This is a genomic window from Streptomyces sp. NPDC048506 (assembly GCF_040651315.1).
GTDB lineage: Bacteria > Actinomycetota > Actinomycetes > Streptomycetales > Streptomycetaceae > Streptomyces.
On sequence record NZ_JBEZIX010000038.1, the window covers coordinates 57,672 to 103,192 of the forward strand.

The 45,521-nt window shown below is 68.3% G+C and carries 42 protein-coding genes and 10 pseudogenes (1 of these 52 only partly in view); 14 read left to right on the forward strand and 38 right to left on the reverse strand.

The window, feature by feature from the left end; genetic code table 11:
• Together AB0C96_RS27950 and AB0C96_RS27955 are read left to right on the forward strand one after the other, a co-directional pair.
• Positions 1 to 1,909: the final stretch of an amino acid adenylation domain-containing protein gene (locus tag AB0C96_RS27950; RefSeq protein ID WP_362920984.1), read on the forward strand. 5,258 nt of this gene lie to the left of the window's left edge; 1,909 of the gene's 7,167 nt are visible here — the last part of the coding sequence; the start codon falls outside the window, past its left edge; the stop codon is at positions 1,907 to 1,909.
• Between the two features lie 130 nt (positions 1,910 to 2,039).
• Positions 2,040 to 2,267, forward strand: coding sequence for an MbtH family protein (locus tag AB0C96_RS27955; RefSeq protein WP_362920985.1), 228 nt, complete (start codon positions 2,040 to 2,042; stop codon positions 2,265 to 2,267).
• 228 nt (positions 2,268 to 2,495) lie between these two features.
• Here AB0C96_RS27955 and AB0C96_RS27960 read toward each other — a convergent pair whose 3' ends face one another.
• The 3 genes from AB0C96_RS27960 to AB0C96_RS27970 all read right to left on the reverse strand — a co-directional run bounded on the left by AB0C96_RS27960 (position 2,496) and on the right by AB0C96_RS27970 (position 5,934).
• Positions 2,496 to 3,197: an aspartyl/asparaginyl beta-hydroxylase domain-containing protein gene (locus AB0C96_RS27960; protein WP_362920987.1), complete on the reverse strand. Its 702-nt coding sequence runs from the start codon at positions 3,195 to 3,197 to the stop codon at positions 2,496 to 2,498.
• A 974-nt stretch (positions 3,198 to 4,171) separates the two neighbouring features.
• Positions 4,172 to 4,876 (reverse strand): hypothetical protein, encoded by a 705-nt coding sequence (locus AB0C96_RS27965; protein WP_362920988.1) that lies wholly within the window; start codon positions 4,874 to 4,876, stop codon positions 4,172 to 4,174.
• A gap of 410 nt (positions 4,877 to 5,286) precedes the next feature.
• Positions 5,287 to 5,934, reverse strand: coding sequence for a DUF1707 domain-containing protein (locus AB0C96_RS27970; RefSeq protein WP_362920989.1), 648 nt, complete (start codon positions 5,932 to 5,934; stop codon positions 5,287 to 5,289).
• A 530-nt stretch (positions 5,935 to 6,464) separates the two neighbouring features.
• Between AB0C96_RS27970 and AB0C96_RS27975 the strand changes: the two are divergent.
• Together AB0C96_RS27975 and AB0C96_RS27980 are read left to right on the forward strand one after the other, a co-directional pair.
• Positions 6,465 to 6,743, forward strand: a pseudogene (locus AB0C96_RS27975) (transposase); the annotation flags it as partial.
• 708 nt (positions 6,744 to 7,451) lie between these two features.
• On the forward strand, positions 7,452 to 8,171 hold the full coding sequence (locus AB0C96_RS27980) for a hypothetical protein (RefSeq protein ID WP_362920991.1): 720 nt from the start codon (positions 7,452 to 7,454) through the stop codon (positions 8,169 to 8,171).
• Between the two features lie 178 nt (positions 8,172 to 8,349).
• On the opposite strand, the gene AB0C96_RS27985 is transcribed toward AB0C96_RS27980, so the two are convergent.
• The 11 genes and pseudogenes from AB0C96_RS27985 to AB0C96_RS28035 all read right to left on the reverse strand — a co-directional run bounded on the left by AB0C96_RS27985 (position 8,350) and on the right by AB0C96_RS28035 (position 16,471).
• On the reverse strand, positions 8,350 to 9,918 hold the full coding sequence (locus AB0C96_RS27985) for an alpha/beta hydrolase (RefSeq protein WP_362920992.1): 1,569 nt from the start codon (positions 9,916 to 9,918) through the stop codon (positions 8,350 to 8,352).
• 273 nt (positions 9,919 to 10,191) lie between these two features.
• A complete protein-coding gene (locus tag AB0C96_RS27990) occupies positions 10,192 to 11,130 on the reverse strand; it encodes a cytochrome P450 (protein WP_362921044.1) in 939 nt (312 codons plus the stop codon).
• On the reverse strand, positions 11,123 to 11,548 hold the full coding sequence (locus AB0C96_RS27995) for an acyl carrier protein (protein ID WP_362921046.1): 426 nt from the start codon (positions 11,546 to 11,548) through the stop codon (positions 11,123 to 11,125). The genes AB0C96_RS27990 and AB0C96_RS27995 overlap by 8 nt, the downstream gene beginning before the upstream one ends.
• A 268-nt stretch (positions 11,549 to 11,816) precedes the next feature.
• A pseudogene (locus AB0C96_RS28000) lies at positions 11,817 to 12,194 on the reverse strand (ketoreductase domain-containing protein); the annotation flags it as partial.
• A 600-nt stretch (positions 12,195 to 12,794) separates the two neighbouring features.
• A complete protein-coding gene (locus AB0C96_RS28005; protein ID WP_362920993.1) occupies positions 12,795 to 13,364 on the reverse strand; it encodes a DUF6529 family protein in 570 nt (189 codons plus the stop codon).
• A 4-nt stretch (positions 13,365 to 13,368) separates the two neighbouring features.
• Complete coding sequence (locus AB0C96_RS28010; RefSeq protein ID WP_362920995.1) at positions 13,369 to 13,869, reverse strand: hypothetical protein; 501 nt, start codon at positions 13,867 to 13,869, stop codon at positions 13,369 to 13,371.
• A gap of 2 nt (positions 13,870 to 13,871) precedes the next feature.
• On the reverse strand, positions 13,872 to 14,351 hold the full coding sequence (locus tag AB0C96_RS28015; protein WP_362920996.1) for a cupredoxin domain-containing protein: 480 nt from the start codon (positions 14,349 to 14,351) through the stop codon (positions 13,872 to 13,874).
• Between the two features lie 390 nt (positions 14,352 to 14,741).
• Positions 14,742 to 15,263 carry a transposase gene (locus tag AB0C96_RS28020; protein WP_362920998.1) on the reverse strand — a complete coding sequence of 174 codons (522 nt, stop codon included), beginning with the start codon at positions 15,261 to 15,263 and terminating at the stop codon, positions 14,742 to 14,744.
• Positions 15,264 to 15,382: 119 nt separating this feature from the next.
• Positions 15,383 to 15,811, reverse strand: coding sequence for a phage major capsid protein (locus tag AB0C96_RS28025; protein WP_362921000.1), 429 nt, complete (start codon positions 15,809 to 15,811; stop codon positions 15,383 to 15,385).
• An 11-nt stretch (positions 15,812 to 15,822) separates the two neighbouring features.
• Positions 15,823 to 15,999, reverse strand: a complete 177-nt coding sequence (locus AB0C96_RS28030; protein WP_362921001.1) for a hypothetical protein — start codon at positions 15,997 to 15,999, stop codon at positions 15,823 to 15,825.
• A gap of 166 nt (positions 16,000 to 16,165) precedes the next feature.
• Positions 16,166 to 16,471 carry a DUF1330 domain-containing protein gene (locus tag AB0C96_RS28035; RefSeq protein ID WP_362921003.1) on the reverse strand — a complete coding sequence of 102 codons (306 nt, stop codon included), beginning with the start codon at positions 16,469 to 16,471 and terminating at the stop codon, positions 16,166 to 16,168.
• A 158-nt stretch (positions 16,472 to 16,629) separates the two neighbouring features.
• Between AB0C96_RS28035 and AB0C96_RS28040 the strand changes: the two genes are divergently transcribed.
• A complete protein-coding gene (locus AB0C96_RS28040; RefSeq protein ID WP_205361464.1) occupies positions 16,630 to 17,532 on the forward strand; it encodes a LysR family transcriptional regulator in 903 nt (300 codons plus the stop codon).
• Between the two features lie 339 nt (positions 17,533 to 17,871).
• Here AB0C96_RS28040 and AB0C96_RS28045 read toward each other — a convergent pair whose 3' ends face one another.
• From AB0C96_RS28045 to AB0C96_RS28060, 4 genes are all read right to left on the reverse strand, one after another.
• Positions 17,872 to 18,102 (reverse strand): DUF6228 family protein, encoded by a 231-nt coding sequence (locus tag AB0C96_RS28045; protein WP_362921005.1) that lies wholly within the window; start codon positions 18,100 to 18,102, stop codon positions 17,872 to 17,874.
• A gap of 31 nt (positions 18,103 to 18,133) precedes the next feature.
• Positions 18,134 to 19,306 carry an integrase gene (locus tag AB0C96_RS28050; protein WP_362921007.1) on the reverse strand — a complete coding sequence of 391 codons (1,173 nt, stop codon included), beginning with the start codon at positions 19,304 to 19,306 and terminating at the stop codon, positions 18,134 to 18,136.
• A 471-nt stretch (positions 19,307 to 19,777) separates the two neighbouring features.
• Positions 19,778 to 20,098: a helix-turn-helix transcriptional regulator gene (locus tag AB0C96_RS28055; protein WP_362921009.1), complete on the reverse strand. Its 321-nt coding sequence runs from the start codon at positions 20,096 to 20,098 to the stop codon at positions 19,778 to 19,780.
• Positions 20,095 to 21,138, reverse strand: coding sequence for a tyrosine-type recombinase/integrase (locus tag AB0C96_RS28060; RefSeq protein ID WP_362921011.1), 1,044 nt, complete (start codon positions 21,136 to 21,138; stop codon positions 20,095 to 20,097). Before AB0C96_RS28060 ends, AB0C96_RS28055 begins: the two co-directional genes overlap by 4 nt.
• 163 nt (positions 21,139 to 21,301) lie before the next feature.
• Between AB0C96_RS28060 and AB0C96_RS28065 the strand changes: the two are divergent.
• Positions 21,302 to 21,451, forward strand: a pseudogene (locus tag AB0C96_RS28065) (ATP-binding protein); the annotation flags it as partial.
• Between the two features lie 13 nt (positions 21,452 to 21,464).
• On the opposite strand, the gene AB0C96_RS28070 reads toward AB0C96_RS28065, so the two are convergent.
• Both AB0C96_RS28070 and AB0C96_RS28075 read right to left on the reverse strand, forming a co-directional pair.
• Positions 21,465 to 21,980, reverse strand: coding sequence for a hypothetical protein (locus AB0C96_RS28070; protein ID WP_362921013.1), 516 nt, complete (start codon positions 21,978 to 21,980; stop codon positions 21,465 to 21,467).
• A gap of 396 nt (positions 21,981 to 22,376) precedes the next feature.
• A complete protein-coding gene (locus AB0C96_RS28075; protein WP_362921048.1) occupies positions 22,377 to 22,865 on the reverse strand; it encodes a hypothetical protein in 489 nt (162 codons plus the stop codon).
• 41 nt (positions 22,866 to 22,906) lie between these two features.
• On the opposite strand from AB0C96_RS28075, the pseudogene AB0C96_RS28080 reads away from it, so the two are divergent.
• A pseudogene (locus AB0C96_RS28080) lies at positions 22,907 to 23,258 on the forward strand (transposase); the annotation flags it as partial.
• Between the two features lie 9 nt (positions 23,259 to 23,267).
• Here the strand turns inward: AB0C96_RS28080 and AB0C96_RS28085 are convergent.
• The 3 genes and pseudogenes from AB0C96_RS28085 to AB0C96_RS28095 form a co-directional block, all read right to left on the reverse strand.
• Positions 23,268 to 23,744 (reverse strand): DUF6210 family protein, encoded by a 477-nt coding sequence (locus AB0C96_RS28085; RefSeq protein ID WP_362921014.1) that lies wholly within the window; start codon positions 23,742 to 23,744, stop codon positions 23,268 to 23,270.
• A 150-nt stretch (positions 23,745 to 23,894) separates the two neighbouring features.
• Positions 23,895 to 23,993, reverse strand: a pseudogene (locus AB0C96_RS28090) (VOC family protein); the annotation flags it as partial.
• 19 nt (positions 23,994 to 24,012) lie between these two features.
• Positions 24,013 to 24,411 (reverse strand): annotated as a pseudogene (locus AB0C96_RS28095) (transposase family protein); the annotation flags it as partial.
• Positions 24,412 to 24,420: 9 nt separating this feature from the next.
• On the opposite strand from AB0C96_RS28095, the pseudogene AB0C96_RS28100 reads away from it, so the two are divergent.
• Positions 24,421 to 24,933: pseudogene (locus tag AB0C96_RS28100) on the forward strand (site-specific integrase); the annotation flags it as partial.
• 36 nt (positions 24,934 to 24,969) lie between these two features.
• Here AB0C96_RS28100 and AB0C96_RS28105 read toward each other — a convergent pair.
• Positions 24,970 to 25,578 (reverse strand): TetR/AcrR family transcriptional regulator, encoded by a 609-nt coding sequence (locus AB0C96_RS28105; protein WP_362921016.1) that lies wholly within the window; start codon positions 25,576 to 25,578, stop codon positions 24,970 to 24,972.
• 72 nt (positions 25,579 to 25,650) lie between these two features.
• Between AB0C96_RS28105 and AB0C96_RS28110 the strand changes: the two genes are divergently transcribed.
• Positions 25,651 to 26,472: a class I SAM-dependent methyltransferase gene (locus tag AB0C96_RS28110; RefSeq protein ID WP_362921017.1), complete on the forward strand. Its 822-nt coding sequence runs from the start codon at positions 25,651 to 25,653 to the stop codon at positions 26,470 to 26,472.
• Positions 26,473 to 26,547: 75 nt separating this feature from the next.
• On the opposite strand, the pseudogene AB0C96_RS28115 reads toward AB0C96_RS28110, so the two are convergent.
• A pseudogene (locus AB0C96_RS28115) lies at positions 26,548 to 26,726 on the reverse strand (Tn3 family transposase); the annotation flags it as partial.
• A 467-nt stretch (positions 26,727 to 27,193) separates the two neighbouring features.
• Here AB0C96_RS28115 and AB0C96_RS28120 point away from each other — a divergent pair.
• From AB0C96_RS28120 to AB0C96_RS28130, 3 genes and pseudogenes are all read left to right on the forward strand, one after another.
• Positions 27,194 to 27,757, forward strand: a pseudogene (locus AB0C96_RS28120) (transposase); the annotation flags it as partial.
• Between the two features lie 298 nt (positions 27,758 to 28,055).
• Positions 28,056 to 28,835: an SDR family oxidoreductase gene (locus AB0C96_RS28125; RefSeq protein WP_362921018.1), complete on the forward strand. Its 780-nt coding sequence runs from the start codon at positions 28,056 to 28,058 to the stop codon at positions 28,833 to 28,835.
• 25 nt (positions 28,836 to 28,860) lie between these two features.
• Complete coding sequence (locus AB0C96_RS28130) at positions 28,861 to 31,791, forward strand: BTAD domain-containing putative transcriptional regulator (protein WP_362921020.1); 2,931 nt, start codon at positions 28,861 to 28,863, stop codon at positions 31,789 to 31,791.
• 975 nt (positions 31,792 to 32,766) lie between these two features.
• Here AB0C96_RS28130 and AB0C96_RS28135 read toward each other — a convergent pair.
• From AB0C96_RS28135 to AB0C96_RS28195, 13 genes are all read right to left on the reverse strand, one after another.
• Entirely contained in the window at positions 32,767 to 33,012 is a 246-nt protein-coding gene (locus AB0C96_RS28135; protein ID WP_362921022.1) for a hypothetical protein, read from the reverse strand.
• Positions 33,013 to 33,348: 336 nt separating this feature from the next.
• Positions 33,349 to 33,846, reverse strand: a complete 498-nt coding sequence (locus tag AB0C96_RS28140; protein WP_362921023.1) for a hypothetical protein — start codon at positions 33,844 to 33,846, stop codon at positions 33,349 to 33,351.
• Between the two features lie 116 nt (positions 33,847 to 33,962).
• Positions 33,963 to 34,754, reverse strand: coding sequence for a carbon-nitrogen hydrolase family protein (locus tag AB0C96_RS28145; RefSeq protein ID WP_362921024.1), 792 nt, complete (start codon positions 34,752 to 34,754; stop codon positions 33,963 to 33,965).
• Positions 34,751 to 37,156 (reverse strand): site-specific integrase, encoded by a 2,406-nt coding sequence (locus AB0C96_RS28150; RefSeq protein ID WP_362921026.1) that lies wholly within the window; start codon positions 37,154 to 37,156, stop codon positions 34,751 to 34,753. Before AB0C96_RS28150 ends, AB0C96_RS28145 begins: the two co-directional genes overlap by 4 nt.
• The gene (locus AB0C96_RS28155) at positions 37,153 to 37,503 is read right to left on the reverse strand and encodes a helix-turn-helix transcriptional regulator (protein ID WP_362921050.1); all 351 of its coding nucleotides are present in this window, start codon (positions 37,501 to 37,503) and stop codon (positions 37,153 to 37,155) included. Before AB0C96_RS28155 ends, AB0C96_RS28150 begins: the two co-directional genes overlap by 4 nt.
• Before the next feature lie 99 nt (positions 37,504 to 37,602).
• Entirely contained in the window at positions 37,603 to 38,373 is a 771-nt protein-coding gene (locus AB0C96_RS28160; protein ID WP_362921027.1) for a GNAT family N-acetyltransferase, read from the reverse strand.
• Positions 38,374 to 38,388: 15 nt separating this feature from the next.
• Positions 38,389 to 39,261 (reverse strand): tyrosine-type recombinase/integrase, encoded by an 873-nt coding sequence (locus tag AB0C96_RS28165; protein WP_362921029.1) that lies wholly within the window; start codon positions 39,259 to 39,261, stop codon positions 38,389 to 38,391.
• A gap of 297 nt (positions 39,262 to 39,558) precedes the next feature.
• Positions 39,559 to 40,308 carry a site-specific integrase gene (locus AB0C96_RS28170; protein WP_362921030.1) on the reverse strand — a complete coding sequence of 250 codons (750 nt, stop codon included), beginning with the start codon at positions 40,306 to 40,308 and terminating at the stop codon, positions 39,559 to 39,561.
• A gap of 301 nt (positions 40,309 to 40,609) precedes the next feature.
• Positions 40,610 to 41,203, reverse strand: a complete 594-nt coding sequence (locus AB0C96_RS28175) for a hypothetical protein (RefSeq protein WP_362921032.1) — start codon at positions 41,201 to 41,203, stop codon at positions 40,610 to 40,612.
• Positions 41,204 to 41,422: 219 nt separating this feature from the next.
• Positions 41,423 to 41,854: a hypothetical protein gene (locus tag AB0C96_RS28180; protein WP_362921034.1), complete on the reverse strand. Its 432-nt coding sequence runs from the start codon at positions 41,852 to 41,854 to the stop codon at positions 41,423 to 41,425.
• A 95-nt stretch (positions 41,855 to 41,949) separates the two neighbouring features.
• On the reverse strand, positions 41,950 to 42,927 hold the full coding sequence (locus tag AB0C96_RS28185; protein ID WP_362921035.1) for a helix-turn-helix domain-containing protein: 978 nt from the start codon (positions 42,925 to 42,927) through the stop codon (positions 41,950 to 41,952).
• 457 nt (positions 42,928 to 43,384) lie between these two features.
• The gene (locus tag AB0C96_RS28190) at positions 43,385 to 43,615 is read right to left on the reverse strand and encodes a hypothetical protein (RefSeq protein WP_362921037.1); all 231 of its coding nucleotides are present in this window, start codon (positions 43,613 to 43,615) and stop codon (positions 43,385 to 43,387) included.
• A gap of 132 nt (positions 43,616 to 43,747) precedes the next feature.
• On the reverse strand, positions 43,748 to 44,266 hold the full coding sequence (locus tag AB0C96_RS28195) for a hypothetical protein (protein ID WP_362921039.1): 519 nt from the start codon (positions 44,264 to 44,266) through the stop codon (positions 43,748 to 43,750).
• A gap of 36 nt (positions 44,267 to 44,302) precedes the next feature.
• On the opposite strand from AB0C96_RS28195, the pseudogene AB0C96_RS28200 reads away from it, so the two are divergent.
• Both AB0C96_RS28200 and AB0C96_RS28205 read left to right on the forward strand, forming a co-directional pair.
• Positions 44,303 to 44,899, forward strand: a pseudogene (locus AB0C96_RS28200) (GNAT family N-acetyltransferase); the annotation flags it as partial.
• A gap of 270 nt (positions 44,900 to 45,169) precedes the next feature.
• Positions 45,170 to 45,439 (forward strand): hypothetical protein, encoded by a 270-nt coding sequence (locus AB0C96_RS28205; RefSeq protein WP_362921040.1) that lies wholly within the window; start codon positions 45,170 to 45,172, stop codon positions 45,437 to 45,439.
• Positions 45,440 to 45,521: the final 82 nt, after the last annotated feature.

Sequence of the window (45,521 nt, forward strand, 5' to 3'; positions counted from 1 at the left end):
GCACCGGGACCCGGCCTACCTGGCGCAGGTGATCCGCGCACACGCGGTGACGACCGTGCACTTCGTGCCGTCGATGCTGCGGACCTTCCTCGACGAACCGGCCGCGGCCGGCTGCACGAGCCTGCGGCGGGTCCTGACCGGCGGGGAGTCGCTCCCGACGGACCTGCGGGATCGCGCCCTGACCGTGCTGGACGCGGACCTGCACCACCTCTACGGCCCGACGGAAGCCACCGTCCACGCGACGACCGGGACCTGCGAGCGCACCCCGGCCGCGGCACCGGACGGCTGCCCGGTGCCGATCGGACGCCCCGTCGGGAACATGCGTGCCTACGTGCTGGACGCGGGCCTGGGCCCGGTGCCGCCGGGCACCGTGGGAGAGGTCTACCTTGCCGGCGTACAGCTCGCCCGCGGCTACCTGAACCGTCGTCGCCTCACGGCCGAGCGGTTCGTGGCCTGCCCGTTCGGCGCGCCGGGGGAGCGGATGTACCGGACTGGGGACCTCGCCCGCTGGACCGAGGACGGCGTACTCCACTTCGCCGGTCGCGCGGACGATCAGGTCAAGCTGCGCGGGTTCCGCATCGAGCCCGGCGAGATCGAGGCGGCACTGACCCGGCACACCGCGGTCTCGCGGGCCGCGGTCGTCGTCCGCGAGGACCGGCCCGAACAGCGGCGGCTGGTGGCGTATGTGGTCGGGGCACCGGGTGCCGAGCCGCAACCGGCCGAGCTGCGGGCCCATGCCGCCCGGTTGCTGCCGGAGTTCATGGTCCCGGCCACGGTCGTCGTCCTGGACGCCATGCCGCTGACCAACAGCGGGAAGCTGGATCGACAGGCCCTGCCGGAGCCGGGCCCGCGCTCGATGGTGTCGAAGTGGCCGGCGCGCACGCCCGAGGAGGAGATCCTCCGCGGCCTGTTCGCCGAGTGCGTCGGCGTGGTCGCCACCGGCATCGATGACGACTTCTTCGAACTCGGCGGTGACTCGCTGGCCGCGATCCGGCTGGTGAGCCGGATCCGGGACACGCTGGGCTTCGACCTGTCGGTCCGGGACCTGTTCGCGGCACCCACGGTGAGCCGCCTGATGGAACGCCTCCGACGGGGCGTCTCGGGCGACGCCTTCGATGTCCTCCTGCCGCTACGGGCCTCCGGTGGGCTCCCGCCGCTGTTCTGCATACACCCCTCCGATGGCCTGAGCTGGTGCTACACCGGGCTGCTGCGGCAGCTGGGGCAGGACCGCCCGGTGTACGGGTTGCAGTCGCGCGGCATGGCGCGGCCGGAAGCGTATCCGGAGACGATGGAGCACTTGGTCACCGACTACGTCGTGCAGATCCGTTCGGTCCAGGCCACTGGCCCCTACCATCTGCTGGGCTGGTCGTTCGGCGGCCTGGCGGCCCACGCCGTCGCGGTCCGCCTCCAGGCCGAAGGCGAAGAGGTGGCCCTGCTCGCCCTGCTCGACTCCTACCCCCGTGACCCCCACAGGGCGGCTCCGCTGCCGGACGAGCAGGAAGTCCTCTCGGCCCTGCTCGACTTCGCGGGCCATGCCGAGGACGGCGTACCGCTGCGGCTCGCCGACGTCATGGAGATCCTGCGGAGCGGCGGCGGGCCCCTTGCGGACGTGGAGGAGCGCCGTGTGGTGGCCATGACCGAGATCGTCGCGAACAACGCACGCCTGGCTGCGGCGCATGTACCCGGTCGGTTCGACGGGAGCCTCCTGCACTTCACGGCGACCGCCGAACGCTCGCCGGGGCTGCCGACCGCGGCTGCCTGGGAGCCCGCCGTCACCGGTCGCGTGGAGCGGTACGCCGTGGACTGCACCCACCAGGAGATGTGCAAGCCCGTGCCGCTCGCCCAGGTCGGGCGCGTGCTGGCCGAAAGGCTGGGCGACGTCGCGGCATCGGGCTACCGCAGTCGGTAGCCGGGTAGCCGGGTAGCCGGGTAGCCGGGTAGCCGCGTAGCCCGGTAGCCGGAAACCCGGAAAGCCGGCAGGCCGGAAACCCGGAGAAACCAGAAGAAGGACGAAGGAAGAAGGAAGAAGGAAGCCCACCATGACCAACCCCTTCGAGAACCCCGAGAGCACGTACCTGGTGCTGGTCAACGACGAGGGCCAACACTCCCTGTGGCCGATCTTCGTGGAGGTCCCGGCCGGATGGGAGGTCGCCCACGGGGAGGACTCCCGGGAGGCCTGCCTCGCCTATGTCGAGGAGCACTGGACCGACATGCGCCCGAAGAGCCTCGCCGAGGCCATGGAAGGGGCTGGCGGGACTGGTTCCTGACCCGTCGGGGACTGGCTCCGGCGTTGTTCAACGATGGCCGATCTGCCCTCGGAGCCGGGACTGCGCAGCGCGCCGACTCCGCGGGCGGTGCCGTCCCCGGTCGAGTACAGCGTGAAGGTTGCGTCGTTGTACGAGGGCTGTCCGTGTCGTGTCTGTCTGTCCGGTCCCGCAAGCCACGGCGGGACACCGGGCAGCGCCTCTCTTGAGCGGGGCAGGGCCGCCACTCCGCTACTCGCGTTGGAGAGCCTGCGCGAAGCGCTGCTCCCAGGCGTCCTGATTTCCCTTGGCTTCCTGAACGAACCGGCTCCGAGCGATCCCTTTGATCACCATGTCGTTGAGCAGGGAGTACGGAAAGGCCATCGGCCGTACGACATCCAGGAACAGCACGGCACGGTCCTCATCGGTCCCGTTCCACGCCTCGTGTATGTAGGTGTCGTCGAAGAACATCCCGGCCCCCTCACGCCAGTGCGCCTCTTGTCCACCGACGCGAATTCCGCAGGATTCCTCGGGAGACGGGATCTTGAGTCCGAGGTGATAGCGGATCACGCCCTTGTAGGGGCCGCGGTGCGGTGGCACGTGTTTGTGGGGGCCGAGGATCGAGAAGAAGGCCGTTTTCAGTCCGGGGATGTGGGCCAGCAGTTCAGCCGTCCGCGGGCACCGCTGGCAGTTGGGCTCGAACCGCAACCCGTATCCGTAGAAGAAATAGGTCTTCCAGTGGTCGTCGTTGGTGATGTGGCGTTGGCCGGTCGAGATGTCCTGAAAATTGGGCAGCGCGTCGCGGTGCTCCAGCAGGGTGTCGAGTTCGGCTCTGATGTCACGCCAGTTGTCTTCGAGCCCTCGACTCCATGGGAACTCCGATTCCGAGATGAACGGGCTGTCATCGAAACGGGAGTGGTGGACCATCTGCTTTTCGATCCACTTCACCAGCATGGGAAGAACTCTCGGCACAACTACACCCCTTCGTCGTCGGTTCGGTTGTCGGTCTCAGGTGCGCGGCATCGCGAGCCCGGCCCGGCCGCGGTACCTGCTGCGGTGCCGGTCCGGAAGAAGCCCCGTACCGAGTCGAGCGGCCCCTTGAAGGCCTCACGGTTGTGCCATGGGCGCCGATTCCCCTTCGCCGCAAGCGTGTTGACGACCCGGTGCCGCCCACATGACGTCGTTCCTTCGGCGATCCCGAGAATCGCGACGGGGTTCTTCTGACCCCCTGACCGAGATGTCGCACCCTCATGTGTTGGAACTTCACAAGCGGGTGAATGGTGCAGCCCTGGCGCCCTCCGGGAAACTTCCCGCTTTCAGGCGCCTGGTGTTCCGCCCGATGAAAAGGGGTTGAATGGCGGATTCCACATGCGTTCCCTCAAGCTTTATTGGTCATTGCAGCAGGTGGCGGGTGGGCTGCCAGCTTCGGATGATCCGAAGTTCGTGTCAAGGTCATGATCCGGACGATCTTGGCCAGGATATGCGGTCGGCGGTGCTGCCCCTGCGCCCAAGGGCGGTGCGCTTCACCGGTGGTGAACCACTGCTCTTCGCCGAGCTTCCGGAACGCGTAAGACAGGCGACTGGGGACAGTGTGCGTGTCTCCGTCCTCGCCGACGGGCACATTCTCGGCCCGGCCACAATCCACGCCCTGCTCGACGGCGGATGCCAGGAGATCGCGCTGAGCACCGACGGCCTGACTGGGCCGCACTACGCACTGGCCCCCCGCCCGGCGACGCCCCGCGCCCCAGCCCTGGACCCCAGCCGGCCAAGGCCAACTACGGAGTGCATCGGGGGACTTCTTGCCCCACCACGCCCCTCACCCACAGCCTGGAAGGTTCTCCACTTCCGTGGAAGGCGTTCTGTCAGGAGGAGTTCAGGCGGGGCGCGATCGCGTTGGCCCGCCCCTCCGACAAAAAAGATCGCCGTACTCAAAGAGGAGATCGGCACCCGGATCTGGTCCGACCGGGCAACTGCGCCGCCGGGGCGGTGACCGGCTTCCAGTCCCCGTCGACCTTGTCCACGTCCGCGAAGCGGTGATGCGTGGCGGCCCCGCCGTTCAGCAGGTAGAGGTTCGGGGTGTCGGGAGTCTCGGGGAAGACGGGCTCCGGATGGCCCTGAGTCGGTTTCAGCTCCGGTGCAGTGACCACTTCGTGGCCGCCCGAGCTCTTCAGCGCCGCGGGGTTGGTGAGCAGGTTCTTGATGAAGGTCTTGTGCCGCTCCTTGTAGTCGCCGGGCCCCAGTGCGTACCAGACGTTGGTCAGGGTGTACCGCAGCTTCTTGGTCCCCGGGTCGCACAGGACGTCTTCCAGCAGATTGAAGTGGACCTCGTCCGGGTGACTGATCATCAGGTAGACGAGGACGCCGGGGTTCACCAGGTCCTGAAGGTGGTCGTCGATCCGCTCCCGCAGATGGGCGACGAGGCGGTCCTTGGTCGTACCGGTCGCCGACCCGGACGGCGCCCGAGGAGCCACCTCTCCGCCGGGCTTGGACCCGCAGTCCAGTAGCACCGCTGCCTCCGCCTTGGGCGCCCCCGGTTTGTAGAACGTGATCAGGGTGCAGTCGTCCTGCCCCACGTTGAAGAACACGACCTTGAGCGGCATGTCGTCGTCCCCTCGATGGCATCGGCCCGTCATGAACCGCACACCTGGACGCGCCATCAACTGCAGGCCGGCGTCGGCCGTTTGCGAACCACACCCCCGCGGCCCCCGGTCTTCCAGCGGGAACCGGCCTCGCGCCCTGCCGCCCGGATCGGCTTCCGCAGCGTCCCGTGGACCCCCTCGTGGTCGATGACGGCCGCGAGCACCTAGCACTGAAGAACCGTCAGCAGGGGGAGGCTGCACGGCGATCGTGAACGCGCTGCCTTCAACGTCACCTTGATCGAGGCTGGCGCCGAGTCCTACAAGCTCGCCCGCGGCAAAGCCGACCGGACCGAGCAGTCGAGCTGACCAGGCGCACTTCGGCGGCGGCCGCACCCGCAGTGCCAGAACGTCACCGAGGTGGAGAGCCCCAGCGATCGCCCCGCCGGCAGTTCACCGCGATGAAGTCAATTACCTGTAGAAAGGGGCCTGGGCCTGCGCAGCAGCCACTGCCCGAACGTCCGGCGCCCGGGCCGCACCACCACGCGGCCGTGAGCCTTCTGGCCGACCAGTTCCACCCGCAAAGTGACCGCCGTATCAGGGTTCGTCGGAGCCTGACGGTGCTTGATTTTGCTGTGTGCCAGCTGCAAGCCATCAGTATCGACCACGACGCCTGGCCTTGTGATAAGCGTCAGGGTCTTCCCTGTCATGCCCATCTCGATCCGCAAGGTGTCGTGCGTGATTACGGCGTCAGTGAAGTCGAGCGTCACCTTGCAGTACGTCACCGCGAGTTCCAGCGTGCGCGGCACCACCCAGTGCCCCACGCGCTCGACCGCGCCGCTGTGGACCTGTTCGATCCGGACTACGTCCTTGACCTCTGCCCCAGTTGGGCCGATGGCAGGCAGGTCGGCGGTGAGCGGGGTCAGTTCGCTCAGAGTCCGCGCCGACAGGGCAGCTTCCAGGCGCTCGTCCAACTCGTCCGTGCTCAGCAGGCCGTCCCCCGCCGCGATACGCAGCACATCCGCCACCCGGTCCCGGTCTGCGTGAGAGGCTCGCAGCTCGGGCGACGAGCTGGGGCTGGATCGCTTCTCGGTGGGCGACATCTCTCCCGACATGCTTCCGTCCTGGTCCCCTCGAACGTCTCCGCGCAACGCAGGTAGCGGCGCGAGTGCAAGACTAGCGCTATATCGCGATACGGATCCCGGTTGCCCCATCGCCGAGAGCCGATGGCCGACGTCGATTCTCAGCTGCCGGTCAGGTCCACATACCGCATCTGCGACCCGGGACCGATCGTCTCGGTAGACGTCTCGGCGGCGACGCCCGGCTCGACTTCGGGGGCAACGGCGTCTGGCCGGTCCGTTGGTTCGGCTGGTGGCGTCGCGGATGGGGGCGCCAGGGGGCTGGTGCGCGGTCCCGGAGCACGGTCGGCTGATGCATCGGTGGGCTCGCTCACGCTGCCCACCCCGTTTGCGGCCGTGCTGAGCGTCGGGCGATGACGTCAACCTTCTGCGCGGCCAACGGGAGAGGGTCCGTATCGTGCCGCCGCTTTTCGAATCCAAAGGGTCGATGCGCGAGTGCGAGTGCAGGATTCACGGCTTCCTCCTTCGGGGGAGCGAACTGGTACTGATGCTCCAAAAACGTGGGCGCGGACGGCATGCGGATCACCTGCTTCGCGACCAACACCCCTGACCGGCCGATCGCCGAGCTCGAGCTCCGTCACCGGCTGCGCGCCCGAGCGGAAGACCGGATCCGGGCCGCCAGGACCACCAGACTGCGCAACCTGCCCCTGCACCACACCGCGCAGGACAGGGTCTGGCCGGAGATCGTTCAGATCGCACTCGACCTGCCGGCGTGGATGACCATGCTCGCCCTGACCGGCGCAGCCCGGCTCTGGGAACCCCGCCGACTGCGGTTCCGTCTCTTTGTCCACCAGGATGAAGGAGTAGCTCTCGGCGATGACCAACCCGGATGCCACATCCACGACGTCGTCGGTCCCCGGTTCCTCAGCTGAGGACATGCGTCCGCCTCTCTCCGGCTCTCCGCGAAGGTCACGGGGAGCCGGAGACCACCGGAGACCTGCGTCCCACGAGACGACCGTCGCGGGACGGGGCACCAGGGCGACCAGATCATCTGGGACGACGTGCGGCATCCGCGCACACCGGACCGGACCAGTTGAGATCCCGGGCCGCTGCCAGTCTCAGCCGTTCTGGTCGCCGCAGGTCACGAGCACGGCTTGGGGCCAGATCAGGCGAGAAGGGACAACCATGCTCCGTCAGTGCGGGCTGCCCCATCCTCAGCGTCACGAGAAGCCACCGTCTTCCACTCCCATGCCGTCGGTGTCACAGGCATCATGCCAAACGATCACTGACGCGGCGGCCGGGCCTGGCGCGGGTGCTGGGTGCCTGGCGGCGTGATGGTTGCCATAGGAAATTCTCGAAGACCAGGGGCAACTGCCCGGTTTCGCTGAGATTCTCCCCAGCGATTCCCCGGCCGCCACCCGTCGGCCTGCTGCGGATCGTTGGGCGACACGGCCGCACACCCTTACGATCAGCGCCTGCCGCACCGCGCACCCCCATACCGCGACGGCCCTCTTCCTTTCCTGACTTCGCTATTCGATCCAGAAGAAGGCTTCATGAAGCTTCGTCGTGCCTTGACGACGGTCGCCGCGACCGCTGCGCTGCCGCTCGCCCTCACCGCCTGCTCCGGCGGCTCCGGCAGTTCCTCGAAGGACACGTCCGCCCCGTCGGCCAGCGCCGCCGCCCCCGAGACCCGCCTGCTCAACGGCACCCGGCTGAAGTCCCTGCTGCTGCCGGTCGAGGCGCTGCCCAAGGGCTACAAGGCCGACCCGCAGGCCACCCGCGACTCCGGGGGTACCTTGGCCGCCTCGTCGGCGAAGAAGCCCGTCGACTTGGCGAGCGCCTGCCCGAAACTGGAGGCCAGCGCCTGGATCCAGACCAGTGGCATCGAGGGCGCCGGCTTCGCGCAGGGCGACTTCGCCAACGCCTCCCAGGAGGAGTTCAACCAGGAGCTCGACAGCTTCCGGGGCACGGACGCGCAGACGGTTATGAAGCGCCTGGGACAGGTCCTCAAGCACTGCGCGCACTTCACGGACACCTCGGGCGACACCAAGGCTTCGGTGACGATCAAGACCGTGAGCGTGCCGAAGGTGGGCGACCAGACCCTCAAGGCCGAGCTCGTTGCACCCGAGTGGGAGGGCGGCACCACGCTGGTGGCGAGCCGGGTCGGGAACGTCGTCGTCACGACCTTCTACAGCGTCCAGTCCAGCGACAAGGGCGCCGCCGGCCTCGATCTGACCAAGAAGATCGTGGCAGGGGTGCAGCAGGCGAAGTAGCCGGCTGGCCGTGCGGCAGTGCCGCGGAGGGGTTCGGCGGGGCAGCCGCCGCACCCCGGTCTGGCCGGGATGGGCCCATCTGATGGAGGCGCTGGTGCCGGCCCACGACGCCCGTCGCCCTGCCGCCCTGCCGTCCGCGAACTCGTCGCCGTGTCGCGCATGCGCCGCCCTCCACGGGTCAGCTCGAGCAGTTGGCGACCTTGTCCGGCAGCTTTCCCCCGACCAGATACCTGTCGACGGCACGGTCGGTGCACGTGGACGGATGCTCCGAGGCGTACGCCCCGTGTCCCCGGCCCTTGCGTACGAGCAGCGAGCTGTTGTCCAACTGCCGTTGCACCGCCTGCGCGTTGGTGAGCGGAGTTCGCGGATCGTCGGTGTACGAGACCAGCAGCACCGGTGCGGCCCCGGATCCCTTGATCGGCCCGACCACGCCGGTGGGGGCGAGCGGCCACGTCGCGCAGTCGATCATCTGCCAGGCGAAGGAGCGGCCGAAGAGCGGTGATTGTTCGGCGAACGCGTTGGCGGTGTGGAGCATCCCCTTCGGGGACTTCGGCGCTGACGGGGAGTCCAGGCACAGCACCGCCGGCATGCTCATGGACATGTTCTTCTCGGCCTGCTCCTCCTGCGGTGTCGGCCTCTCGCTGTCAGTACCGGGTTCAAAATGCTGGAAGGCGCTCACGTCGCCGTCCAGGGCGGCCGCCAGGGCGTCGGTCAGTTGCTTCCAGCTCTCTTCGTCATTCAGGGCCGTTCTCAGGTACCTGGACAAGGTGGCGTCGGTGAATTCCGCGCCGTCGGCCGCTTGTAGCGGCTTCCGCTCCAGCTCCTTGGCGAACTGGGTGAGCCTCCGCACGACCTCCCCGGCTGTGTCCCCCAGCCGGTCATCGCCGCGCGCGACGAGGTCTCGGGCGTATCGACGCAACGCGCTTTCGGAGATCTTGACGTCGATCATGGTGACCTGCTGCATATCGGCGGCGGGGTTGACCACACCGTCCAGCACCAAACGGCCCACCTTGTCGGGAAACAGCTTCATGTACTGCTGACCGAGGAAGGTGCCGTAGGAAACGCCGGTGTAGTTCAACTTGGCGTCGCCGAGGACCGTACGCAGCACATCCAGGTCGCGCGCCACGCTCACGCTGTCCATGTGCGCGAAAACGGCGCCGCTCGCCCGTTGGCAAGCCCGGGCCTGCTGGGTCGCGTCGGCGAACGCCTTCTCGGCCTCCGCTTCGGTACGCGGCGGGTTCTCGGGCTCCTCCGGCGCACCGTCGGGGCACTTGATCTGCCCGGAACCGGCTATGCCTCGCGGGTCGAAGCCGACCAGGTCGTAGCGGGCCCGAGCCTGTGAGCCGGCGTGCCAGTCTCCGTCGGCCACGAAGCCCGCACCGCCCTCGCCGGGCCCGCCGGGGTTGAAGATCAGAGAGCCCAGCCGACGGCTGGGGTCTTTGGCCCGCACCCGTGACACCCGCAGTTCGATGGTCTTCCCGTCCGGGTCGGCGTAGTCGACCGGCACCTTCACCCAGCCGCACTCCGCACCGGGTACGGCCTTGGGTGTGACGTTCACGCCACAGGCCGTCCACTGGACTCTCTGCTGCGTGAAGTGCGCGGGCAGTGCCGGGACGGAAGTGTTCCCGGCCTTGGCATCGTCGGGCTGGGACGCTGCGGCGCCTCCGACACCGCACACCGTCACCACACAGGTGGTGACGGCCAGCACACCGGCCGTCAAGGATTTGGACTGGCGGGGATTGGGCATCGCCGTTCTCGCTCTCTCGCTACCCCCGCGGGGAAGCATGCTCAGAGTCACGGCAATTGCGCTGTTTCCTCCGTCACAGTCGGATACGGGGCCCACGCAGCGTGGACGGGTGAATGCGTAACGTCATCACCTGGGGGTGGGCGTCACGGCCGGCGAAGATCCAGACCGCTGCGGACCGCATTCCGCATCCCTGGGCGGGCTTGGCAGCCGGACTGGCATACGGACTGTTGCCAGCGGTGCAGTTCTCTCTCCAAGCGGGCCGCCCCTACGCGCTCATCGCGGCCGGTGCTGCGATTTCGACGCCGCTTCTGGTGGCCATCCTTGAGGGACATGACCACCCGCTGCGCTGGGTCGCCTACAGCGCGTCGTCCTGGTGTGCGCGCCGAGCAGGCTGTGGGTCCTCTGCGTCCTGGCTTGCCCGACTTCCATGGTCGCTGTGGCGTGCGCATCGCCGTTGATATGGCTGAGTCGCGGCCAGCCCGGGCAGGTCTCCTGGATACCTCCGCTGACCGGGCACGTGATGATCGGCCCTGCGGTCCTGCTGGCGATCGCAGGCCTGGTGCCGTGGCAGACCGAGCGCAGGCAGGCCGCCTGTTGACGACGGCCACCGGAGTGCCCCTGTTGGCGATGCCCCAGATCAGCCTCGCCGGGATTTCGCCTGCGCCCGGGCCAGCACTTATCTGCAGCGCCAGGCCGACACGCCGTCGCCACCGCGGCTACCTGGGGGTCAGCGCGAAGCGGAGGGCGGTGTGGTCGATGGTGTGGGGCAGTGGGGCAGTGGGGCCGGCGGGGCGAGGGGGAGTCGGGCTCGAACTCGTCGGCGTGCGGCAGATGTTGGGGGGCGCGGTGGAAGAAGGAGCTGTAGAAGACGACGCCGGTGTCGGGCGGGGTGGTGGTGCCGTCGTGCCAGGTGGTCTCCGCGGTGGTGTCGCGGAGGATGGCCAGCGAGGTGGGCCACAGCCGTAGCGACTCCAGGGTGCAGGCTCGTAGCAGGGGTGGTGCGTCGGCGGTGGCCGGCCGGTTGGGTTCGATGCTGTCGATCTCGGTGTGCACCCGGTCGGCGTGTTCGGGGTGGCTGGCCAGGAGGGCGAGGGCGCTGTACGTGGCGATGGCGGCGGCGTCGTAGCCGAAGAGCCAGTGTGGGATCTGCCCCGCGGGTTGGGCCGCTTTGGGGCATGGGGTGGCGGCGACCAGGGCGGCCAGGCTACCGATGCTCGTGCGGGTGGCCGTGGTGGCATATCGCTGTCACTCTCAGGCTCGTGGTTGGGGCAGTGCGGGAGGTTGGGGAGTTTCGGCGGTGGGGGGCGCTGGCCGGGCAGGTCGGTGGGCGGGGTGGTGGGCTCGGCGGCTGTGGCCTGGTCGTTGTCCAGGCCGAGGTGCAGGTGGAGCAGGGTGGTGAGGCCGTCGATGGTGCGGCCGCTGCGCAGGAGTTCCATCGGGGGATGTCGATGTTGAATTGATGGCGTAGCGCCATCAGGAGTTCGGTGGCCATGAGGGAGTCGAGCCCGTATTCGTCCAGCCTGTGGTGCGGATCGAGGGCGTCCGGGTCCATCTGCATGACGCCGGCCAGCAGTTGGGTGATGGCGGCCTGTAGCGCGACGCGCGTCTCTTCCGGCGGAAGGCAGGCCAGTTGGGCGAGGAGCTCCTCGTGGGATCGGCCGCCGGTTCTCGCCGTGCGACGGCATCAGCAGGCTGTGGCGCGGGAGGCCGAGGGCGGAGACGAATGCGAGGGCCCGGCCCCGGTTCAAGCGAGAGACTCCGGCCACCGGGGTGTCGCGGGTGAGCAGGTCGTTCATGGCGGCGAAGGCGTCGCGGAGGTTGAGGGGTTCCAGGCCGATGGTGGAGAGTTGGGCGGTCAGGTCGTTGCGGATGACGTATCCGGTTTCGCCGAGTGCGCCCCAGACGATGGCTTGGGCGGGGAGTCCGGCTGCGCGCCGTTGCCGTACTAGGGCTTCGAGGAAGAGGTTGCCTGCGACGTAGGGGGCTTGGTGCAGGTTGCCAACGTAGGCGCTGTCGGAGGAGATCAGGAGGAACAGGTCGAGGTTACGGTCGCGGGTGAGTTGGTCCAGCACGAGTGCGCCGCCTGCTTCGGGGGCCAGTACGGCGGTGTCGATCCCCTCGGGTTGTGGAGATCTTTCAGGCGGCCGACTCCACGGCGGGGTCGGCCTGGTGGTTTCGTTCGTAGTCGATCGGGCTCCGGTATCCGCATACGCTGTGTAGCCGTCGGGTGTTGTAGAAGCCGGTGATCCAGGTGTGCCAGCCGGTCGCGGCTCCAGGCCGCGAAGCGGCCTCCGGGAAACCGTGGCGGCTCATTCACTCGGCCCATGGGATCGCCCCTGCCTTCTCGCACCAGTCAGGCCGATATCGTCGGCAGCGCGGCCAGGAGCCGGTGGGAGCCCGGGGGGCGCCCGCCGACCGTGTGGTCACACCCTGTCGTCGCCGGCGTGCGTGCCCCAGTCGTGGGCCCCGTACGCACCGTAGTTGCGGGTGAAGGGCAACTTGGCAAGCAGCTTGGCGATCACGAGGCACTACTCTCGCTTGCCTTCAGCGCCATGTGCCATACGTTCATTTTTTTCATACATGGCACATATGTCGTATTTTGGGGCATCGATCGCGCGCGTGGATACAAGGCGCGCGCTTGCAGTGCCGGGCCCGCAAGCACGCCAACGTCGCCCTGGTGCCGGCCGTCGGTGCCGCCCCCCGGCCACGAGGTGTGGCGGCGCCGGGCACCTCAAGACCGGCGGCACCAACGCCCCGAAGGAACGGAACGGGTTTCGCGCGAACCGGTCACCTCGCACCTCGGGAAGGCGGCGGGTTGGCGAGCTGTGACCACTGCCGATAGTGGCCGACGACGGCACCGATCGGGCGCTGTCCGCCTACAGGCCGGGCAGCTGGAAGCCGTTCAGGTACCAGAACGCCGCCGAGTACCAGGCCAGGGCGACCACCGTGACGAGCGCGCCACCGGCGAGCGGGAGCGCCCAGCCCGGCCAGCGGCGGTGGCGCACCACGATGACCTTGGCGACGAAGGCCCCGTAGAGAAAACAGCCCGCGAGCGAGTGCAGGGCCTGGCGGGGCCCGGTCAGGCTGACGCCGTAGGCGATGATGCACTGCCGGGCGATCGGGACGGAGAGCAGGAAAGCGACCACACCGATCAGGCGGTGCACGGTGCCCACCCGGTGCGGCGCGGCGCGCAGGCCGGGCAGCCGGCCGTACATCCACAGCGCGAGGAGCAGCTGGATCAGGGCCAGTCCCATCAGTGCGCTGCCCAACTGGGTCTTGAGCAGGACGACGGCGTGGGGACCGTGCGCCGCGAAGAGGCTGTGTCCGCGCTCCGGGGTGTGTACCAGGCCGTACCAGACCAGGGCGGCGGTCACCGCCAGGGGCAGCAGCAGCCACAGCAGCCCCAGGAACTGCCGGGGTTCGGTGCGGAGGGTCAGGCGTTGCACGTGATCACCCGCCGCCGTCGGCGTTGTCGCCCCGAGGAGCGCCGGCCCGAGTGGACGCAGAGCGCCGCGGGCCGGTGATCAGAAAGCCGCCGAGCGCGGTCACGGCACCGACGGCCTCGGCGATCGCGCTGGCGGTCTTATCCGGCCACCAGACCGGCTCGTACATGTTCGGCAGCGGACCGAGCGGGCCCACGTTCACGTACCGATAGAGCAGCACGGCGCCCAGGGCGGAGACGGACACCAGGAAGGCGAACGCCCACACCGGCCGCCGGCGACCGAGGAGCAGGACCAGCAGCGCGGCCAGGGACGCCACGGCGGCTTCGAGGCGGAACAGCGTTCCCTGGCTGATCTGCTGCCCGACCGGGTCAAAGGCAGCGGCGAGGCCGGCGTGCACGTAGGCGTTCACGGCCAGTGCGGCCGCGGTCACCACTTGGAGCAGCACGCGCGCGACCGTGCGCCGGCCGATGGCGGTGCGGTGCGGGCGGGCGCCGGGTTCGGGAGCCATCGCTACTGCCCGGTCGCGGTCGCGGTCGCGGTGGCGCTGCCGGGGGCCGGCGACGCCGGGCCCTTCCCGCCGACCTGGAGGTGGGTGTCCATGCCGAGTTCCCGGTGTTTGCCGATGGGACACCACAGCTCGTAGCTGCCGGCCTTGAGGGGGACGGTGAGCCGCGCCCGGCCGCCGGGCGGGACGGTCGAGGTGTGCGCATCTGACACGCCGGGCCCCGCGACGGCCAGTGCGTGTGCCACGGCGCCGGCGTTGTCCACGACGAACGTGACGGTCCCCGCGGCTGCCTGGGCCGGCGAGAGGGCCAGTGAATACTCCTTCATCGTGACGGTGATCGTCGTGGCCGGCTTCGCGCTCGGACTCTGGGTCGGGGCCGGGGTCGAACCGCTGGAGCACGCAGTGGCGGCGGTCAGCGCGATGAGCGCCAGGAACTTCGCTCCGTCGCGGGCGGGGCGCGGAGATCCGAAGCAGTGCACGGCCATGTTTGGGGGCCTCCCTTCCGCGACGAGACTGGCTCACGTTCTCGGCCGCGCCAACGTCGACACTCTCCGAGGGCGGGCCATCACCCGATCGGTCCACCGAGGCCACCATCAGCAGTGAAGGGGCCGCAGCCCGAACCGCGACCGGTGACCGACTGCCCCATGTAGGCGAAAGTCGAATCCGAAGCGGCACGGTGATGAGGCTGGGGCGCCCAGCCCCCAGGGGCCACTCACCGGCTGGTACTGGTGCGCTTGTTCCGCTTTGACGGACACCATTGGTGTGGTGGTCAGGCTGCGAGTGCGGTCTCGTGGTCGGCGGGACTCCGGTAGCCGAGGCTGCTATGCAGACGGTGCAGGTTGTACCAGCTCTCGATGACCCCGTTGCCCAATTGCCTATGCGGCGAGGTCGAGGGCGGCGAGGTGTGATGTCCGAGTGGGGGCGAGCGGTTGCCCGGTCCACCAGGCATCGAGGCGGAGCAGGTTGACGGCAGTGGCTGTGAGAACGTGTGCGAGGGCGGTCTTCCGTAGTCCTGTATAGCGGGTTCTGCGAGCGCCGGCTGCTGTGACCGGCTGGTGGATTGTGCCTTCCACGCCGGAGCGGATCGCGTAAACCGTCTTCCATTCCTCGGTGGCCTGCTCGGCGCGGACGCGTTCGAGGACAGCGTCTTGATCTTGTGGACGGACGGTGAGCTGCTGACCGTAGCGTGTCGAGTTGGTGCACTGAGCACGGGAGGGGCAGGGTGCGCAGGTCTCGGTGGCGAAACGGATCCGGATCGCAGGTCGCTTGTTGTTGTCGAGGCCCTCGGTCCAGTAGCGGCTGTGGGCGCCGTCGGGGCAGATTGCCCGGCGAGCGTCCCAGTCGATGCTGAAGGACGCCTTGTCGTAGCCGGTTGCTTGGACTGTGCGGCGGGTCATGGGCCGGACCGGGCCGATGACGCGGACACCTCGCTGGCTGGGCGCCAGCCGAGACCAGGCAGCGGCAACAGCACGCCCTCGCGGCGTAACGATCAAGTGTCCGAGATCACGGGGAAACTTCACCTTGCGTGCTGGGTCAGCTTGAGGACGCGGTGGTGATGCGGGTAGACGAACGCGAACCCGACTTCGGTGACGGCGCGGAGCGCGATCATGTCGTTGTTGAACATGACGTCGGTGGAGATGTCGAGGCGTTCGAGGCGCCCGAGAACGGCGTAGATCATCTCTTGCGGGATGGCCCATACGGTGCCGGGTTCGACCGCGCGGCAGGTGCGCAGCGGTACCCCGAAGACGGTGCGGCGGCCGGGCTGGCTGGCGTCTATGCCGAGTAGCGGCCGGTTGCTGGTCTTCTCGTCCTTGAGCTGCGCCAGCAACAGGGCGTCGTCGGGGTGGGTGACGAACGCGGTAACCGTGATGCCGTGGTTCTCGGCGTTGTACTGGGCCGACGCGAACGCATAGAGGTTGCCGTACCCCGGCTGTGCGTTGATCACGGTCACGTCCCTCAGGGACATGAGCCCGGCGGAGCCGGGGCGGGGAGGTTGCCGAAGAACGCCTGATCCACGCGCACAGCCAGCGAGCGGGCAAGACCTTGGCGGACGACTTCGGTTACATCGGGGTTGGAGCCCAGCCCCATCTCGTTCGTGATCGTGGTGATGCCGGCAACCTTCGACTTGACCACGCTGATCCCGGCAAGCTGCGGGTCTCCGCATGATCGGGTCACCCTCGTTGACCCACGCGGAGGGCGGGTCGTCCGTGACGATCGGGAAGTCGGTCCGGTGCGCGTCGGTGGCCAGCACTGTGTGCGTTTCAGGTGACGGATGCTCAGCGATGGCTGGGCCCGCCGGTCAGTCGATGCCTTCGATGATGCGGAAGTCGCGCCCGACGCCGTCGGGGAGGGCCACCAGCGCCTTCTGGTATGCCTCGCTCTCGTATGCCGCGACGGCCTGTTCAAAGCTGTCGAACTCGATCAGAACGACGCGTTGCGTGATTCCGGCCTCGTGGGCGACGACTCGACCGCCACGGGACGGGATCCGGGACAGGACGCGCCCGCCCCCAGCCTGGACAGCCGGACCGGCCAGCTGGTCGTAGGCAGTCAGCCTCTCAGGGTCGGAAATGGCGGGGTAGACACTGACCCAGTAGCCCTTAGGCATGGAAACCTCCTGTGTTCGGCCGGACACGTCTGACTTCGAATTGACACTCAGATCGATCGATCCCGGCATGCGCAGGTTAGGGCTTGATGTGCGGTCGAGGGAAAGACCGGTACGGGATAGACTCAGAACGGATCGTTATCAATCGGCAGGGAGGGCACGTGGCGCCGGATACGGTGAGCCTGCGGTACTTCCTGGTGCTGGCGCAGGAGTTGAACTTCACCCGCGCGGCCGCACGGATCGGTATCGCACAGCCCGCACTCAGCGCCCGGATGCGCCGATTGGAGGCGGAACTCGGTACGGCCCTGCTGGTCCGCAACACGCGCAGCGTCGTATTGACCACGGCCGGTGCGGCTTTGGCGGAGTCCGCGCCGCCCGCGCTGGCGGCGCTGGATCGGGCATGGGACACCGCCCGGAGCGCGGCGGCCGGTGAACTGGGCACGCTGCGCATCGGATACAGCCTCAGTGCCGGGGCCGAGACGGCACCGGCCCTGGTGGACAGGCTGATTCGCGGCAACAGCGGACTCGAGGTCGGCGCGGTCCCGATGGCGACACCGGAGATCTCCCCCGCGGTCGCCGACGGCCGCATCGATGCCGGGATCACCCGCGGTGAACAGCCGGGCCGTGGCGTGCGCCGGTTCCTGCTGCGGCGTGCGCGCATCGGGGTCCAGCTGGCGCAGCACCATCCGCTGGCCGAACACCCGGAGATCGAGATCGCCGACGCGGCCGCGTATCCGCTGCGACTCCCGGACCGTGCGGCCAACCCCGTGATCCACGATCAGCTGTCCGCACTGTTCCGAGACACCCGACCACACCCCCGATTCCACACGCCCGCAGTCTCCTTCGACATGTCTCAGCGCGACCTGCGCGACGGGGTCACTCTCGCCCCGGCCGGAGAAGCCGCGGCCACGGCACAACCGGCCGGTCTCACCTGGCGACCGCTGCGGGGCGCGCCCAGCCTGACGATCCACCTGGTCCTCCCACGCGAGCAGTCGCCACTACACCGCCGCATCCGTGCCGTCGCCAAAACCCTGGCGCACGAGCTGCACTGGCTGCCGGACTGACGCGCAAGAGGTCAAGCGAGACGGACGTCTGCGGTGGCGAGGCCGAAGACCCTGCGCCCGGCGGACTTCGCGGTGATGACGACGACGGCGGTCTTGCTGAATGTCCGACACGACCTCGCTACGCCGGCGGATCAGCATCCGAAAGCCTGAGCACGAACGCGCCTTCGAGGTACCTGCCGAGCGGCTGTACCAAGCACTCCAACGGACCCGAGCCGACTGGGCTGCCGACTGCGCGCGATGGCACCGAGACCACGAACTTGCCTAACAGACCCTTGGATATCACTCAGGCAAGTTCGCTCCGGAGTACTTGCCTGACTTGCCTGACACCTGCTGGGCACCCTAGATGACGAGCTCAACGAAGAAGTCCGCGAGATGCGGCTCGTCCCAGACCCAGACCTCCACGCCGTCGACACAGGCCTGAAGCCCCTCGGCGCGTGCCTCGACAGCGAATCCGATGCCACTCTCGTCAGGTCGGTAGCGCTGCGTCAGGCGGAGGACGGTCCCAGGGCCGTCCAGGCAACGGACTGTCACTTCGGGAGGTTCGGCTGCTTGGGCATCGGGGGTACTCATCGCCGAAGGATAGGCCGCTGAGCGGCGGCCGTCACCGTGGTTGTTCGGGCAGCCGGCCAGCGTCGACGCGGTCGGCCAGGTAGATCATGGTGGCTTCGGGGTCCATGCCGAACGCGGCAGCGACGAGTTTGGGGTCCATGGTGTTGACCAGGTCGACAAGCCGGGTGCTGCGGATCATACGGGGCGGGACGCCGCACGGGTCGAGGACGTGGCTGATATAGGCGGTGGACGCGGATCCGCGTCCGGCCTTGGTGCCCTTGGTCACCATCACATGCGGGTTCTCGGTCCGCTGGCCGCCACGATGGGCGAGGCATTTCTGCACTGCGGTCCAAGATGCCGGGTCCAACGGCACCGGATGCGGGCGGTCGCCGAGTCGGACGGTCCGAGCGTGATGGTCGACGGCCTCGACGGTGAGGGTGCGGACCTCTTTGCTGGAGGCGCCGTGCAGGAGCGCAAGCAAACCGAACACGGCTTCGTGGGGGTGGACATCGGGCCCGAGGGTCCAGCGGCGGAATAGGGCCCGCTGTTCGTCGAGGGCCAGGGTCCGGCCTCGGAAGCCGCGGTTGCTCGGCAAACCAAGCCCCCGCGTCGGATCGACCAGCACGACCCTTCGTGAGCGTGCGAAGCGGAAGAACTGCCCGAGCACGATCAGGCGCCGGGCGCGAGACTTGGGCAGCGTCGCCAGGAACGCCTCCAGGTCATGGACGTCGACCACCGCCCAGTCACGCTTGGCCCGTTGCTCGGTGAGGAAACAGGCCAGGTCCCGCACGACGGCGAGAGTGGTCTCGACAGTGGAGTCGGCCCGGGGCCGGGTTCCCGCGCGTCGGGCCCGTTCACGGGTGTTGAGTACGAACGCGGCGAACGCCTCCACAGTCGGTCGCAGAGGTTCGGGGACGGCGTCGATGCGCCGTCGGCGGCGGCCGTCCGCGAGGCGTTCGCACTGGTCGGTGGGCAGCGCGAGGCGCCGCGTCGTGAATAAGTCCTCCAAGGCGCGTGCGAGGCTGCCCATGGAACGTCCCGGGCGGCGGGCGCGTTCGAGGAGGGCTTGGGGATGCGTGGGTCCGCCGTCGGCCAGGAGCCGTCCCAGGCAGGTGAGCATGGTGCAGGCACGGCCGGGGCAGTGCCGCGCGGCCGCATGGGCGGCGAAGTCCCGCAACCAGTCGGGGTGTTCCCCCAGCCGCGCGATGAGGTTGTCGACGTGCACGAACGGCCGGTCGGGGTGGCGTTGCCAGCACGCGGAGCATAGGCCGAGACCGGCGTGACGGCGGACCTGCCCGCATTCGACGCACGGACGAGGCGGCTGCTTGGCCTGCCGGGGGCGCGAGCAGTGGCCGCACCATCCGGTGTCCTCGCGCAGATATCCCGGCCGTCGGCATCGCGGACACGGTTGTTGCGCGGCCTGTTGTTCGGCCTTGCGGCGGCAGTCCCGGCATTGCTTCGTGGTCTTGCCGCGCACCGGGTGACCACAGTCGACACAGGTCCGCGAGCAGGTGATGCACCGGCCGGTATCCGGCTGGACGATCCGCTGGTTGCCGCACCCCGGGCACGTTGACCGGGCTGCAACGTCGGCGCGGCGGGCGGTGCAGCGGCAGCACAGTTCGCGGCCGATAATGCCGACCGGCGCCCCGCAGCCGGTGCAGTGGCGCTGGCGCTTCCCCATGGTGTTGTGTCCCCGTCACATGGGCGGCATGGATCGGCCCCGCGGGGCCCCGGCGACGGCCTTGAGTGGCTCGGCCACTGGCCGCGTGGTCGGGGCTGGCTGTTCCACCGGGGTGGTGTCGACCTCGAAGAGGTCGTTGGGGGTGCACTCCAGCGCGGTGCACAACGCGATGAGGGTCGACATCTTCACCTGGGAGGGTTCCTTGGTGAACAGCGCGGACACCGACGCGGACGACAACTTCAGGCCCGCGCGTTCGGCCAGCAGTCGCTGCAACTGCGTCCCGGTCCACACCTCACGCTGGGCTGCGGCCATCCGCAGCCGCCACCGGATCTTCACGCGCCGGCCTCCCCGCTGGCGAGTTCGCCGAGGGTGGTGGCGACCGCACGGCGGTAGGCGTCCTCGATGAACGTCGCCGACGGGCGGACATATCGCATCGTCGATCCGACGGTCCAGTGTCCGAGGAGCTGCTGGATCGCAACCAGGTCGACGCCGCGCTCGTAGTTGTGCGTCGCGCAGGCCCGCCGCAGCGCGTGCGGGCTGAACCGGTCCTGGGCGGGTCGGCCCTCGAGCTCCATGAGATAGCGCAGCCGGTTGCGGATCGTCCCGCGGTGCAGCGGACCGCCGGACTCGTCGGCGAACAGCACCGGGGAATCAGGGAACTTGCCCCGCACATCGTCGAGGAACCAGCGCAGAACCAGATCGAGCCCGTCCAGCATCGGCACCCAGCGCGGACGCGGACCCGATGTCCGGGCGCCCTTGCCGAACCGCACGTGCAGCTTCCCGAATGGTCCCCGGGAGAAGTGCACGTCCGGCCGGTCCAGCAGCGATGCCTCCTCTGAGCGCAGCCCGGCGTGATACAGCGTCCGGAACAACGCGTAGTCTCGCGCGGCCGGCGCATACTTGCGGGCGGTGGCGATCCTGGTTTTGAGGAACTCGAAGAACTGGTCGACCCGTTCCGGCAATGGCGGCGGCAGCAGGGCCGGGGAATCGTCGCCGACATGCCGCGACGCGTTGAACTCGTCGACGGGGCAGACCAGCCGCGCTCCGAACCCGGCCTCGATCTCGGCAGCTTTGCGCGCCTGCAGGAACCGGTGGAAGCCCTTGAAGGTCTGCACATACTCACGTCGCGTGGACGCTGCCCGGCCGGCAGTCGCGAGGTCGCCGACCACCCGGTCGATGTCCTCCGGCGTTACCTCCCACGCCGGACGTCCGAGTGCGGTCAGCGTCCGCTCCAGCAGCCCGAGGTCGTTCTCCACGGTCACCGGGCTGAACCCGCGGGCCCGCCACGACGCGACGAACGCCTCGACGCACTCCGCCTGGAACTCCCACGGATCGGGCGTCACCGGCCCGGCGCACACCCCGCCGCCCTCGATCACCCTCAGACCGGACGCCGCCCTTACACCTTCCTCGCACCCGGCGGATCAAGGCGGCACCTTGAGAAACCGCCCTCCACCGCGAGGATCAACGAGAAGCCCAGAACAGGGAAACGGCCTGCCCACACGACCAACCCCGACGAGGGAACAAGTGCCAGCCCCAGATGGCTGGACGAAGAACTTCACCGATCCCCGGCTCTGCGCGACCATCGTCGACCGCCTGACCTTCAACGGCACGATCATCGAGACCGGCACCGACTCCTACCGGCTCGCCTCCACCCGAGCCCGGGTGGAGGAACCCGCCAAGGCTGGCTGAGAAGCTGTCCAGCTCAAGCCCCGCGGGCGAGCTCCTGAAGCTCCATGAGCCCCATCGCCCCCACGAACTCGATGGGGCTCATGTCCGATCTGAGTGCCTGACTGGGACGTGGGACGAGTCCTTCGCCCAGCTTGGCGTATTCCGCCGTCGCGGTTTCGACACGCCACACCACCTGGTCGGGGCTCCAGTGCTGGCGGAGGCGTTCGATCGCGCCCATCAGCGCGGGGATCCCCCACGCGACGAACGTGAACTGGTGGGTTCCCGTGGAGACCCCGATCTGCCTCGTGATCCCCCAAGAGGTATCGCGCACCCCAGAAATGACAGGCAGGAAGATACTGAACCGGCCGCAGGCGCGATTGGCGAAATGTGAGCAGAAGACGAGCCGGTAGTTCGTCCCGTGCAGCTGCCCACCGATCGCCTCCGATCCTTGCATGCGGATCGTCCACATCAACAGGTCGCGGGAGTAGCGTGTCAGGCCAGCCTCATCGACCCTTACGACGGCGTTCGCCTTCTTGGGGTCCGGGCCCATCAACAGCTTCTGACACCCTGCAGGCCCCACCTCGGCAGTCCCGCTGCCCTCACGGGCGGCGGACTGTCCCACGAAGTGACGTCATTTCTCGTGAACATTCATGGCCCCGCCGACCGCCCATCGCCCAGGCCGATGGATAAACGCTGCTGCTTGAAGTGAACGAAGCCAGCCGACCAGCTACGCCAGTACGAGCGGGCGGGCAAGGCGTTCGCCGCTCTGAGGGAGGAAGCGCGCCAGCGAGCACAGACGGGCGCGCACCAGTCCGAACGGCTGTGGCGAGTCGCCAGCGGGCTGGAGTGCGCCGCGGCGTCGATGAGCTGGAATGCGGGCATCGTTGGTGCATGGCATGCGCCCCACACAGAAGACACTGATGATCACCCCTTCGGGGCGGGGCGCTCAGTCGTCGGCGATCTGCAAGGCCAGCGCGAAGTGCTCACCGTCCGTCCCTGCGAGCAGGCTGTCGAACAGAGGGGTGAGCCCGTTCACTGCGCCGCATTCGGCGTCGTGGTTGGTCCACCAGCTGGCCTCCGATCCGAGCAGGGACACAACCCGTTCCGCCGCGCGCTCGGCGCTTTCGATGGGCAAGTGCCGGTGACTCGGCCAGAGCAGGTCGACGGCCGCGACCTGGGCCAGGAACGAGGCGGTCCTGTGCGTCTCCACCGGTTCCAGCGCGGCGCAGATCTCAGGGACGGACGGCGGAGCGTACCCGGCCAGGAAGCGCCGCCAAGCCTCGTCCGCCGCGATCGCGACCAGCAGTGTGTGGATGCGGGCCGCCAGCTCTGGCAGGTCGGCTTCCGGCTCAGTGAAGCGTCCAGCCGCCACGTACACCCGCATCGGCGTGGACAGCTCTGCCATGCCGGCTTGCAGCTCGGCCAGGACCCCCATGGACGTCACAGCGTGATTCTGCCGTAGGCCCCGCCCGCTCCTTGCCCGCGGCGAACCGGCTCCGGACGCCCGCGCACCAAACCCGACCGGGTGGTGGCGGACAAGGCCTACTCGTCGAGGAAGATCTGCCATCTGCTGCGGCGTCGAAGCATCAAGACGGCCATCCCCGAGCGCCGGAACCAGATCGCCAATAGAGCCCTCCGCGCGGGCAGGGGTGGCCGGTCGCCGGCCTTCGACATGTCCGCCTACCGGGGGTGGAACGTTGTCGAGCGGCGCTTCTCCTGGTTGAAGCAGTTCCGCGCCGTGGGAACCCGGTTCGACAAACTGGCGGCCCCCTACCGGGCCGGGGTGATCATCGCAGCGCTGACTCTCTGGCTCAGGGCGGACGGCTGATCGCCGGAGTCAGTCCGAGTTGAACCACACCAGTACTGCCGGGCCATCCGGCGTGATCACCGGCACCCAGGCCTCATCGGCCTCACGGATCCGGCTCTCGTCCAGGCGCAGAGGGCGCGGCTCCTCGGCGGTCCCATCGCATGCCCAGTAGCGGATGGCTCCGATGATCTCGCGGAGCCTTTCCCGCTCGTCATCCGGCCACGCGTAGTTCCAGGTGCCGGCACCACAGAAGTCCTTCTCGAACAGCTCGCGCAACGCGTCCAGCTCATCAGGGCCGAAAAGCGGCACCAAGAAGCCCTCGACCTGCCCCTGCCGACAGGCGGTTCCGCCGTACTGCTGCTGATAGAAGACCCCCGTCTTCGCCTCGACCACCACATACAGCCAGCCACCAGCACTCATGCCGTCAGGATCGAGGAAGACGAAACGTCGAGAGCTCATGGCCGCAGTCTTCCGGCCGCTGACCACGAGCTCAACGACAATTTCCACGTCGGCGCGCTGGCACACGGCATAGTTTGAGTCAGGCCCACGCCGGAACGGGCAACACTGTGCGGGTGGCGGCGCATGTGTCCCCGTACTGTTCTGAGTGCTCCACCAGGTCCGGAGAAATGTGCACCAGTCTCGGAGGGAAGGTCGTGCTCAGACCAGGGTGGAGATGCAGAACGGGTGGCCTGCGGGATCCAGCAGGACCCGCCACCGGTCGGGGTCCGGCTGGGATTCGGGCTTGACGGCTCCCAGAGCGCCTCTTGCCGTTGGGCTAGAGGTTGTCCCGTAGTGGGGTGTGAGTTACCGGGTGAAGGCCAGGGTGTGGTCGGGAGATGCCGAGCATGGCTTGGTGAACGCCGTTTCCTTTGAGGCGGCAGTCCCGCGGGATCTTCCGGTTCAGGGGGGACACGGCGTGTTCCACTCTGGGGCGGGCTCGGCGATGGACGGTGTTCTCCACCTCCTGCTGCGGGCTGGGTAGTTCTTGCGGGCCGGCGAGATCGCCGGCAGAGGTGCTGAGGTGATCGAGGATTCTGTCAGCAGCGGACTTCGAGACTCCGAACAGCGGAGCCACCTGCCACAACGTGAGGTTCGTGGGCCAATACCTCGCCACCAGTAGCACGCTGTCCGCCAACGGCAGCCGCCAAGGCCGGCTCCGTTGAACGTCGCCACCACGATGATGGAGATCCTGGACGTCAACATCGAGGTCCTGGACCTGGCCGGCTGCCGCTGCCCGGTGAAGGCGAAGGGGGCCCAGTCGAAGGTCTGCCGTCGTGGCGCCGCCCGTGTGGAGTTCGTGCTGGAGACGGTGCACTGGGATGCAGGAGCGGCCCGGCTGCTGCGGCGCCGTACCCGAGGGCCGGTCTTCGTCACCCACCGGCGTCCCGGCCCCGGCAAGGCGCTCTCCGCGCGGGACGTACGCCCGGACACCGGCCTGGCCCGTCTGTCCTACGGGCAGGAGCGCGCGCTGCTGGGCCAGCACACCGCCCTGCGCGGGCCCGGCACCGGTTGGGACCTGCACGAGTGGCGCCACTTTGGGCTGGCGCATCTGGGCGAGCAGGGCGTGTCTGAGCTGATGCTGATGGCAAAGGCCCGGCACAAGAGGGCGGAGAATGTCCGCCGCTGCTTCAAGCCCTCCCCTGAGGCGATCGCGGGGCTCACCGGCCTGCTTGCGCCCGGCGACGGCCGACGCTGAGGCCCCGTTTCGGCGCGGACCGTTGCCCGCTGCGCGTCAGGTTCGGCGTGGCCGCCGTTGCAGGACGTCGGCGAGCACCGTGGTCACCAGCTTGTTGACGGTTGCCGTGGTCGGTGGGTCGGGGTCGCGGTCTGCGAACAGGAGATGCCCGCCTCCGACCAGGGAGAGGGTGAGTGAGTCGATGTCGGCGTCGGCCGAGATGCGGCCCATTGCGCGCTCGTCGGTCAGGTAGGCGGAGACCGCGGTCGCGACCTGGGCGAGGATCGCGATGCCGCCTTTGGGCCTGGCTTGCCGCAGCCGCGCGCGCAACTCGTCCCGGAAAGTGATGAGCGGGATGATCGCCACGGGAACCGGTCCGAACAAGGTGATCAGCGCGCCGGTGAGGTTGTCGGCCACGGTGCCGGTGCCGACGGTCTCGCGCAGCGCATGCGCTTGCGTCTCAAGCTGTGCGGCCCGGTCGAGTACGAGATCGGTGAGGAAGGCGTCGAAGTCGGCGAAGTGCCGGTGCAGGACGCCTTTGGCGCAGGCTGCCTCGTCGGTGACGGCCCGGCTGGTCAGCCCGTTCGGGCCGTCCCGCAGCAGCACGCGTTCGGCGGCGTCGAACAACTGCTGCCGCGCGTCGCGAAGGTGTACCCCGGTCGGCACTTACAGATCCTCTCGTGGGCCAGGCTCCTGGCATCCGTTGGCATGTGGGCGCTTGCCCACTAGAGTGAACGCATGCCCACTTTACCGCGAGAGCAACCCGAACCGGCGCAGCCGCATCAGGCTCGACAGACGGCCGAATCGTTCGGCACGGACGCGCAACGCTACGACCAGGCCCGACCCGGCTACCCCGATGACCTGGTGGCGCGTATCGTCGCCGGGAGCCCGGGGCCTGACGTGCTCGACGTCGGCTGCGGCACGGGCATCGCGGCCCGTCAATTCCGGGCCGCCGGTTGCGCCGTGCTCGGCGTCGAGCCGGATGCGCGGATGGCCGACTTCGCGCAAGTCCGCGGCCTGGAGGTCGAGGTGGCAACCTTCGAAGCCTGGGAGCCGGCTGGCCGAGTGTTCGACGCATTAGTCGCCGCCCAGTCGTGGCACTGGGTGGACCCGGTCGCCGGCGCCGTGAAGGCGGCCCAGGTGCTGCGTCCGAACGGGCGCCTGGCGATCTTCGGGCACGTATTCGAGCCGCCTGCCGAGGTGGCCGAGCCGTTCGCGGCGGCTTACCGTCGGGTGGCGCCCGACTCCCCGTTCAGCAATCAGCCGGCGCGACGTCCGATCGACATGTACCAAGCGGGGTACGCGAAGATCGCCGACAAGATCCGCGAGACCGAGCAGTTCAACGACCCGGAACAGTGGCGATTCGACTGGGAGCAGTCCTACACGCGCGACCAATGGCTGGACCTGCTCCCCACCACCGGCGGCCTCACCCGACTTCGTCCCGATCAGCTGGCCGAGATACTGAGCGCAGTCGGCCATGCCATCGACGCTCTGGGCGGCCGCTTCACGATGCACTACACCACTCTGGCGACCACCGCCGTACGCGCCGGCACTGCTTGATCCGCTGCCGCACGGTCGCGCGGGCCCGCGCACGTTACGCGTCCTCGGGCACGCCTGGATCACGTAGCGGGCGCAGGCCTGGCCGTGGAAGATCTTCCGGGCGAGGGAGTGCCGGCCCTCCTGGGGGTTGTCTGGCTCTTGATCTGCTGCCGGTAGCCGGGCTCGTCGCCCAGGCGCAGGATGTGCGGGGTCATCGTGATCCGCTCGTGGTGCGCGACGGCGTCGCCGAGCGGGGTGGGGCGACATGTCTGTGTTGATGACTCCGATGCGCGCGGCGTGCTCCAATCCAGGACGATTTTGCCTGACGAGCACTCGCGGGCGGTGGCGAAGGCGTCCTCGTACTGCTCGTAGCAACCAGCACGCACGGCGCACGTTGCGGTCGGCAGCGCAAGGTGGCACCAGGGCATGAGGCGTGGCCGCCCAGCCTCTTTGTGGTAGCTCCTCCTGTCAGTTGGTGTCCGGGTGTCGTGGTGCCAGGTTCCTACGTTCCCGGCCCACACCTGAGGGAGGCGTCCGGCCTACGGGCGTGTGCGTTCCAGTTGGCCCGCGAGTTGGAAGAGGTGTCCTCTCTGCCGTAGGCGGCGGCGAACTGCATGCCGATCGGTATTCCGGTGGCCGGGTCGTGCTCTGGGGTGCGTATTGAGTCGTGATCAATTTGCGGCATGTGCCTTCGCGGTGGGCCCGATCCGATAGATCGTCTTGGGTGACGTGAGCGCAACTGATGGACGGGGAGTGGGAGTCCATCGGGCCGTACCTGCCGATCGGCGAGTGCGGCACCCGTACCCCGGGGGCTGCGGCAGCAGTTCGAGGGCGTGATCTGGCGGTTCCGGACGGGTGGGCAGTGGCGGGAGATGCCGACGGAGTTCGGTGCCTGGTCGACCGTCCACAACCGCTTCCGGCAATGGCGTGACGCCGCTGTTTTCGAGGTCCTGCTGGAGGGGTTGATCGCGGAGGCCGCGAAGCGGGGTGAGGTGGACCTGTCGCTGGTCAGCGTGGACTCCACCACTGCCCGGGCCCACCACGACGCGGCCGGGATGCACCCGGCCCCCGACACCGTGGCCGCTCTGGAGAAGGCCGCCGCCGAGGAGGAGAAGGCCAGGTCAAAAGGGGCAGCTTCGAAGAGCAAAGCGGGCAGGACGTCGAAACCGATCCCGCGCGGGAAGAACGACGGCGTATCCGGCATCAGCGAAGACTCCGACTGAAGGCCGCCCTCCTCGGAGGCTCCAGAGGTGGGCAGACCAGCAAGGTCCACCTCGCCGCCGACCGCAAGTGCCGCCCGCTGGCAAGACCCCCGACAGCTACCTCGCCGGCCTCCACCTACGCGCCTCGATGATCTGGATCAAAGTCCCTACTCGGACCGCTCGTTGATCACGACTCGATCCGTGCCCTGGCTGTGGTGACCCGAGACGTCGCGGACTGCGGCGTGTCGGTGTGAGCTGGGAGGGACTGTGGGGCGGGGCGGTGTCGGTCACGACCACCCCGGTCAGCCGGTGAGCGGGCGGTGAGCGTGCGGTGAGCTCTCGCCGCCACTGTTGCTCCATCGCCGGGTCCACCGAGGACCGGCCACGGGAGAGGAGCGGGCCATGGCCATGCTGACCGGCAAGACGGCATTGGTGACGGGCGGATCGCGGGGAATCGGCCGGGCGGTCGCCCTGCGACTGGCGGCCGAGGGCGCGACGGTCGCCGTCCACTACAGCAGCAACGAGGACGCGGCCAAGGAGACCGTGGCGAGGATCGAGGAGGCCGGCGGCCGGGCGTTCGCCGTCCAGGCCCGGTTCGGCGAAGACGGCGCCGTGGACCGACTGTTCGAGGGCCTGACCACAGGGCTGGCGAGCCTCGGTGGTCTCGGCCTGGACATCCTGGTCAACAACGCGGGCATCTTCTCGGGCAACTCGATCGCGCAGGTGACACCGGAGGAGCTCGACAGGCTGTTGACCATCAACGTCAGCACGCCGTTCTTCGTGGTCCAGCGCGCGTTGCCGTTGCTCAACGACGGTGGCCGGATCATCAACATGGGCTCGACGGCCAGCCGGTTCGCCGTTTCCACGCAGATCGGCTATGTGATCACCAAGGCGGCGCTGGAGTCGATCTCCCCGTCGCTGGCCAATGAGCTCGGCAGCCGGAGAATCACGGTGAACACCGTCGCACCCGGCGCGGTGCGGACCGACATGACCGCCGACTACACCTCCATCCCCGAGGTGGCTGCCGGTCTCGAAGCGATCACCGCGCTCGGGCGGATCGGCGAGCCCGAGGACGTCGCCGACGTCGTGGGCTTCTTGGCGGGCCCGCAGGGCCGGTGGGTGACCGGACAGACCGTCGACGTCTCGGGCGGGATCTATCTGGGCCCGATGGCTCACGCATGATCAGCTCCGGTGGATAATCACCGGCATGCTGTTCGGCATTCTCGGTGAGACCCGGGCGTGGCACCACGACGGGACCGAAGTTCCGCTGGGCGGACCGGCCCGCCGTGCGCTGCTGGCCCTGCTCCTGATACGCCCCGGAGAGGTCGTGCCGGCGGACCGGCTGGCCGACGCCGTAGACCCGGACGGGGCGGTGTCGGCACACGCCCTGCAGTCCCAGGTCTCCAGGCTGCGCAAGGCACTTGGTTCCGGGGCCACGCTCGAAGCGGCCGGGGCGGGCTACCGGATCGTGGTTGCGCAGGACGATGTGGACGCCTGCCGGTTCGAGCGACTGGCGCGGGAGGGGCGTTCCGCGTTGCACGCCGGCGACGCGGAACGCGCGGTCACCCTGCTGCGCGAGGCGCTGGGACTGTGGCGAGGGCCGGCGCTTGCCGGCATCGCCGAGAGCGAGGCAGCCCGACCCGCCGCCGTACGGCTGGACGAGCATCGGCTCGGGGCACTTGAGGACCGGATCGAGGCGGAGTGCCGGATCGGCGAACCACACGCCCTCGTACCGGAGTTGCGCGAGCTGGTCGGCCGCCATCCACTCCGGGAACGACTGGCGGGCCTGCTGGTGCGGGCGCTGTTCGCCGAGGGCGGGCGGGCCGCGGCGCTGGCGGTGTTCGAGGAGACCAGGCGACATCTGGCCGACGAACTGGGCGCGGATCCCTCCCCTGAGCTCATGGCGCTGCACCGGGAGTTGCTGAGCGCCGATCCATCGCCCGCGCCAGCCGCGCCGCCCGCCCAGCTGACCGCGTTCGTCGGCCGTGCCGACGAGGTGACCGAGGTCGCCGGTCTGCTGCGGGTGGCGCGACTGGTCACGCTGATCGGCCCCGGTGGTGTCGGCAAGACCCGACTGTCGGTGGAGGTCGCGGGTGTCGCGGCCGACGACGTCTGCTTCGTGGAGCTGGCTTCACTGCGCGACGGCGCCGGGCTGCCCCAGGCGCTGCTGCGCGCGTTCGGCCTGCGCGAGAACGGGCTCGGCATGGGGGACAGCCGCCAGTCGCCGGTCGATCGCCTGATCGCGGCGCTGTCGGACCGGATGCTCCTGCTGGTCCTGGACAACTGCGAGCACGTCGTCGACGAGGTCGCGGCGTTGGCGGCGCGGCTCCTGGCGATCTGCCCACGGCTGCGGGTCCTGGCGACGAGCCGCGAGCCGCTCGGTCTCACCGGAGAGAACCTCTGGCAGGTCAAGCCGCTCGACGGCGAGGCGGCCGTGCGCCTGTTCACCGACCGGGCCCGCGCCGTGCGGCGCGGTTTCGCCGCCGACCCTCAGGTCGTCAGCCGGATCTGCGGGGCCCTCGACAACCTTCCGCTGGCCATCGAACTCGCGGCGGCGCGCATCCGGACGCTCGACGTCAACGACCTCGCGGGACGGCTGGACGACCGGCTCGGGGTCGCGGCCCGCGGCATCCGCACGGCGGACGAGCGGCACCGGACCCTGCGCTCGGTGGTCGCATGGAGCTGGGACCTGCTCTCGGAGTCCGAGCGGCGAGCCGCGCGGCGGTTCACCGTCTTCGCCGCCGGAGCGACGGCCGAGTCCGCACTGCGGGTGTGCGGAACCGACGGCGAGACGCTGGAGTCGCTGGTCGACAAGTCGCTCCTGGAAGTGGCAGAAGGCCGCTACCGGATGCTGGAGACGATCGGCGCCTACGGCGGCGAACGGCTCGATGCGGCCGGCGAACGCGAGTCGGTGCAGCACGCCCACGCCCGGAGGTCCCTGGAACTGGTGCGGACCGCCGACCCTCATCTGCGGCGGGCCGAGCAGTTGGAGTGGCTGCCCGTCCTGACCGCCGAGCACGGCAACCTCCTGGCGGCTCTCCGCTGGGCGGTCGAGGCACCTGACGTGGCAACGGGCCTGCAACTGCTGGCCTCGGCCTCGAACTACCTGTGGATCCGGGGCGTGTCCGCCTCCGTCGCGCCCCAGGCGATCGCGCTCCTCGAAGCAGTGGGCGACGCACCGCCGGCCGGCCTCGACGAGGAGTACGTGACGTGCGTCCTGCTGGCGGCGTCCGGCGTCGCCGGCCGGCCGGTGTGGCAGCGGCACCGTGCGACCGCCGAGAAGGTACTCGCCGCCGCATGGTCGGGCGGACAGCCGGGCCGTTACCCCGTCGGCCTGTTCCTGTGGCTGATGCGGAGCGCGAGCGAAGCCGACCCGCAGAGCGCCTTCGCACTCGTCTCGTCCCAACGCGACTGCGCCGAGCCGTGGGCGCGGGCAGCCGCCTGGTACGTGTCGGGATTCGGCCCGCTCGGCGAGGGGGACACCGCACTGGCAGAACGTGCCTTCGCCACCGCCGTCGAGGGCTTCCGCTCGCTCGGCGACCGCTGGGGCACCGCGCTGGCCCTGGACGCGCTCGCCGGCCTGGCGGGCGGACGCGGCGACCGCGCGCAGGCCATCGCGCTGACCGACGAGGCCCTCACGCTCACCGAGCAGCTCGGTGCCCTGGAGGACAGCGTCGATCTGCTGGTCAGCCGGGGCGATCACTACATCGGCGAGCAAGCGGCGGTGGCCCGCGCCGACTATGACAAGGCTGCCGGGCTCGCCCGCCGCGCCGGCAGCTCCACCTGCCTGGCAGCGGCCCTGCGCGGACTCGGTGACCTGGCCCTGCTCGCCGGAGACCCGGCCGAGGCGGAGCGCCTCTACGGGGAGGCTCTGGAACGCGTCGACCCGCACTGGGTCAAGAGTGTCGGCACCCGGGTACGTACACTCGCCGGACTCGGCCGCATCGCCGAGGCGCGCGGGGATCACGCCGTGGCCCGGACACGTTACCGGGAAGCCGCCCGGTCGGTGGCCGTCATGGGGGCCGACATCCTGGACGTGCTCCGCCTGCTGGGCCTTTCCGAGAGCGTCGTCGCGAGCCTGGCGGAGGCGTGGCGGGGCGGTGAGCTCGCGGCGAGCCCGCGGCGAGCGCTCCCGTAGAAGCTCACCTCATGAAGAACCTCAACGTACGCATCTCCGGTTCCTCCGTCGCCGGCCCCGCGCTCGCGCACTGGCTCCACCGGTACGGCTCCAATACGACGGTCGGGGGTCGGCCGGTGACTTGCGAGGTCCGTGAAGATGCTGCGTGGTGGTGGTGAGTTAGGGAGCCATTCGTGTTGTTCGGGTCATCGCCCATGCTTTGCGGCCATCGCGACGCGGCAGCAATCGCGAGTTAGGGTCCGGGTCTTCTGATCTCGCAACGTGTGGGCCAGCGTGAGTACTTGGTATTCGCGCTCCATGGCGCGACCGGCGATCCCGGTGAGTTCTCCCGTTCCGAAGTTCGGGATGATACGGCGAGGGTGACGGCCAGGCTCGGTAGTTTCCGCCCTGCGGCGGCGTCCGCGAGGGTCGTGGACGAGTAATGAGCCCGGCGGGCCAACTCACGGTAGGGCGGACTTCCTGCCTCAGTGCGTAATCGCCGCAGGTCGGCCGCGAAGGCTGTCAGCACGCCATCGTCGTCCGCCAACGGACGCTCGGCTCGTGGCACCTCGTACCTCCCCGAGATCAACAAACCCGGCTCATTGTCCGGAGCTTGTTGTCCGGCATTCAACCCCCGATTCCGGACAACGAAATGGCAGTACAAACAAGGGCACCGGCGGACTGCGGTCTTCGCTGCGCGGTGACGGCAGAAGAACGGGAAGGCCTCGGACAAGGGTTCCGAGGCCCCGCCGGAGGCGGGCGTCACTGCAGCGTCTGCGACCTCGACGCGCTGACCGTTTAGCGTTCTCCCCGCGGAGCTCGACGACCCGTGCCGACCTGCGGCCGGCGAAGCTCCGCGGGGCGACCTTCCCGCCCCGGTTGAGGAGCACACCACCAGACCAGCCGTGCCGGTCCTGGACGTACGAGCAGTAGGGCACATGCCAACCTGAGCTCCGGTGCGGGAGGAGCAGTCCGTAACGGGCAAGCCCCAATTCCTCATCTTGTGTTACTGCGTGCGGGAGTTCCTGGTCCCGATTGCTCTCCACGCTGGTTGAGGGTCCGGGCCAGCTCACGGTTGGCTTCCCGGGCCGCCGCCAGATCGGCCTGGCTCTCTTCCAGGGCCTCGGTCAACTCGACATTGCCTTGCTCAAGCCGCGTGATCGTTCGCTGAAGTTCCTCGATGTCGGTGGGAGCACCAAGGCCCGACTCGCGCCATGCCTGCTCGCCCAGCTCCTGGGACAAGCGCCTCTCCAACTGCTGAATTCGGGCGGACAGGCGGACAGGCGGACAGGCGGACGGTGCGGGCCGGCGCGTTCGCGAGATCGGCCTGGAGCGAGGCCCTGCTCACCGCCGGGGCGCCCGCCGCCGAGTCCCGCTCGGCTGGCTCAAGCTCGGCAGCGTGCACCATGGCGAGCAGATCCCGGTGCCGGTACAGGAAAGTCCGGTCCACTCCGGCCTGACGGGCGATGCCCGAGACCGTGATGCGGCTTCCCTTCTGCGTGGCAGCGTTGACGGCCTTCACGACCCGCTGGCGACGCCGGTCGCCGGCCGCCTTGCGGCCGGCGCTCATCACGGAGCTCACGTAGTCCTCCTCGGCCGGACGTCGGGCAGGGGCTGGCCGATGCGAGGCATCCCCAGCATCACGCTGCGCCCGCGGCGGATGACCGAGACCGCCTGCTGGATCTGCGCCTGCTCCTCCGCGGTGAGATCGTCCAGGTCCGCCTTGACGCGGTTGATCAGTCGGCGGACCCGGCGGATCTCCTCCTGGGACGGCATGGCCTCGGTGCGGGCCCAGTCGTCCGCCTCGAAGGCGGACATCAGCTTCTCTCGGCTGCGCAGGAGGTCTGCGTGGTACGCCTCCAGGTCCGGCAGGTAGGAGACGTCGGTGTGGAAGTGTTCGCAGCCCAGGCAGCGGAAGCGCAGCGGGCAGCTGTGCCCTCCGGCCGCCACGTTCGTGGGTTCTCTGCAGACGCCGTACGCGGTGGCGACCTCGCCGATCTCGCGCCGTACGTGCTCGGATTCCAAGAGCCCCTCAACCTGGCGCCACACCCGCTTGCCGTGCCGGTCGAACTGCATGACTGCGACCCGGTCGATGGCTTCACGCCGCCGGTCCTGGCCGATGCGTAATGGTGCAATCGGGTATTGGAACTCTCGGAATGCCTGGCCGCAGGGGCTCTGCAACCGTCCAGTTGCTATCTGTTTGTCCGCGCTTGATAGCTCGACTTCAGTAGGTCCCGTCGGCGCTGACCGAGGTACCAATTGGCCGACTCATCGAGGTCGATCATGGTTCTGATTACCGTGGTCTGGCCGGAGGGCATCTCCGCGAGGACCTCTCCTCTCGGTGAGATGACCATGCTCGGGCAGTGCTGGCGAGGATCCGCCACGTTGGCTGCCAGCACGAACCGTTGGTTCTCGGCTGCGCGGCTGATGAGATGGCTCCGCCAGACCCCTGCAGGCTCGGAGGGGTTGGCCGCATGGGTGAGGTAGATGAAAGCCTGTGCTCCGCAGTCGGCTAGATGCTGCCATTGCTCGGGGAAGCGGATCTCCCGGCAAATCTGGACGCCGAGCGTGACGGGCCCGCTCGCCAGATGGATCGGCAATGTGGAGAGCTCAGAGCCGGCAGCGAGCCGGCCTCGCTCGTTCATCGCCAGGTTGATCTTCCGGTAAGTCCAGCGGGTGCCGTCCGGGGAGAAGTAGAGGGCGGCATTGCTCCAAGCGCCGTGTTCGAACAGCAACGTGCCGCAGAACAGGTGGATGGCTCTGCGCTGAGCTAGCTCTGCGAGGCGGTCCATGGCGTGGGCGAGGGCCGAGGGCTGGAGACGTTCGAGGGCTGAGAGATCGGTGCCGTATCCGGACAGGGCGCCTTCGGGGAGTACGACGATCTCGTCTGGCTGGACGTTTGCCAGGAGCGAGGTGATGGCCGCGAGGTTTTGTTGGATGTTCCAGGTGATGGGGAATTGCGCGATCGCTATGGAAGCTTTCATCGGTCCTTCTTTCGGCGGCTGATCTCGGCCGCGTAGGCGCCCCAGTCTCCGGCAGCGGCTCGCTGCCATTTGACGGCGACGGTGATGTCGATGCCGAGGGTGCGGGCGAGGACCGCGGCGGGCAGCTCGGTGGCGAGCTGGAACAGGGCGGTCGAGCGGGCTTCCGCGAGCCGGATGCCGAGTTTGCGGAGTCGCTCGCCCATGGCCCAGGCACTGATCGGGCGGCCGGGCTGGCCTCCGGGGAAGAGCCAGGGTGACTCTGTCCGGCTGAGGGCGGCATGGCTGCGGCGAATCGCGACCTGGTGGAGGGCCAGTTCGGCGACGGGTGCGGGAAGCTCGACCGGGACGGCGCCGAGGCGGATGTGGACGGCTCCGTCGGTCTCCTCGATGTGGTAGACGGTGAGGCGCGAGATCGCGGCGGGCCATTGGGCATAGAGGAGCAACAGCAGGCCGGCGAGGCGGTCTTCGGGTTTGAGGGTGTCGTCGTGCAGCAGGTGGCGGGCGGTGGTCCAGCGGACCTCGTCGTCCATCGCCTGGGAGGGGCCGTTCCATCTGACGGCTGGGAAGCTGAGATCGCGGGCGATCTTCTGGCAGAGGGCCCATCGCACGAAGTGGCCTGTCTCCCGACGGTGGCGGACATCGTCGCTGGTCATCCAGCGTTCAAGGTCGGCCTGACGGCAGGTGGCAAGGGTCAGGTTCTGCTCTTCGAGCCAGTCCAGGATATGGACGGACGCCCGCAGGTGTTGCCGTGTGCCCGTGAGCTGGTAGTGCGTGATTTCCTTGCCCCGGCTGCGTTGGCGAAGCCGGCGCAGGAGGCGCCAAGTCGCGTACCGGTGCAGGATTTTCCGTCCGTCGGCCGTCGCATGGGAGGCGACGAGGTCCTTCACGTGCCGTTCGAGACGGACCATCTGCTCGTCCCGCCTGGGCAGGACTTCGGTGGCGACGAGAACGCTGCGGATGTGCTCGACGACCTTGCCTTCAGAGAGTTCGTCCAGGGCCTCGTGGGTGAGCGGGCGGCGGGCGGAGCCGAGGTCGGACAGGACCGTGGAGAGCCAGCGCATCGCGGTGCCGACCCGCTCGGTGTCGGCCAGGGCGTCGTGGAGGGGCTGCAGCTTCGGGGTTATGGAGCCGGTGTCACCGGCGAGGAGCTCGTGGAGTCGCTGCTTGAGGGTGCAGCGAGGGCACGGACCTGGCGCGTGCAGCTGTTCGGTTTGTCCGCAGGTGGGACAGGGGCGCCAGAGCTCGGCGTCCGGTGTGGTGCAGGGGCCGCAGACGGGGCCGTCGGCGGTGCCGGAGTGGATGCCGCGCAGTCGTCCGCAGACGGTGCAGTGAGCTTGGCGTCGGTCGCAGCCGCCGCAGCGGGGCAGGCCGGTGAGCTTCGAGAGCATGCAGGGTGCGGTGCGTCCGCAGATCGAGCAGAGCAGTATGGGCAAGGGACGGCAGTTCGGACAGATTGGCCCCTCTGCGGTGCGGGAGTTGACCATGCGCGACTTGCCGCAGACGATGCAGGTCTCCAGGTTGGCCGGATCGGTGATCAGGCAGTTGGGACACAGCGGTCGGCCTTGAGCATCACGGGTGGCCGGTTCACGCCGAGCACCACAGCGTACGCATTCTTCGATGCGGGACTTGGCGATGCAGTTGCGGCAGACTCGCTGCCCGTCGAGCGGCTTGTCGATGCGGACCACCCGGTGGCAGCGAGGGCAGGAGGGCCGGACGATCCCGGCGACACCGGCCTCGTGCAACAAGTCGATGAACCGCAGGATGGCGCGATGCGGCGCCAGATGTCCCTCCCCAGTCAGCAGACGAGGGTTCTCCTCCAGGGCCCAGACCACTCGCTGACGATAGTGGGGACGGTGCGGTGCCGTCCGGCGGAGGGCCTCGGCGACCGCGTCACGGTCGGCGCCCGGGGCGATCGCAGTGATCAGTTCGTGGACGACCGTGACGGGATCACGGTCGTCGTTGTCGGGACACATCGAACAGCGTGGCAGGCCCTTGCGGTCCCGGAAGCTGACGCGTCGGACGTTTCCGCAGGCGGTGCACTCGGCGGTCTCCTGCCCGCAGACCGAGCAGTACCAGTCCTGGCCCTTGCGTTGGAGGGTTCGCAGCTGCTTACCGCACTCGGCGCAGACCGGCGCCGCGATCGCCGAGGCGCCGGCTTTGCGGAGTTCGATGAGCAGATCGCCGATGGCCCGGGGCGCCGGGGACCGGCCGTCGGTCAGGACCACGGGCCGCATCGCCAGGGCCTTGGCCAGCTGTCGTGGCTTCGCTCGGCCGCCCGCGACCATGAAGACCACGGCCCGGATCGTCTCGGCACCCAGTTCCGTCTCGATGTCGGCGACGAGGTCCGTGATCAAGCCGACTGGGTCCGCGACAGCGCGGTCGAGCTGGTCAGCCGTGGTCATGACCGGTCAACACCCCTGATGCGTGCTCGCTTTGGCCGCAGGCCGCCGAGTCCTTCCGCTTCGGGCGCCGAGACGCCGGCAGCTGCCTTCTTCGGCTTCTTCACGGTCCCGGCCGCCGCGATGGGCTCGATGAGGTCGTCCATGGTGCAGTCGAGGATGTCGAGCAGGGCCATGAGGATCTTCAGGCTCAGTCGCTCCGGTCGCTCGACGACGAGCCGGTATACCTGGCTGGAGGACAGGGGGATGCCGCGTTCGGCGAGCGGCGGGAGGAGGTCGGTGGTGGAGAACATCCCGCGGCCCGCCATCACCTTGCGTAGGTGCCAGCGGTAGTCGAGCTTGGCGACCATCATCAGGTTCCTCCCTCTCGTTGGCCCGCGAGTCCCGGGCCCGGTTCCTCCGGGCCGACTTCCGCCGGGTCCGCGTCTTCCGGACGGCGCCCAAGGCGCTCAGTTGTCCGGCTCGAAGATGTACGGCCGGGTGAAGGTGACCACCTCGAAACCGCGCTTGCGCAGGATTGGTTCAGAGGTGGGCAGCGCATCGGTGACCAGCAGCCCGCAGCCGCGCTCCCTGGCCTGCCGCAGCCGGGAGCCGACCACTGCGGTGAAGAAGCCCTGCCGACGGTGGGTCGTCTTGGTCCGGGCGCCCGCCAGCTCGGCGAACGGGCTGCCAGCCTGGAAGTAGACCCGTCCGCAGGAGACCGGCTCGCCCTGGGCATAGGCGATGTGCACGCTCATCGCGTCAGGCTGCTCTTCGAGCAGCCGAGCCACCTGCCGACGCTCCTCGTCCGCGTTACGCCGACCGATCTGGCGGGAGATCTCGGCGTAGTCGTCGAGCTCGGCGCCGTCGGTCACCTGCCGCACCTCGTAGCCCGAGGTGTCGAAGAGGGCCGATGATGCCTCGGCGACTGGGAGTATCAGCACCTGCTCCTCCTCGTCGGGCTCGAAGCCCGCTGCTTCGAGCGCGGCAGCCAGGCCCTGCTGCCTGTCGTGGCCGTAGACTTTCCACTCCAAGGTGTAGCCGGCGGACCGGGCGAGCTCCCGCTCTCCGCGGACCAGTTCCACGACCTCGCCGTCTGCCAGGTCGGCGAAGACGATCCGGCACTCCGAGCCATCCGCCGAGTACTCGCGCACCAGGTCGGCGTGGCCGGCGGCGACACCGCTCGCGCGCCGCAGCGCGTCGAGTTCCGCCAGAACCTCGGTTTTGACTGTTTCGTTCATGTCGGTCCTTCCTCGTCAGACGCCGGCGAACGCTGGGGCCAGTGCCTTGTGCAGGGAAGTGTTCATGAAGTCGTCGCTGACGTGCGTGTAGATGGCCGTGGAGCTGTCACACTCGTGACCGACTTGCTGCTGGATGAAGCGCCGGCCGACCCCGTCCTCGGTCAGACGCGTGACGTAAGAATGTCTGATTGAGTGCGGAACTAGGCCTTTTGGGAGTTTCAGGGCATCCCGGTGTGCCTCGAAGCGGTCGTTGATGGAACCGCGCTGGAGGCGTCCCCCACGTTCGGTGATCCAGAGAGCCGGATGATCGGCGAACCCGAAGCGCGGCCGGACGTTCTCGACGTAGTCCGCGACTGCCTCGACGGCCCAGTCCATCACCGACAGCACGTTCCGGCGCCGTGGCGGCTGACCCTTCTTCGCCTTCCTGTAGCGGACGTTGAGCGTGCCATACCGTCCGAACTGCCGAGCTTCCGGATTACGTCCGAAGTCGACGACGTCCAGCTTGGACGTCTCCGTTCGCCGCAGCCCCCAGCCGTAGATGACCTTGAAGAGGGTGGCGTCGCGGTAGGCGGCGAGGGCGCCCTTGCGCTTGGACTTCACGGCGCGTTCGACCTGGTCGTCGGCGTAGTCGAGGAACCGCTGCATTTCTTCGCGGGTGAACGGCCTCGCTTCCGGATCGCCCTCATAGTCCTGCAGGTGGGGAAGGGTGTTCCACTCGTGGGCGATCGCTACCGGGTGGGTGCCGAAGGCTTCCTCGCAGGCAGGCCCCCATCCGTAGCGGGCGTCGATGAGGAACTCGGTGAACAGGCGGACATCGCCCTGATAACTGCGGATCGTGGACGGCGCCAGATGCTTCTCACTGGTCAATGAGGTCGACCACTCGTCCATGTGACCCGGAGTCCACTGCCACGGGTACTCGTTCGCGAACTCCAAGAACCGGCGGACCAGCCGTTCCCGGTCGTCGACCGTCTCGTCCTGCAGCCCCCGCGACTTCTGCCTGAGCCCGCCACCCCCGCAGCATCGCGTCGAACATCGCGTCCTCGGGCCGCAGCTGGACGACCCCGGAGACGAGCTCCAGATGAGCTGACCCAGCCAGAGTCACCTTGCGCTGATGCACCACTCCAGCCCCTCCCTTCTGGAGGGCAGATCATGCATTAGACGGGATGTCGCGGGCAACTTCCCTGCTCAGGCTGGTAGTTCGCAGTAGCGTTGGAGTCCCTCAGCCTCCTGCCGTGAACTGGCGACCTGCGATTTCTCGCCCGTCTGATGCAATTCCCGAGGGTTGATATACCGGGCCGTAGTGCCGGTCCAGGTATGTCCGAGTAGCTCCTGGATGGCGAACAAGGTCATGCCGGTGAGATAGAGCTGGGAGGCGCAGAAGTGCCGCAGCACGTGTGGGGTGAGCTTCCCGGCCCAGGTGGGCAGGTGCTGAGCTGCGGCATCGGCCAGTGACCGGCGGAAGACGTCGGCGGTCGCTCGCGAGCTGGAGCCGTCCCGGTTCTTGCGCTCGGAGGGGAACAACGGGGCGCCCGGCCGGGTGTGGTCGGCGTCGAAGTGGCCCCACACGTCCTCGATGAACCAGCACAGGTTGCGGTCGGAGCCGTTGATCAGCGGCACCAGCCGCGGCTTCGGACCACGCCGCCGGGATCCCTTGCCGTGCCGGACGTTGAGCTTGCCGAACCGGCCCAGTTTCCACCGGACGTCGTCGAGGTCGAGCATTCGTGCCTCGTTGATCCGGAGCCCCACGTCCGCCGCCAAGCGAGCGACCGCGTAGTTGCGGGTGGCCGGGCCGAACTTGCGGCAGGTCACCAGTTCCTCGCGCCATCCGGCGAACAGCGCCTCGATCTCCGCTTCGCTGGGCGGGATCCGCAGTTGCGGTTCCACCGAGGCCCGCGGCCGGTACTCGCGAAGATCGCGCACTGCTGCCAGAGCCAACCCGCGCCTCCACGACTTCACCCAGACTGAAGGAATCCCGACAGAGATGAGGGTTGCGCACTACGGACGAGGTTGGGTCAGAACGGCCTGCGGTCACCCGGACGAGGTAACAGGCCCAGGTCCAGGCACTCTCAGTCGTGCCAGGCGCTGGGGGACGGATGCGGAACTCGGGGAGTATTGCTCACCCTTATCCCGCAGTCAGTCTCTTTGATCCGGCAGGACGCGGAGCCGCTCCGATGCGGGAAGCTCCTCGGACTCCTATATGTCCCCAGCTGCAAAGCATCGTTCTTCGGCGGCCCGTTCAGCAGGGGACGACCGTCCACACGTGGTACCAGTTCTGCGAGCTGGCGGCGGAGATCGGCGGGAGGCTCTCGTCGTAGTAGTTGCCGGACTTGTCGTAGAACTTCGCAACGTGGGTTCCGTACTGGCGGTTCACATAGGATCCGGTGCCGGTGTAGTTCATGGGGTAGGAGTGGCAGTAGTACATCGGGTCTTCGCTGCCGGTCCAGTATTGGCCGCTGAAGGCGCAGAAGTAGCCGTTCTGGGTGCTGGCATTCGGGTTGCAGATGCTGCTGTAGGCGGGGGCGGTGCTGCCGTGGTCGGTGAAGGTGCGCGGGTGCGCCTCGCCGGGGATGGCGACGCGGATGGTGCGCTTGTCGTCGACCTTGATCTCGTTGAGGGAGATCTGCTTGCCGCCGCTACGCTGGAGGTACTTGGCGACTTCGGCGCGCAGCGCTCCGTCCTGCGCGGGGGTGAGATGCGCGGCGCGGGCCTGGTCGGCGAAGGGCTCGGGCGTGCTGGCGCTGGCGGTTCCCGCGCTGATCGAGAGTGTGAGCAGTGCAGCGGCTGCGGAAGCGGTGGCGATCTTCCTTATGGTGCGGGTTCGGCCGTCCATGGATGTTTCCCCCTGGTGTGCGTTTGATGGGCCACCGGCGAAGCTGGCAGCGGTGGCCGGTGGCGTCGAGGCTGAATACTGGTCAGATCTGACGCATGGACCGAGGTTCGACCCGCGTGCCTCACATGACTCACATGTGATCAATGATCTGACCTGGTTTAAGGTCCTTCCAGCCCTAGAGAACCCGTGCGGCGTCAGCCGTGCAACATATCGGCGTCATTACCACCAAGGACTGCAGAAGGACACACCGCTGGCCCCGGTGCGGTGCAGGCACACTCGGAGCAGCACTCGCTTGGTGTAGCGGTAGGGGGTGCTGAAATTCCGTTTCCCGGAGGTCTCACCGTGCCTGAAGATCCTGCCGTCGGTACTCACCTCGACGAGTACGTTGCGGTTGGCCGGAGCACGGTAGTGGTAGACGGTTCCCGAGACGGTGCCGCGGTATCGGCCCGGCCAGCCCGGCTGTGCCTCCCAGGTCGTCTTGACGTCGGCGTAGCCGTACCCGCGCTGAGTCCACAGCCGGGTGTGGTCGGAGCCAGTGGGCTGGGCGGCTGATGCTGCGGGGTTGCCGACCGCATCAGCAGGTGCAGCTGCGGTTACTGCCAGCCCGCCAACCAGAGCAGCGGCCGATGCCACCCCGATGCGCGAACGCATATTCATCTTGTTCCCCGTTTCCGTTGCGGTCGACTGCAGCTATCCGATCATCACAGGGGGGCATCCGGGGTGCCTTAGCCAGGTGCGCCAGGTACTTAGCTTGGTGTGCCAGCCTGGGTGCCGTGGCGGTGTACTTGGTTCCGGTAGTCGCTGGGGGTGATGCCGTGCAGAGCACGGAAGGCGCGGGTGAAGTCTGCGGCGTAGGGGAATCCCCAGCGTGCTGCGATGGCATGGATCGGCACGTGACGCTTCAAAGGGTCAGCCAGGTCTCGACGGCAGCGTTCGAGGCGCTGGCCGCGTATCCAGGAACGGACAGTCACGCCGTGCTGCTGGAAAAGCCTGTGCAGTGAGCGAACCGAGATGTGATGGGCTGCTGCTATCTGGCCCGCAGTGAGGGCGGTGTCGTCGAGGTGACGCTCGATGAACGAGGTGATGCGCATGTACAGGACGCGTTGACGGGAGTCGGAGGCAATGTCACCCTCACGCTCTAGGAAGTGCGCCAGTGTGGCGGTGACCAAGTCCAGGCCGACGGTGCCGAGTCGCGCGGCGTCATGTGGCGTGTAGCTCGTGCTGTCTTCTGCCAGGTGGGTGAGGAAGTTTCTCAGCAGCCGTCCCATGCCGTGATCGCCGGGAAGGGCTCGGCAGATGAGCTGATTGATGTGGCGGGCCGGTAAGGGAAGCAGTGCGCGGGGGAACTGGATGAGGGTGTTCCCGCCGTCGGCGTAGGTCTCGAAGGGACGCGAGCTTTCGAAGAGCACGAGTTCACCCGGTCGGAGCGCAGCGCGATTCCGATTCTGCTCGATTACGTGTGGGCCGGCGGTCGTGAAACCGACGGCAAGGATTTTGGGGTCCGAGGCACGGATCAGCTTCGGGGTCCTCCGTGTGAGGTAGGACGAGTACCCCATGGTTGATACCTGGACCGCGCTCAGCGGCATCGTGCTGAACCATCCACGGAAGACGTCTGTACCGATCAGCTTGAAGGATGTCGGCATCAGCGCATCCGCGGTGACCTTCTCCCACGCTGAAAGAGCATCTCGTGCCGGGAAGTCGTTGCTGTCGAAAACCTTCTCCACAGATCTCCCCCCCGCCCCGCGGCTTGGCACCGCGCTCAGCTTCCTCGTGCCAGGCCCTAGCCGGCCGTCCCTTCGTTCGTTTCCTCTCAGATGATCCTCCCGAGCCAGTTCAATCTGCTGGACATCCCGATCACGTGACTCGAAGACGTTCACCCGCTGGCGCGTTCCCGTCTGCCGCAGTAAATGCCGGATTTACTGCGACGGAGCCCTGGCCGTGTTCGTCGCGACTTGCGGCGGAGCGCTCCGGGCGCCGGGGCGAGGTGTACGCATTTACTGCGGCACCACCGCGCTGACCTTGTGCTAAGCCGAGTCAAGATCCACTCATTGGCCTGTTGACGCGTATCTCGGCTGAACCCCCGGTGGTGGGTGAGAAGACGCTGCGCGACCTGGCTGCGGAGGCGAAGGCGAACGAGAAGGCGTTCGAGGCTTGCGGCGCTCGGTTGAGGGGAGGCCCACCTCATCCGCCGCTGGGCGGTTGCCGGTTGGCGTAGTAGTAGAGGGAGAGGTCGTCCGGGTGGTGGACGCGTTCCTCGGTGCCGCCGATCTCCTTGAGGATGAGGTGGGTCTTGTCGAGCGGGTGCTGGGTGATGAGCCAGGAGTTGTTGTCGCTCTCCTGCCAGACCTGGGCCCACACCTTGTCTCCGACGCGGACTTCGCCGCCGTCCTTCGTGCGGAATTTCGACGCCATGGACCGTACATACCCGCATTCCACGCACCTGGACCGCCAGGCGGGGAGCAGTTCCTCGGGGAACGAATGCGGCCCTTCGTCGTTCCGCTGACGCCAGGATCGGTCAAGATCAACTACTGGCGGCCTTTGCACTCACCTCGGCGACACCCCGTTCTGGGGCATGGCCCAGGTACGCCAGAGACCCGCCACGGGATGATGCTGGAGCAGCCTGGATCTCCCCGACGAGCCGCTACGGGTCGACGGGGGACGGCGGGACGGCGGGACGCGTTCCTGGTCCATCGCGCCAGTGTCCGGATCGAGGACGTAGACCTGGAACGGTGCCCACGCCCGGCCGGCGAGGACGGCGAGGTCTTCATGGGAGGGGACCAGCAACGGCAGTTCCTCCGCCCAGGCCCTCAGCCGGCACGGATCGGGACAGGCCACGCCCACCAGAGTCCACTGCTCGCGTTCAGGCCCGGTGCGCTCGTACACCGGTCTGCCGTCCCCGTAGCGAGCATCCGGGGCGCCGAAGACCAGGCTCCGGCTGAAGTACAGCTCAGCCAGGGCCCGGAAGTACCTCCACTGCTGCTGGTCCAGTCCCGTGCGGCTCCAGAACATGGCATACGCACGGTCCTTGGCCGCCTTCTTCCCGGCCTTCTCCCGCTCCTTCACCGCCCGTTGCTGCGCCGCGGCCTTCTCCTCCGCCTGCTGCCGGCGTCTGGCTTCTGCAAGGTTCTGACCTTGATCTACACGCGGCTTTCGTTGGCGGAGGTGGACGTCTCCGCTCTCGCCGAGATCGCTGAGCGGTCGCATCCTGGCTATCGGCTGGCGTCGTGGGAGGGCGCAGTCCCCGATGATTTGGCTGAGACGTTTGTCGCGTCGCGTCGTGCCATGGACGACATGCCGATGGGTGCCACCGACTTCGGCACGGTGGCCTGGGACTTGGACCGGGTTCGGGCCGCAGCGGCGGCCGTCGAAAAGCGTGGTGACCTGCTGCACACCGTCGTTGCCATCGACGAGTCGGACGGCTCGATAGCCGGATTCACCGAACTGGTCGTCCCTGGTGACGGCAAGGGCGATGGCCAGCACTACGGCACCGGTGTCCTGCCCGAGCACCGTGGGCACGGCCTTGGATGCTGGATGAAGGCCGCCTCGATTCTGCAGGCTCTTGAGCGGCACCCGGCCCTCGGTGGTCTGCTGACCGATACCGCCGACAACAACTCGTACATGAGGGACATCAACGACGCGCTCGGTTATGCGCCGACGCACACGGCATTCGAGTACCAGCTCGATCTCCGGGGATGACGGGGCCGGCGTGACCATGCAGGCAACCGCGTCGCATGCCTGGTCGGTCGTCCGCCATGCGTGAGCGATGCGTGAGCGGATCGTGGAGCATGGGCCATCAGAAGCAGGATCGACTACCAGCTCCATGTAGGGAAGGGCATCAATCGCGACGTCATCTGCATCAGTGATCTCTTCCGTATCGGTTTCCGTCTACGAGGATGTGATGCAGCGCTCGCGGATACGAGCGCATACACCGTCTGCTTTCCTTTGTTCGACAGGGGAATTCGTGTCTTGGGTCAAAGAGAGCTCGCCGCCGCGGGCATAACCGCCGCGCTGCCGTTCGGGGGCGTGGTCGCAACGGCGGGTACGGCCGCCGCCGCGACCACGGCGTCGAAGGTGCGAACCAGCGGGGCGGGCGAATGGCGCTGGGCCGGCAAGTGCAAGACCTTTACGGAGTGCAAGGCAGCAGGCAAGACCTCCGACGTGCCGTGGGACTGCAAGCGGTACTTCGGCAACAGCCCTTACCACTGGGACCTGTGCCTGTTCTGTAAGAGCTCCTAACACAACGCTGGTAGCCGTGCCCTCTGGACAGGTGCGTCGGTTGGTTAGGTATGGGAAAGCGGAACCCTCAACCATGGCTGGT

What these genes read in the sequence shown, in the direction of transcription:
- AB0C96_RS27955 (WP_362920985.1), top strand. Translation starts at nt 2,040, where the DNA reads ATGACCAACCCCTTCGAGAACCCCGAGAGCACGTACCTGGTGCTGGTC.
- AB0C96_RS27960 (WP_362920987.1), bottom strand. Translation starts at nt 3,197, where the DNA reads ATGCTGGTGAAGTGGATCGAAAAGCAGATGGTCCACCACTCCCGTTTC.
- AB0C96_RS27965 (WP_362920988.1), bottom strand. Translation starts at nt 4,876, where the DNA reads ATGACGGGCCGATGCCATCGAGGGGACGACGACATGCCGCTCAAGGTC.
- AB0C96_RS27970 (WP_362920989.1), bottom strand. Translation starts at nt 5,934, where the DNA reads ATGTCGGGAGAGATGTCGCCCACCGAGAAGCGATCCAGCCCCAGCTCG.
- AB0C96_RS27980 (WP_362920991.1), top strand. Translation starts at nt 7,452, where the DNA reads ATGAAGCTTCGTCGTGCCTTGACGACGGTCGCCGCGACCGCTGCGCTG.
- AB0C96_RS27985 (WP_362920992.1), bottom strand. Translation starts at nt 9,918, where the DNA reads ATGCCCAATCCCCGCCAGTCCAAATCCTTGACGGCCGGTGTGCTGGCC.
- AB0C96_RS28010 (WP_362920995.1), bottom strand. Translation starts at nt 13,869, where the DNA reads ATGGCTCCCGAACCCGGCGCCCGCCCGCACCGCACCGCCATCGGCCGG.
- AB0C96_RS28015 (WP_362920996.1), bottom strand. Translation starts at nt 14,351, where the DNA reads ATGGCCGTGCACTGCTTCGGATCTCCGCGCCCCGCCCGCGACGGAGCG.
- AB0C96_RS28020 (WP_362920998.1), bottom strand. Translation starts at nt 15,263, where the DNA reads ATGACCCGCCGCACAGTCCAAGCAACCGGCTACGACAAGGCGTCCTTC.
- AB0C96_RS28035 (WP_362921003.1), bottom strand. Translation starts at nt 16,471, where the DNA reads ATGCCTAAGGGCTACTGGGTCAGTGTCTACCCCGCCATTTCCGACCCT.
- AB0C96_RS28045 (WP_362921005.1), bottom strand. Translation starts at nt 18,102, where the DNA reads ATGAGTACCCCCGATGCCCAAGCAGCCGAACCTCCCGAAGTGACAGTC.
- AB0C96_RS28070 (WP_362921013.1), bottom strand. Translation starts at nt 21,980, where the DNA reads ATGGGCCCGGACCCCAAGAAGGCGAACGCCGTCGTAAGGGTCGATGAG.
- AB0C96_RS28075 (WP_362921048.1), bottom strand. Translation starts at nt 22,865, where the DNA reads ATGGGGGTCCTGGCCGAGCTGCAAGCCGGCATGGCAGAGCTGTCCACG.
- AB0C96_RS28110 (WP_362921017.1), top strand. Translation starts at nt 25,651, where the DNA reads ATGCCCACTTTACCGCGAGAGCAACCCGAACCGGCGCAGCCGCATCAG.
- AB0C96_RS28125 (WP_362921018.1), top strand. Translation starts at nt 28,056, where the DNA reads ATGGCCATGCTGACCGGCAAGACGGCATTGGTGACGGGCGGATCGCGG.
- AB0C96_RS28130 (WP_362921020.1), top strand. Translation starts at nt 28,861, where the DNA reads ATGCTGTTCGGCATTCTCGGTGAGACCCGGGCGTGGCACCACGACGGG.
- AB0C96_RS28140 (WP_362921023.1), bottom strand. Translation starts at nt 33,846, where the DNA reads ATGCAGTTCGACCGGCACGGCAAGCGGGTGTGGCGCCAGGTTGAGGGG.
- AB0C96_RS28145 (WP_362921024.1), bottom strand. Translation starts at nt 34,754, where the DNA reads ATGAAAGCTTCCATAGCGATCGCGCAATTCCCCATCACCTGGAACATC.
- AB0C96_RS28150 (WP_362921026.1), bottom strand. Translation starts at nt 37,156, where the DNA reads ATGACCACGGCTGACCAGCTCGACCGCGCTGTCGCGGACCCAGTCGGC.
- AB0C96_RS28155 (WP_362921050.1), bottom strand. Translation starts at nt 37,503, where the DNA reads ATGGTCGCCAAGCTCGACTACCGCTGGCACCTACGCAAGGTGATGGCG.
- AB0C96_RS28160 (WP_362921027.1), bottom strand. Translation starts at nt 38,373, where the DNA reads ATGAACGAAACAGTCAAAACCGAGGTTCTGGCGGAACTCGACGCGCTG.
- AB0C96_RS28165 (WP_362921029.1), bottom strand. Translation starts at nt 39,261, where the DNA reads ATGGACGAGTGGTCGACCTCATTGACCAGTGAGAAGCATCTGGCGCCG.
- AB0C96_RS28175 (WP_362921032.1), bottom strand. Translation starts at nt 41,203, where the DNA reads ATGGACGGCCGAACCCGCACCATAAGGAAGATCGCCACCGCTTCCGCA.
- AB0C96_RS28180 (WP_362921034.1), bottom strand. Translation starts at nt 41,854, where the DNA reads ATGCGTTCGCGCATCGGGGTGGCATCGGCCGCTGCTCTGGTTGGCGGG.
- AB0C96_RS28190 (WP_362921037.1), bottom strand. Translation starts at nt 43,615, where the DNA reads ATGGCGTCGAAATTCCGCACGAAGGACGGCGGCGAAGTCCGCGTCGGA.